This is a genomic window from Treponema bryantii NK4A124, assembly GCF_000421345.1.
Lineage (GTDB): Bacteria > Spirochaetota > Spirochaetia > Treponematales > Treponemataceae > Treponema_D > Treponema_D bryantii_B.
The window spans coordinates 1-55,065 of record NZ_ATWV01000005.1; the positions used below are offsets into that span (position 1 = coordinate 1).

Consider the following 55,065-nt stretch of genomic DNA (forward strand, 5'->3'; position numbering starts at 1 on the left):
CGCGAGACAGTTCGGTCCCTATCTGTTATGGGCGATGGAAGTTTGAGAGGAGCTGCTTTTAGTACGAGAGGACCGAAGTGGACGAACCTCTGGTTTACCAGTTATCCTGCCAAGGGTAAGTGCTGGGTATCTAAGTCCGGAAGGGATAACCGCTGAAAGCATCTAAGCGGGAAGCCCACCTCAAGATTAGACTTCCCTGGAACTTTAAGTTCCCTGAAGACTCCTGGGAGACTACCAGGTTGATAGGATGCAGGTGTAAGCGTCGTGAGGCGTTCAGCCGAGCATTACTAATAAGTCGTGAGACTTGGCCATATCATCGTTTCCGTTCATAAGTTACTTGAACAAAAATGTTTCTTCTGTTAATATTCCGTCCTGCGTGCTTCCCTCGTGGAACTTACGCACTTCGTAACTCTGCATTGTTAATAATGCCGGTGGCCATAGTGGAGAGGTAATACCCGTTCCCATTCCGAACACGGAAGTCAAGCTCTCTTACGTCGATGATACTGGGTTCGTCCCGGGAAAGTAGATAGCTGCCGGCTTTTTTTTTTGTCATACGGACAGCGTGTCAGGCACGCTGCCGTATAACTTGACTATACACGGACACTTCGTGCCGCGTAAACGTTGTTGATAACCGACACCTTCGGTGCGGTATAACGAAATACTGTAAATGCTTTAATGCCGCGCTACTTAATCACCATTAAAAAACTTTACTAAAATTTAATAAATTCTTTTGTTTACTACTTTTCATAGAAACACTGTTTGTGGTATATTTATTCCTTGGAAATGTATAATTATGCAGAATGCGGCACAGGCCTGCCGATTGCTGAATTGCCCGCTGCTTGTGCATTTACCGAGGAGTAAAACGAAATGAAAAATGCTTACGTAAACCGTGTATGGGAAGAAGTAAAAGCAAAGAATGCAAACGAACCTGAATTCTTGCAGGCTGTTGAGGAAGTTTTGACAACTCTTGATCCTGTTGTTGCTAAAATGCCAGAACTTGAACCAAACGCAATTCTTGAACGCCTGGTAGAGCCAGAGCGCGTTATTCAGTTCAGAGTACCTTGGATGGATGACAAGGGAAAGTATCATGTAAACCGTGGTTTCCGCGTACAGTACAACTCTGCTATTGGACCTTACAAAGGAGGCCTTCGTTTCTCTAAGGAAGTAAATCTTTCTGTTCTTAAGTTCCTTGGTTTTGAACAGGTTCTTAAAAACTCTCTTACAACACTCCCAATGGGTGGTGGAAAGGGTGGTTCAGACTTTGATCCACATGGAAAATCAGACAAAGAAGTTATGCGTTTCTGCCAGTCTTTCATGACAGAACTTTACCGCCATATTGGTGCTGATACAGACGTTCCAGCCGGAGACAAAAACGTTGGTGGACGTGAAATTGGTTACCTCTTCGGTCAGTACAAGAGAATCCGCGACGAGTATACTGGAGTTCTTACAGGTAAGGGACTTACATTCGGTGGTTCTTTGATTCGTACAGAAGCTACTGGTTATGGTCTTATTTACTTTGCTCAGGAAATGCTCAAGAAGGTTGGAGACAACTTCGAAGGTAAGGTATGTTCAGTTTCTGGTTCTGGAAACGTTGCTACTTACGCTGCTCAGAAGCTTATTCAGCTTGGTGCTAAGGTTGTTACTCTTTCTGACTCTGACGGATATATCTACGATGAAGAAGGTATTACACAGAAGAAGCTCGACTGGGTTAAGAAGCTTAAGGGTGAAAAACGCGGTCGTATTTCTGAATATGTTAAGAAGTTCCCTAACGCAAAATACTATGCTGGAAAGAAGGTTTGGGAAGTTAAAGTTGACTGTGCATTCCCATGTGCTACACAGAATGAATTGCTCGGTGAAGATGCAGATAAGCTCTTGAAGAACGGTGTAAAGCTTGTTGCTGAAGGTGCTAACATGCCATCTAACATCGACGCAGTAAACAAGTTCCTCGCTGCAAAGATTCTCTATGCTCCAGGAAAAGCTTCAAACGCTGGTGGTGTTGCAACATCTGGTCTCGAAATGTCTCAGAACAGCGAGCGCCTTTCATGGTCTGCAGAAGAAGTTGACGAAAAGCTTCACCAGATTATGATCAACATCCATAACAATGCTTACGACACAGCTGTTAAGTTTGGTGCTAAGGATGGCAACTGGGTTAACTACGTTGCTGGCGCTAATATCGCTGGTTTCGTTAAGGTTGCTAACGCAATGGTTGCTCAGGGTCTTGTTTAATATGTTTTCAGGCTGACAGGCTGCCGCCTGCAGCCTAAAACTTTTAATGGCGCGACACGCTTTGCGTGCGTGCCAAACCAGATTCAAACTGACAGCCTTCGGCTGCAGTTTAATCCATAAGAAAGAGTCCGTTTTCCGGGCTCTTTTTTATTTTCGTTTCTTAAGTGTTTGTTCTGTGAAGCCGGCTTTTGAGAGTTTATCTTGAGTAGAGGGTACTTTTTCGGCTGGGATTTCTTTTATCGCAACACGAGTTATACCTTTGCTTGCGGAAGTCTGAAGTACTATGTCTTTAAATCCGGCACGGGATAGCTTGCGGGCAAAATCTTTTGCGTTTTCTTTTGTGCTGAAGGCTCCCAACTGTATATCCCAGTAGGTGCCGGGAGCGAGGTTTGCAGGCTTTTTGGCGGTAGATGTCTTTGAGTTTGAGCTTGCCTTTGCCGAGCTTCCTCCAAGCTTTGCCATAATCTTAGAGGCTGAGGCGGCAGTCTGCTGACTTAGCTTTGTGTTTGCCCCTTTTTTTACTATTTCCAGTTTTACTTTTGTAGTTCCGCTGCCTATCATTCCAAGCTTTACTGCGGCAGCTTTTGAAAGATCTATTTCACGCGTAGCAACGAAGGGCCCGCGGTCGTTTACGCGAACTTCGCAGGTCTTTCCGTTTGCAAGATTTGTTACCTTAAGAATAGTATTAAATGGAAGAGATTTATGAGCGCAGGTGTAATCATTCATATTAAAACGCTCACCGTTAGAGGTTCGTTTGCCATGAAAGTCCTCTGCATAGTAAGAAGCAGTAACACCAGTCTTGTAGACTTCAGAGAAGAGTGGTGTGATAAGAATCAGGAACGCGATAATCAAAAATAGAACTCGTTTCATGTTCAGATTATCGGCACCTTGGTTAAAAAGATGCAGACCTTGGATTATAATTCAATAATTGATTTGACTATAGAAAAAAGGGACAGAACAACAAGCCTAAAATCGAAAATCCGTTAAAAAACGGGCTGCGACAGCGGGCCGTTTTAGGATTATCGAAATAATGGCTCAAGCAGCGAGACTTGCGAGCTGCTCCCGTTGGCTGGTCTGTTTTCCCACGGGAGCCTGCCACAACGGCGATGAAGTTTTAATCCAATGCCTGCAACTCAATGGCTATCTCTTCCATCTCCCGGTCGGTCATGGCGATTGTTTCGGCGCAACGGTAAAGTTCACGTCTTACACTGTCCGGCACGTGGGCGCTGTTTTTATAGTGCAGCTGATGTTCAAGACTTGCCCAGAAATCCATGGCAATCGTACGCAGCTGAATTTCAACGCGAACGTGGTGCTCAGTCTTAGAAAGATAAACCGGAATCTCCATTACAAGGTGAAGGCTTCTGTAACCCGATTCCTTTGGATTTTCAATATAATCATTCTGCTTAATCAGAGTTAAATCCGGCTGTTTCAAAAGCATATCACGGACAGAATAAATATCAGAAATATAAGGACAGATAACCCTTACGCCCGCAATGTCGTTGAGATTCTTCATCATAGATTCGAAATTGATGGGAAGACCTTTCTTTTCAAGCTTGTTGGCAATGCTTTCCGGGCTCTTGATACGGCTCTTTACCGTGCTGATAGGATTACGAGTTCTGTTTACACTGCTTTCTTTATTGAGAATATCAAGTTTTGTTTCAATCTGTTTAATTGCACTTTCATAAATCATCATAATCTGCTGGAACTGAAAGGCCATCTTATAAAAATCGCCGGAAACAGCCAGATTATTCATCAGTGATGGGGGAAGTGCAGTAACCTCATCCATAATAGTGTCTTCTAAAATTTCATCGCTCATAATTTTGCCAAAATCTCATTTCCGGATATGCCGGCTAATTTAGTATCTATATATATAATATACTAAAAGTCAAAAGGTTTCGGCAAATTAAAAATCTCTTATTATATAGAAACAAGTGTAATCCTGAGGTATAATCTCACAATGCTTCAAAAAAAATACGCTATAGGACGGAGCTTTGGACCGGCTTCTTTTTACGCTCAGGCCCTCAAAATTGCCATTCCTGTTATGGCCCAGATGCTGATTCAGAATCTGGTTTCGCTGATAGATAATTTTATGGTGGCCGGGCTGGGCGATGTTAAAATGTCCGGTGTAAATATCTGCGGACAGATTATTTTTGTCTGCATGGTTTTTATGAATACAATCTGCATGGCCGGCGGAATATTCATGACTCAGTTTTCCGGAGCAAAAGATAAAGAGGGAATGAAGCAGTCCTTCTGCTTTAAGCTCTGGATGGGGCTTTTCGTTGTAGTTGTATTTTCTGTAGCCTGTTTTGTGCTGCCCCGTCAGATTTTAAGCCTCATGGTTCGCGGCAATTCCCAGGCAGATTTGATTCTGGATCAGGGCGTTCAGTACATGAAAATCATGGGCTTTATGGGCATTCCCTGGATGCTCTCTGCAATGATTTCTTCTTCTCTGCGCGAGATTGGTAAGGTAAAGGTACCGCTTGTAATTTCGATTATTGCAACCTGCGTAAATACTGTCTGTAACTGGATTTTGATTTACGGAAATCTTGGTGCGCCAAGGCTTGAGGTACGCGGTGCTGCCATTGCAACGGTAATTGCACGCTCAGTTGAAGCACTGATTTTTATCGGTTACATGATTAAGCAGAAGCCGGATTTTGCGATTAAGCTTTTTGATATTTTCCGTATAAATTTTGGACTTTTTGGTGAGATCCTTAAAAAGGCCTGGATGATTATGCTTTCCGAAATGGTCTGGGCTATGGCAGAAACAATTACGACTGCTCTTTACAACGGCCGAGGCGGTGCAGATGTTGTTTCTGGAATGTCTTCCAGCTTTGCAATTTCAAATCTTTTCTTTGTTGCCTTCAATGGAATTATAACGGCGACGGGTGTAATCATAGGAAAGGATTTGGGAAGGGGAGAGCTGGATCAGGCCCGTCGGGAGAAGGTATGGCTTTTGAACGGGGCTAAAATCTTTGGTCTATTTTTTACAGGAATTGGATTTTTGTGTATGCTGCTGGTTCCTGTGGTTTTCAGAAATCTCAGCGCAAACTCTCAGCACATCTGCCGCCAGATGGTTTTAGTGATGGCTCTTTATATGCCGGCCTGGGTTTACATAAACGGACAGTTTGCAGTGAGTCGTGCGGGCGGTGATACGATGATGGGAATGCTGGTTGATGGAATCGGAAATCTTGGAGTTGTAATCCCGGGGATTTTTCTGCTTGCAAAATTTACCGGAGTAGGGCCGGTTGCCATGTATGCCATCATAAAGTTTGTTGAAGTTCCGAAAATCATGATTGCCCATTTCTGGCTTAAAAAAGAAAAGTGGGTTGTCAATCTTGCTCAGAAAGAAAATGAAGGTGAAGAAAAATGAAAAAGCTTTTTGAAGGTTTGAAAAATTTTATAAAGAAAGAGCCTGTGCTTTTTGCGGCACTTCTTCTGGCTGTGCTTGCGGTTTGTGTAATTCGCCCGGGGGTGGAACTTTGCATTCAGGCAATTGATTTTAGAACGCTGACAATTTTATTTTCGCTGATGATTGTGATTAAGGCTTTTCAGAGTCAGAACTTTCTGGACTTTATTGCGGCAAGGTTGCTGAGACTTTGCAAGACAAGAAGGGCGCTTTATTTTCTTTTGACTTATCTGGTATTTTTCTCTTCCATGTTTGTTACGAATGATGTTGCCCTTTTGACCTTTGTACCTATTACACTTTTGATTTTCAGACGGATTGAGCTTCCGGCTCTTCATATTGTTGTGCTTGAAACTCTGGCGGCAAATCTAGGCTCTTGTATCACTCCGATGGGAAATCCTCAGAATCTTTATTTGTTTTCTTATTACGGTTTTAGCGCGCTTGAGTTCTTTGCGCTGACCGCTAAAATTGCCCTGCCTTCGCTTGTTATTCTCGCAGTGATAATTGTTTTTTTGACCCGCAGAAAGCTTGCAGAGCACGGTGGAATGGCAGAGCCTCATGAACTTAGTGGAAATGTTTTACAGACTCAGGTTGTCCGCCTCAAGGCTGATTTCCGTACAGCCCTTTATTTTGCGGATTTTGTAATCTGTCTTTTGACAGTTTTTCATGTAGTTAATTATCTGATTATGTTAGCAGTAACAATTGTGATAATGGCAATCTGCAACTGGCGTCTTTTCAAAAAAGTTGATTACAGTCTGCTGCTAACTTTTGTGGGCTTTTTTATTTTTACAAAAAGTCTTTCAAAGGTTCCGGCTTTTACTGATTTTATAAATTCACTTTTGTCGTCACCACTTAAAACTTACCTGACCGGAATTGCCGCCAGCCAGATAATAAGCAACGTGCCGGCCGCCCTGCTTCTCAGCGGTTTTACAGAAAACGGGGCTATGCTGCTGCTTGCTGTAAATGTGGGCGGCCTGGGCACACTGATTGCTTCAATGGCAAGCGTGATTTCGTTTAAGCTTTACAGCGCCGAAACGGCATCGGTGGTTGAGTGCCCGCAAAGCGGGCGTATCGAAACCACCGAACCCACCGACAATCACAACCACAGTTACTTTGCTGTATTCACCGCCTATAACCTTGTACTTCTGGTGATTCTGGGCTTTGTGGTTTATTTGATATAATTACTGCTGAAATGAAAGTTCTTTTTTGAGACTGATACGATTCGCCGCGACGGTCGGCACATTGCATGGTGTGTCTGTGTTCGTGGCGGTTGCAGTAAGCACTTCTTTTTCCTGGTATTCTTTCAACTGAAATTATCTTTTTACTGCATCCTAAAATATCAAGTATCATAAAATAATTGAGTTTTTATGATACTTGAATAATACATCCTCATCCTACCTGTGCAGCTGGCTCAGTCTTTTCTTTCACAAAAGCCTGTTTAATTGCTAAAACAACTTCCTTGCAATCATCTGAAAAATCCTGTCCGGTCTTTTTAAGCTTATCCTTTACATTTTTTAGGGCCGGTTTTGTTTCTGCATAATCTGAAATTTTTTTACCTGTAATTGTAAGCGCAGCTGCTGCCAGGCAAGTACCTAATACTCTCTTTATCATATTGACTCCTTAGAAACTTTATTAGTTTCTAAAACAAAGATAGTACAAGAGGTATGACAAATAATGTCAGTGATAAAAATAATTTTTTCATTCATTTAAATCATTTACAGATATTTTTAATAAGTGCTATTATTCTCTTATGAACACCATAACAAAGAAAAAGGCACTCAAAAAAGCAGATGAACTAGGAAAGCAATCCACAGAAAAGGATGTCCAGGAATTAGATTCAAAACTTCCTGCAATGAAAAAAGGTGTCATCGCAAAAATCTGGGATAAAGTTCTTTTTCTCTGGGAACAGGCAAAGTCACCAGAAGTTCCTCTTCGCCTCAAGCTTGTAATTATCGGTGCTCTTTTATATCTGGTGCTTCCGATAGATGTTCTCCCTGATACAATTCCAGGTGTCGGTTTATTAGATGATCTTTCTGTACTTCTTACAGTTTTCAGAGAAGTCTCAAAATATGCACTTCCAAAACTTGAAAAGAAAATTGAAAACAAGTTCTACGAGGTCAGCTACCAAAAGATAGATGAAAAACTTTCAGAAATTTATAAATCAATATTAGCAACAACTATAATAACATTTTTTGTAAATGCAGTCGGTTGCACAATACTGGTTACAAAACCATTTGGCAATGTTATTTCAAGAAAGGTTGCAGTTGCAATTTTCGTTTCAATTTGGGCATATGCCTTAATCCGTTTTATCATTTATCTAAAAACTTACGGCCAACTGACAAAGAAAATCGCAACATCAGTTTATAAAAAGAAAAGCTTTTCTCATGGAGTTTCAGATTTTGTTTGCAGTGAATATAAATACATTGCCTATCTTTTTGACGGACTCCAGATTGTAAAGTCAGTTGTTCCTGAACTTAAAGATATCCCAGACGGCCCTCAGATTGTTAAAACATTCAAAAATCATTATAGAAAGCGAATCATCCTTTTTTGTGTTTTCTTTGTCTTATATTCACTTCTGATTATGGCAACAAAGTTTATCCTTTTCAGAATATAAAAAAGTAAAAAATCTTTATTACCTCTGTCATTAGTTGTCATACCCCCTATGTTATCTTAATTACATAACATTAAAAGTGGCAATGTTGCCTGTTACCTCCCAGCAGGCGGCATTGGCACTATTTTCTCTGAAAAAGAGGCCAGTCGTTATGATGAAAATTAATATGGTAATTGAAGACTTCTGGAGAAACTTGCTAAGAGAGTATGAGTCAGAAGAAAACTGTTTTTGGGATTCTTCAAATCGCTATGAATATATTTCTAAAGACTCTGCGATTGATTTTATGGATAACCTTGCTATTGAAAATAATATATCAAGCTTTGGTTTTAATGAGTCATTTGGAAAATTAAAATTCTTTTTTGACGTAAAAACAGGATGTGAAAGTGGATATGAGATAGCAATTGTCATGAAGCCACATGAAAAAGAATGTTATTATATTCAGTTATATTTATATCTTGTTTATGAAAAAAGTAAACTTTGTATCTGTGAAAAATCAGGCCTTTTATTGGATATCATAAATAAATTTATTATAAACTTTCAAAAGAATACGCTTCGATTTTATTCAGAATTAAGAAAATATCGTAAAAAAGTTCAGAAGATAAAAATGCTGAACGAAATAAATTCTGCAAAAATTGAAAACTGCTTAAAAACCAATTTTAAGGATGTTCGAGTCACCTGGGATATCAAATGTTATGATACGGGCAGAACCTTCTATCTAAAACTATATTATGATTATGACTGCATTTTTGATGATTTTATCACAGATAAAAACTATGAAAGGAAAATCAATAAAATTCATGTGATGACAAGGAGAAAATCATTATGAAAACAATTGAAGAGATAATCAGCAACCTCAACAAAGAACAAATGCAGTTTGTACTTACAAAACTTGCTGAAAATGATAATTACAATCAAGACATAATCAGAAAATATTCAACCGGCAAAATAATCAGTTATGATTACTTACAGAACAAGCTTCTTGAAATTCTTAATAGTGATATTGAATCAGATTTTCATAATTACCCCGAGAATGAAGAAGATGAAAGAGTTTATTCGGGCTATAGAATTAATGAAACTCTTCAAAATCTGATAAATGAGATTAAAGAAAACATCAGCGATCCAGAACAGGCAATAGAATTGCTACAACTTTTCTTTAATACTGACGAAGCGATTTGTAATAACTGTTTCTTTTATGATAATTCAATAATAAGCACGTATAATGAAGTTGCTCAATTGTTCGTCAAATATGCAGATTCATATGAAAATAAAGAAAAATTAAAAGATATTCTTATAGATTTAATAAGTCATGATAAATATGGTTGTCGCCAGGAATTGCAAAAAATCCTGATGTTATACCAGGATGCAGCATAAAAAGAGAGAAAAGATTTTTCCTATGACCTTAGATGGCATACCCACTGTGTTATCATTTATTCAGAAAATGACAGGAGATTTTAAATGGGATTTGTAAAAGGAATGATTACAGGAGTTCTTGTTGTTGCAGGAGCAGTTGTTGGTGCTGCTGTAGTCAGCGTTATTAAAGATGAGAAAAAAGAGAAAGAGGAAAATAAGAAGTCTGACGCTCGGGAATCTAAAGCATCTGGAAATGATGGAGAAGTTATATTTCGTGGAATACGAGGCCCAGAAGGCAATATAAACCAGAAGCCATCTGGAAAAAGTCTTTCATCGTAGTTATCAAGTATAATTGAAAATTCGCTAATTCGTGGTATAATTTATGGAACGAGAAAGTTATATGCAGCCAAAAGAAAAAATTGTTCTCCTACATCGTATAAGCCAAATTGATGATATCATCCGTAGAGGAACTTATCCAAATGCGTCACAACTTGCAAAAGAACTTGGCGTTAGTTTGCGTACAATAAACCGCGACCTGGATGTAATCCGTGATTATTACTATGCACCGCTCGAATATGACCAGACAAGACGCGGCTGGTATTATAAAGACCCTAACTTTTTTATCAAATATATCCAGTTTGAAGAAGGCGAACTTTTCAGCCTTGCACTGTTTGATACTCTACTCTTACAATACAAGAACACACCTCTTGAAGAAAAACTAAGCTCAATTTTTGAGAAAATCCGGCAGAGTCTTCCTTCAACAGTTACCATCGATTCCCGCTTTTTGGATGGTTCTTTAACTTACATTCCAGATGCTCTTGCACCAATCAAAAATGAAGTTTTCGATGCAGTCTTTTCCGGCTTAAAGAAAAAACAGACACTTTCTTTTGAATATAAGCCATTACAGAAGACAACTTTCATGGAACGAAAAATCAATCCATATCACATAATCTGCCAGAGAGGAAACTGGTACGTAATCGGCCACTGTCATCTGAAAAATGAAATCCGTATTTTCAGTTTCTCCAGAATGCAGAATGTCCAGCTCACAAAAGACCGCTTCGAAGTTCCTAAAGACTTCAACGCAAAAGATTACGTTGATAAAACCATGGGCGTCTGGCTCAGCGCAAAAACAAATTACAAAGTCCGCCTTTTATTCAGTGCAGAAATCGGCACCTTCGCCGCAGAACACATCTGGCACGAAAACCAGACCGTAAAGCAAAATGAAGACGGCAGCGTAGAAGTCTCGTTTGAAACAACACAGCTGCCGGAAGTAAAGCGTCTTGTTCTTGGACAGGGAAGAACTGTAAAGGTACTGGAGCCACAGGAACTTATAGATCAGATTCGTGAAGAAGTTAATTACTTAAAAACAATTTATTAAAAGTATTAGGAGGATGTAACATGGCAAATGATATTGAAAATGACGAAACATCTACTACACAAGATGAAATAAGTTTTGAAGAACTTGAACAGAAATTAAATGATGATTTACAGGAACAATTCTCTGACTTAGATTTATTGGAAGAACAAAAAGACAATATTCAAAATCCTGATAAATTAGGAGAGGCTGTATTAAATGTAGTTTGGGAACAGTTTCAAAATCAAATTGGTGTTCAAGCTGGTAAAGATTTTATACAAGAAAATAGAGGGTTAAATCTTGATTTAAGAACATCTTCTCATATTCAAACTACAGAAAATTTTGCAAACGGTAAAATAGCGAGTCATAACGCCTATATAGATTATCAAAAACGTTATGATGATTGGCAAAATAATTTTAATAAAGATCCTAATTATCCATATAACAATAAGAATTATCGGTATGATATTAAAAAGCAAGTATGGGAAAAAAAGGATAACAGAAGTAATAAATGGAAAACTGTACTAAAAAATGATGCACGCGCAGATTTTGATAATGGTAGACCAACAGGTAGTAATACAAATAACACACAAATGGATCATACAATTTCAGCAGGCGAAATTATCAGAGATCCAGCTGCAAATACTCATTTATCAAGAGAAGAACAAGTAGCTTTTGCAAATAGTGAAAAAAACTTAAACCTTATGGATTCCGCAGCTAATCAATCTAAAGGTGATAGTACGATGGATGAGTTTTTGAATTCTGAACGTAATGGTAAGAAACCTGGCGAACGTTTTAATATAGATGAAGACGAATTACGTAAAAAAGACAAGGAAGCTCGTGAAGAATACGAAAAACGCAAAAAGGAAGGTGAAGAACGTTCTAAAAAAACAGGAAAAAAATCTCAACGTGAAGAAGCTAAACGTATTGGTAAAGATGTTTTAAGAACTATGATTCTTCAAATGCTTACTATTCTATTGAAAGAAATAATTGGTAAGTTAATAAATTGGCTTAAACAGAAACAAAAATCTTTACAATCTTTGCTTGATGCATTAAAAGAAGCTTTAATGAATTTTGTTCATAATCTTAAAAATACATTAAAACAAGTTGGTGATGGTGCTATTACAACAATTGCAACTGCAATTGTTGGCCCTGTTATTGCTACTGTAAAGAAGATTTGGATTTTCTTAAAGCAAGGTTGGAAATCATTAAAAGAAGCAATTAATTATTTAAAGGATCCTGACAATAAAAATAAACCCTTTAGTATAGTTGTGCTTGAAGTTGGAAAAATTATCATGGCAGGTTTAGCAGCTGGTGGAGCAATCGCCTTAGGTGAAGTCATAGAAAAAGGTCTTTTAGCTGCAGCTCCTTTCTTTGCATTCCAAATTCCATTGCTTGGTTCTTTGGCAAATATTATTGGTATTTTCTTGGGTGGTGTTGTTGCTGGTATTATAGGTGCACTTGCATTAAATCTTATTGATAAACTTATTGCTAAGAAACAGCTTCAAGAAATAAATGAAAAGAAAGTTGAAAAAGGAAATGAAATCCTTGCTACTCAGGAAGAACTTAAAAATGTAAAATCTCAACATTTAAATCATAAAAAATCAAGTGCGGCCTTAAATATACAAGAACGACATGAAGATGCTAAAAAGTATATTTCTGATACAGTTAAAAAAATTCATGAAAATGATTCGGATACAGATTTTTCAGATATTTTGGAAAATATAGAAAATAAACTTAAAAAATTGGATGATTAGCGATGAAAAAACAAGTTATTGAAGCTCATAAGTTTGAAGAAGCAAAAAAAAACTTACAGGTATTTTCAGAAAAAACAAAAACTACATACTCAATATCAAAAGTTAAATCTAATGGTGGTCTTTTTGGTTTAGGTAATCATAAAGTTACAGGAGACGAATTAAATAACATAATAAAGCAGATTCAAGATTATTTAATCAAAGCAAACGAATGTGCAATGGAAACTATCGATGAGTTTAGCGAAGTTTTTGACACCTTTGATGCTTTGGATAAAGAATATATTCAATCTATATTACTTTCCATTGAATCTGCTGAAGTAGCAAATGATAAAGCAGAAAAAGCATTAAAAGGAATAAAAGTTTCATTGTTAGAGCTTTCAAAAATTGTTGATGAACTGAATAAATTTAAGATTAAACTAGAATCATTGGAGCACTTAGGAAATGTTGATGATTTATATGCTAATTTAGAAAAACTTTCAGATTATGTTAATTCTAATTTAATATTAAAAGACGAATATGAAACAAAAGTTAATGACTTCAATTCATCAATATGCAAAATTAATGAACAGATGGATATTTTATTACAAAAGAGCGAATTTGAAACATTTTATAAAAAGAACAAATTACATCGTGTTTTAGCTTATTGCTTTATTGGTGTTACATTTTCGGTTTCATTAGTAGATTTAATTCTGAATATAATTGGTATTTTTTAATGGAAAATAAATATAAAGAAACATTATTATCTACAGCCTCTAATTTAGATGCAGTTTCTCATAGCAATGGTAAGATAACAGATTTTTGCATAAAAATTGTTGATGATTATGACGAACATTCAATTTTACAATTATTATCATACATCAATTTGCTTTTAGATAATACATCCTTTTCACAGAAAGAAAAAACATTAATCAATAATCTTATAAAAGTTTTAAATGAGCAGCTCTGTCTTTTTATTGGTTATGAGAAAGTTTCTAATTTGTCAAAAATAACTTTTACAGAACAGAATGAAAAATCACTTGAAACTTTGCAAAAGGAATTAGATAGTTTTGTCGGTTTATCAAGTGTAAAGAAAATAATAAATGATTTAATCATATTTCAAAAAGTACAAAAAATAAGAGAAGATAATGGTTTACCAAAATCAAAAAAAACAATGCATATGGCTTTTATTGGTAATCCAGGTACTGGCAAAACTTCTGTTGCAAGAATTGTTGGACGAATGTATAAGCAAATAGGTGTTTTATCAAAAGGACATTTTATAGAAGTTTCAAGAACAGATTTAATTGCTGGCTATCAGGGACAAACTGCATTAAAAGTAAAGAAGGTAATTCAAGAAGCTAAAGGTGGTGTTCTCTTTATTGATGAAGCTTATAGTTTGACAGAAAATTCAAACAGTGACTCATATGGCCGCGAGTGTCTAACAGAGTTAACAAAAGCCCTTGAAGATTATAGAGATGATCTCGTCGTTATTGTTGCTGGCTACAAAGAACCTATGAAACAATTCTTTGAATCAAATCCTGGATTGAAATCAAGATTTAATGTTTTCTTAGACTTCGATGATTATACAGCTGAAGAATTAGTTCAAATTTTTGAAAAAATTTGTATAGACGAGCAATATATAGTTACACCAGCTTTACGTGAAAAGCTTAATATAGTATTTAGGAAGGAATTGTCGAATAATAGTGAAAACTTCTCTAATGGTAGATGTGCTAGAAATTATTTCGATAATATTATTATGAATCAAGCAAAAAGATTGAATTCAGCAAAAAAAACTACTGTTGATATGTTAAAAGAGTTATTACCAGAGGATTTAACTGAATAAGGATTAAAAGAAAATATAATATTTATATACAATTTATAATCAAAGGAAGAAAAAATGGAAGACTTAATTATTGGATTAGCAGGTTTGGCAGCAGAATGTGCTCTTGATGGTGTTAAATCATTAGGAGGAAAAATTATGAAATCAATAAAAAAAGAATCTGTTGTTGAAGGTGACTTAACAAAAGCAAAAAGTATTTTACAAGAACTTAAAAAAATAATAGATAGTGACGTCCATATCGTATCATATAAAGAAGGCTGGTTCATTTTTGATAATTTCTCAATAAAAGAAGGTTTTTTATTCAATACTGATAATGATGTATATAATTTTTCGATAAAATTACATGATACAAATTCCTTTTACACATTTATCTTCTCTTGGACAGATAAGAATAAAACAATGTATGGATTATCGTTGGAAGAATCTGATAAAAAAGGATTAAAATTTGCAGCTATAATTCCAATTAAAAAAAGTTTCCTCGCAAAAACATTAGATGTTAATAATCAGTTAGATGTTGTTTCTCAATTATTATGTTTCATCTTTCCCCCACATTCTTCTGAGGTATTTGATAAAAACTCATTAATAAACTTTTATACGAAGTTAAATAATGAATGCAGTAATGATGAAATTTCCCTTAAAGTAGAAGAATATCATCAAATATTAAATGAAAAAGCAAATCAAGAAAAACTTCAAAAAGAATTAGAATTAAAAGAGAAAGAGGAAAGAAAATCAAAAATTTCAATCAAAGATTGTATTGTAAATTGTGACATGGATTTCATCAAAGAAAACATCGAAGATGTTAAATTATATAAAGATAAATATGAAAATGATTCTCTTTTATTAGCATATTTATATGGTCAGGATAGAATATTAAATTATTTAATGAGGTATTGTAAACCTTCATTCAATAAATTTGGTATTGGGTTATTACAGGCAGCATCGGCTAGAAACGATAATAAATTTATTAATAAAAATTTTATTACAGAAAGCATGCATACTCCTGATGAATGGAAACAAATAAATAATATTATCAAGGAAAAAAACTTTTCTAAATCGTTTGATACAACTGGAAATTTACTAAGTGGGGTAATGCGAATTGGTTTAGGAGTTACAGAAACCGTTGAAGAACGAATGGAAAGAATTGAGAGAAAAGAAGAAATCGAATTAAATTATGAATCCAAAATTCAAGAGCGTAAAACACTATTTAAAGAAAAATATAGCAAAGAATATTATAAGAAGCTATATATTGAATCAGAAAACAAAATTCAAAAAATCGATTCAAAAATAAAAAATATACGTGACAATGAAGAAAAGCAAATAAGCACTGAAATAGAAAAGTTTTTTAAAAATAAATTTGATGAATATGCCTGTGAATTAGGTCTGGTAGATTTTAAGAAACCTAAAGATGAGTTTGAGACAACAGCAAGCTATAATGAAAGAATTGAGAAGTCAGTTCTTATTGAAAAAGAAATAAATGAAAAAATTGATGAGTTAAGAAAAACTTCTACAGATACAATTAACGAGATTAGGGAATCTATCTCGTGTAAAAACCGGATAGATATTGAACAATTAGAATTAGAACGAAATGAGCCTAAAGAATTTATAGATTTTTTTGATAACTATCTATTTATCGATTTATCAAAAAAAGTAAAATTTGAGGATGTGAATCCTATTTCAATCATTGATATCATAAGTAAATATGATGCGGATAATCAGATATTTGATATTATTTTGAAGAGCGGTTCTTCTAAAGAATTTGCATTTAAATTACCAATTCCAATTGAAATAGCAAAAGATTTTAAAAACAATCTATCAACGAAGACTATCCATAATTCTGTAAAAAGGAATGAAGATTTCTCCGTGGAAAGAACTTTTTGGATAGAATATAACAATGAGACTTTTTATTTAAAATAATTACGCCTTTAATTCTTACCCAAAAGTTGATTACTGTGCTTGTTATTGTACACAGAGTCTACTTTTGGGGATATTATGAAAGTCTTTTTTTTCTAGGGCTAAAAATCAGATAGCTCATTATATAATTCTTCATTCCCATTGGAATATGCACGTTTAGCATCTTCTGTTATCACGTATTTTGTAGTCAGACTGGATCCTACCCATAGAAGAATTGGAGACAAGCAGTCTGCAATTCTAACAGGAACTGGTCTTGCAATTAGTCTGAACTTATGATTCTTTAGATAAGAGTTATATTTTAAATAAATTGTTATTAAATGATTATAATAACTTATATCAAAACTGTGTTCCTGATAAATATGATTACAGTCGAATAGATTATATTGTTTTCAATCCAGAATATGTTGAAGAGATACGACAATTACTAAATAATCATATGGATTATATTTTTTTTTCTGAAGACTAAAATATGAATTCAAATACTGTTACCATTTATACTTGACAATTCCCCCTCATCCTTTATAATAACAATTGGGCTGGTTGAAAAACCTCGGTCCACCGACACGGCGTGGGGATCCCGCGCCATATTTTTTTTAAATGTATAATCTGGAGCATATCTTACCTTGGCAGAAAAAAATCTTAGTTGTTTCATTGATGAAGCTGGAGACTTTGGCGATTTTGAAACACATTCACCTTATTATATTGTTTCTGTCATTGCCCACGAACAGGAAAAGTCTATTCAAGCAGAAATTGACGGCTTAGAAAAATATATGACCTCTTTAGGTTATCCTCATCATGCAATTCATACTGCACCTCTTATCCGTCGTGAAGGTGACTATGAATATCTAAATATGGAAGAACGTCGAAAACTTTTCAACCTCATATTCAAATTTGCACGAATGTGTCCTATCCGCTTTTTTACAGTTGATATCAGAAAATCAGAGTGTGCAGATTCAGATATTCTTGAAGCAAAAATCACAAAAGAAATCAAAAGTCAGATTGAAAAGAATTTAAATTACTGGCATGCCTTTGATAAAATCGTAATCTATTACGATAATGGACAAAAGCCTCTTAAACGTATTTTAAATATTATCTTCAATTCAATGTTTGCAAATGTTGAGGTAAGAAAGGTAAGTCCGGTAGATTATAAACTTTTCCAGGTTGCAGACCTTATCTGTACCTTAGACCATATAAAAGCAAAACTCGATATAGGCCAGTTCTCAAATTCTGAAAAGGAATTCTTTTCTTCCCCGGCACTTTTTAAGAAAAATTTCTGGAGAAAAATAAACCAGCAGCGTTTATAATCAAATTTTTGTTCAGCTTTGCATATAATTATATTGTATGTGATTTATGTATCTCATTAAAAATCAGATAGCTCATTATATAATTCTTCATTCCCATTGGAATATGCACGTTTTGCCTCTTCTGTTATCACGTATTTTGTCGTCAGGCTGGATCCTACCCATAGAAGAATTGGAGACAAGCATTCTGCAATTCTAACAGGAACTGGTCTTGCAATTAGTCTGAACTTATGATTCTTTAGATAAGTAATCAGATCACGAGCATATATGCTTAAATTGCCATTATCTGTTGATATTACAATTCTTTTCAATTTTTTTCTTTCTGATTTTTTTAGTTCCTTTGCAAATTTCCGCTGGAGCTTTTTTGGCATCTGTCCGACCAAATCGTATTCAACTCTATTCTTTATTTTAAATTCCTGTGTACCGCGATACTCATCCGTTAAACTAAGTTTCTTATTACGAGGAGCGTTTGCAAAATCAGTTCTATTCATATTTTCTTCCTTATTTTGACTCTTATAAGACAATTGTTCTTGTTTTTCTTTCGTGTTTTGTAACCCACAATTTGCTCATACCATGCTGGAATTTTTTCATGCAGTAAATCCACTGTCTTTTATTGAATATGTTTAAGGTTTGTCCTTCAATACTCTCAATCATTAAATGAATAAAAGCCCATACCTGTTCTTTTTCTGAAAAATCAATTTCAAGATCGTTTCTTGATTCTGCAATTAGATGGCTCAAATTTTCTGTATACTTAAAATTTTTATAATAATTATAATAAGCATTAATCAGCTGTACTGAAGCTTTGACTGTAAAATCATTTGGATTCTTAAAATACTTTTCTAAAAATTCGCAATAGCTTTTAATTGCATCATTCATTAAATATTCCATATCAACCTCACTTAGAAAAATCAGAAAGAATATAATGCTGCCTGCCGGGGGGTTCAGACAACACTATATTTTTTCATCTTCTAAAAGAATGATAACACAGGGGGTATGACGAATAATGTCATAGCTTTTCTATAAAAACAAAAATAATTAAAAACATCTGGGGGAGCGGGAAAGGGGGATGACCAATAAGTTTACTTCCTAGTGTCATTCCGAACTTGTTTCGGAATCTATAGGCCTAGATATAGTGTAGATGCTGAAACAAGTTCAGCATGACGATACTTTTTGGACAGTCCCTTTCATTTCCTACGCATATTTTAAGTAAATTATTACCAGTTTATTGACACTTTACAGGATTATTCCTCATTCTTCTCAGAAATTGAAAGAATCTTTTGTGACGTAAAATCCAACCATATAATTGTGCGAAGTTGTTTTATAGCTGTTGCACGTAATAATTCTAGTCGCTTTGGTTGCTCAATATTCTGTTCTATATTGAGATTCCAATTTAATGAAAGTCTTGAATTTTCATCAGATTTCAATCTTCGATAATCATTTTGTATCCAATCGTTTATCCAATCTGCATAAATCTGAGCTGTTTTTAACGCCCGCTCTAATACTTCCGCGGCGCCTGCGTTCGCTGGCCTCACCCTCCTGGTTCGGCCTTCTCAAAAAGCCTGCACCACTGCTCGGCTTTTTGAGAACCGCTCACTCCGGTTCGAATCGTGTTATGAAATCCTGACATTACTGCGTTAAAACAAAAAAGTTCGTCATCTCTGACGAACTTTAGTTTGAGACTGACACGATTCGAACGTGCGACCCCCACCTCCGCAGGGTGATGCTCTAATCCAGCTGAGCTACAATCTCAGACTTTGTATAACTCAGAAGCACTCAGTTATACTGTATCTAAATGTATATTATTACATTTTAACGATTTATGCAACTGATTTGTTTTGAATGTTTTTGAGTGGTTTTGAGTGATTTAATTTTTTACTGAAATCGTTACTGAAATCCCTTCTGAAATGATTTCGAGGATAAATTTTTGGCGAAGATTCCGACCCCCACCCCTAACGGGTGATTTTTCACCCATCAGAGGTGGGGGTCTTGGTTTATCTCCGTTTGGTTAACAGATGTTTGCAGATACTTAATACTAATTAACTAAAACAAAGCATAAATTAACACATAGGAAATGTGAAGCGGATTTATTATTGAGCCATAACGAAAAGCGTTGTGGCTTTTTTATTTAACACAAAAAAGGAGCTTGTATGACGGACACAGAAGATAAAAATCTGGATTTGCTTTCGGTTGAGGAAGCGGCTGCTTACCTGAAGTTTAGCACTGCCTTTCTCTACAAGCTTTGCAAAGAGAATAAGATTCCGCATGTGAATTATGCGAGACACATTCTTTTTCGTAAGTCTGATTTGTATAACTGGCTTGGTTCGATGGTGACTTATGACAATTCAAAAATGGAGGCGTGATTATGAGTGACAGCAAAGTGATTGAAATTAAGAAGGCTGTAAACGAGGCTCACAAATACCTTGAAGAGACGGCTTTGGAAAAACAGCACGGTGACATTGTTGTGACTATTACGATGTTTCGTGGAGAACCGGTAAAGCTTACAACAAGCTTTTGTGAACATTTGGCAAAAAGACGGACGACCAGTCTGGTCGTGGAGAAATAAACCAGCAGGCAGGAGGTGATACAGGTGGGAGATAAGGACACTGTTAAGACCGCAGACAGTGAACTTAATAAAGGCAGTGAGCCGGTAAAGTCTTGGGAGAAAAAATTAGACGATGAGTCTCCTAAGGCTTTTAAGGCTTTCTGTCTTTTCCGTTCCATGGGCTATAAGCGAAGCATTAAGGCCTGTATGGAGTTGAACGGAATAGAGCCTAAGAAGTATGGCTCCTGGGCGCGTTATGCTCGTCTCTACCGTTGGAATGAGAGAGCTGCTGAATACGACGCATACATTGCAAAGGAGACTGAAAGAGAGATTCTGGCTGAACGTGTTGAACGACGAAAACGCCAGATGGAAATGTTGAACGGTTTTGATGAGCTTGTTCAAAAAAGAATTAAGACTTTGAAGCCGGAAGATTTGAATGCAGACGGAGCGATGGATTTGCTTGAACGTTCTGCAAAGCTGGACTCGTTTATTACGGGTGCAGATAAAGAAACAGCAAAGCAGCCGGTACAGGGAGAACTGGCGATTAGCTTTGTTGATAGCTTTAAGGATTTGTAGACCGGAACAGCACAGCTGTTCCGAGCCAGGATGGGGGATGAGCCTAAAAAATGCAGTGCATTTTTTTTAACGGCTCTTCGATTGTAGGCATATGACGACAGAAGTTTTTAAGCCGACTAAGGTGCAGAAAAAAGCTTTGGAACTTTTGAGTTCTGGAGCAAAACATATTCTGCTTTTTGGCGGTTCGCGTTCTGGCAAAACTACTGTTCTTGTAATGGCGATTATCTTTCGTGCCTGCAGGTACCCGGGTAGCCGCCATTTGATTTGTCGCTTTAGGGCGAAGGATGCGAGGAGTTCTGTTCTTCACGAAACTTTGATTCCGTGGCTGAACAAAACTGTTGGTGTAAAAAATTATAAAGCAAACGTACACGATGGTTTGATTACCTTGTGGAACGGAAGCGAGATTTGGATTGGCGGGCTTGGTGATAAGGAACAGGTAGACCGCATTCTTGGACACGAGTATGTGACTATCTATTTCAACGAAGTGAGCCAGATCTCCTACTCCGCTATTACTACTGCCTACAGCCGATTAGCGATGAAAGTCGAAGGCTGCAAGAATAAGTTTTTTTATGACTGTAACCCGTGTTCGCCGATGCACTGGGCTTACAAAGTTTTCATCAGAAAGATTGAACCTCGGACTGATGAGAAATTGCAGAAGCCGGAGCTTTACGCAAGTGAAGTTTTGAATCCGATGGATAACGCTGAGAACCTTGATGAAGATTACATCAGCGACATCCTGGATAACATGCCGGAAAAACAACGGGCACGATTCCGCGACGGTCTTTGGGTAAAACCTGAAGGAAGCGTTTACGAGAAGTTTGAAGAATCTATGATTCTGACTCGGGACCAGCTGCCGGAAGAGTTTGACTGTTTTACAGGCGGCCAGGATTTTGGACTTCATATTGCGGCTGTGAAAGTTGGCTGGGTTGGAGAGACGGTTTATGTTGTTGCTGATTTTGGCGGCTTCAACATTACAACAAAAACCAGCGTGGAACAGCAGCAGGCAAAGAACTGGTATGACGATTGCTTCGTTACCTATTGCGACCCGGCTGGTGGCGAGCGAATACAGGAAGTGCCTGGAGGAGTAAAAGCAAATAACTCTGTGGATGCAGGGATTGATTACATAATTGCAAAAATTGAACGAGGACAGTTTTTTGTTTGTAAGGACTGCACCGGCGTTCTTGGTGAAATATGGGATTACTCTCGGGATGAGAATAATCAGATTGTAAAAGTTAATGACCACTACATGGACGCTATGCGTTATGCCATATTCAGCGCAGCGGCCTCTGGAGTGGTAATGGTCTGAGGATTTACCGATAAACTATATGGGACTTTTTAAGAGGAACCAGAAAGAAAAAAAGTTACGAAGCTTTTCTGAGATAAATAACGAAACTGTTGCAGATGACTTTTCTGTTCGCGAAAAGAAGACCTGCACGGATCCTTATTTACAGCATGCGTGGGTTTCGGTTTGTATTGATATTCTCACAAGAAATGTTGCGCGGGCTGAATTTGAAATTAAGAAAAACGGAAAGAAAGTAAACGATTCTAAGCTGGCACAGCTTTTTAACTACCCTAATAAAAGTCTATGCAGGTTTGATTTATGGAAGCAGACCTGCGCCTGGTGGAGCCTCGACGGTGAGGCGTTCTGGTGGTTTGGCGAAGACTACTGCTGCGGCATTCCAACTGAGATTTATATTTTAAATCCAAGGAACATGCAGCACGTTGTTGTAGACGGAAAGATTACCAAGTGGGTTTATACAGAAGGTGGAACGGGGAAACCTTGTATAATCCTTCCTGATGAAATAATCCACTTTAAGGACTGGAATCCGTGGAATGAATATCGCGGGGTTAGCCCTTTGGTAAGCTTGGGTCTTGAAGTCGAACAGGATTTGCTCGCTGCCAAACAGAACTCCGGACTTTTAAGAGAAGGTGGTGTGCCTAAGGGGCTTTTAAAAACTGACCAGATTCTTACAGAAGCAGAAGCTGAAATCTTAGCGAGAACTTGGGACTCAAAATATGGTCACGGTATGAAAAACCGCGTGGCAGTATTGGGTAAAGGTACAGAGTACCAGCCGCTGACTTTCAGCCCCGATGTTCTGAAGCTTTACGATATGAAGAAGTGGAACCTGTATACACTGCTTGCGAAGTATGGCATTCCGCCTAGAGTAGCGAACATACAGGATTCTAAAAGTTCCCTTAGTGGTACCGACACAGACAGCCAGCACAGAGCATTCTGGAACTTTACATTAATTCCTTTATTAAAAAACTTTGAGCAGATACTCGAAGTGCAATTCTTTCGTCGTTTCAATCTTTCAGAAACCGGCGAGTTCAATTTAAATAATATCCCTGAATTACAAGAATCTGAGGATGCCCAGAGCAACAGGGATATTGCAGAAATCAATGCTGGCCTTAAGACAATTAATGATGTTTTAAGACAACGAGGAGAAAAGGAAAAACCTTGGGGCGACTGCTGGTATAAGCCCACATCCTTAACAGCATACGACTCTGCCCCATCACAATAAGAGGGTTAAAAATGGTTAAAGTGATTGTAGGTATGACTGACGATTATACCAAAAAACTGACTATGGAATGTGTGTCTAAGGCGTTGCCAGAGGCACAACTTATTGACGGCTCTAGTGATATGGAGATTTTTTATCATTTACAAAAGTCTGAAGATGAAATCATTGTAATTTTCGACAGATTCTTTTTAAGCTACATTTTGAAATTTACGCTGATTTATTTGAAAGCGATGAACAATCGGATGAAGATTGTGTTTTGTGAGAGAGGAAGCTGTATCAGAGAATTTGGATTGCGTCTTTACGAGCTAGGAGTAGACGGATTTATCTGCGGCATTGAACACGAAGACCTTTTTGTTGCAAAGCTTAAGAAGGTCGAAAACGGAGATAAATGTTTTCCTGATGAGATGAAAGATTCTGACGGGTATCTGCAGGTTAATTCTGACAGAAAAGGCTGTGTTGAAATTACCTGTGCAGAATTTACTGTGGGACTTTATTTGGGCAAAGGCTTTACGAATAAAGAAATCAGCAGGATTACAGGATTCTCAATTAACGCAGTTAGAAATCACGCACATTGGCTGAAGAAGAAAATCGGTTTTAAGTGTCTAAATGACTTAACGGTTTTGAATCAGCGCTATGCTCATCTGGATATAAGGAGTTGGCATCTTGGTAATTAAAATTGATGGTATTGAAAACAAGGAATTTGGAAAGGACAAGAATCTTTTCTTGAGGTTCCTTAAGGAGAACACGAGCTCTGGAAAAGTGAGTGCCCAGGTTGAGGTGTTCAAGGCTGTGGATGTGCAGAAGGATTCTTTCCATTGGGTAATGAGTACCTTTGATACGGACCGTGACTTTGAGAAAGTGGATCCGTGCGGATGGGATTTGAAAAACTATCTTGCTAATCCTGTTGTGCTTTGGAGTCACGACTATAGTATTCCGGCCATTGGCATTGCTAAAAATGTTTCGGCTGAAAAGCAGCTCGAAGGCGATATTGTCTTTAACGACAAGGAGTTTGACGAGTTTGGCTGGAGCATTGGAGAGCGTGTAAAAGCCGGAGTTCTGCGCTGCGGTTCTGTGGGCTTTCGTGTTGATGAATGTGAGTTCCTGGAAGCTCAGGACCGCGACTGTGATTTGATTTACAGAAAGCAGGAGCTTCTGGAGTTCAGTATTTGTTGTGTACCTTCGAATCCGTTTGCGATTCATGTACCACAAAAGAAACTGGAAATTGAAAGAATTATTCAGGAGAATGATTCTTCATTTTATGAAAAGGTTTGTTCAGGCTTGAAAGCCAGAGCATAAATAAAAAAAACAGAGCTGCCTGCAATTGAGACCTGGAGACAGCCCTGATTCAAGACCAACTTGGAGGTTTATCTTGAACGAAGTAATTGTATATTTGCAGCAGAAACTTAGCAATATGAAAAGCTTGGTTCCAACTGAAGCTGCAACACCGGAACAGATTTCAAAATACTTTAATGAGACAGAAGAACTCATTGACGGAATTTTGAAAATGGCAGACAGTCAGCAGACTGCCTCTACTACAGAGCTTGAAGGAATCAGAGAATCAGTTAAGGAGCTTCGTAACCTTCTTAAAAAGACTGATTCAGAAATGAAGCCTTTAACTTACCGTGATGTTTGTTACAATCTTGGTAAAGCTTTGTGCGCAGCTTGGAACAAGGATGCCGAAACTCTTGGAGCTTTGAAGTTCTGTCCGAACATCAGAGCTGAAAAATGGAACAATCCAAAAGACTTTAAGTGGGAAGCTGGCAAAGGCTTTGTACCACAGAAAGCCGTACTCGGTGAGCCAATCGGAAACCTGGCAAACAACGACCAGTATCTTATCAACCCGATTTACGAAGAGACCATCATGCAGGAAGCTGCAAAGCAGTCTGTAATGATGAATCTTGTAACCCATCGTCCTATGAATGGACCATCAATCTTCATCCCGGAAAGAGACCGCGGTGGGATTGAATTGAAATGGCTGACTTCTTACGGTCAGAAAATCGACGCTACAAAATCAAACATGCCGACAAGAACAGAGCTCAAAGCTTACACACTTGCAGGCTATGTTCCATTCTTCGATGAGTTCGGCGAAGATGTTTTTGTAGACCTTGGAAAGATGTTCCTGGAAGACTTCACCGAAGCCTACGGCCAGGAGTTTGACCGCCAGTGTTTGATTGCCGATGATGACCCATTCACAGGGGCTATCAATATGGCACAGGCAGAAGTTTGCAGAATCGAATCTACAGACGAAAGCAAACTTACATACCTCGACTTTAGAGCTGCAGAACTCAAGGTTGAGCCGGAAGAAAGAAAGTATTGCAAATGGTTCTTAAACGAAACAGTTCTGAATCATATTGCAAACATTCAGGACGACAACCACAACCCAATCTGGAGAAAACCAGGAGATGGAATGCCAGGACGCATTGACGGTTATGACGTTGTGGAATCAAGACTGATGCCGCAGCTTGCCGACCTCGAAGCCGACAGTGTGCTTGCCATCTTTATGAATCCAAAGAGAATCATCCACGGCAACCGCAAGGGAATCGAAATCAAACGTTTCGATGAAACAACAGAGGGCTTGGAATACGGCGAGCTCTTTATGCGCTTCCGAAAGCGTGACGGCTTCCTCGTGACAAGACCAAAGAAAAATATGGTCCTCCTCAAAACCGCAGAGGAATAACCCTAAAACCAAAGAGCAATATATATTGCCCTTTGGAAAGCGGGGGCGAAAAAACTAAAAACCGAAGTGAAGGCAAATGCAAGGCTGCGCAGCACCGCGACAGCGGCTTGGCCTTGTATTTGACTGAACGGAGGTTATACTTTCCTGAGCCCTGCTTTTCCAATTGGAGAGACTATGCATCCATTCCCATTTGAAGAATTACAGAAAATCTTAGAGCTTAAAGATACAGAACTCATAACAGACGAATTACTTTTTAATTCAGTTATGACAACTCTTGAAAAGAAGCTCGGTTATTCTTTAGAAGATAAAAACTACAATGAAATCCAGACAGTAAAAGATCATAAAGTTTACACAGATAATGACAACATCACCGAGATGATAAACATCATAGATATGAACACAAAAGAACGTGTTCCAAACTGCATCATAAATGGAAGAGAAATCTTCCTCCTCTCTACAGAATACGAAGATCATGTTTTGTTTTTGAATTACAATGCAGGCTTTACACCAGAAGACTTCCCCGCAGATTTGAAAGAAGTAATCATTAAACTGTTTCTCTTGAAAAAAAAAGAGTTTATTAAAACTCAGAATCACGAAGATGATTATTCTTTTGAAATCCCACAGGATATTCAGAACATAATCAATCTATATAGAAGAAAGACACTGTAATGAAAAACTTTGAACCAGTTTACCAAGAATTAGAAAATCTCCTTATCAACAAGCTTCCGGAATACATTGAGAAAATCAATAAAGAACACTATGACGGAATTATTCTAAAGGCTTTTGAAAATACAACATTGGATGAAAACTGTATCAATGCTCCTTCATTCATATTCAATATAGAAGAAACTGATTATTCTGAAAAAGACCGCATTATTGAAAATACGGTCTTTTCTATAAGTCTTGAAATTAAACTTCAGTCTCACACAGAAAATAGAATCATTTTGCTATGCCGATACCTTGAAGCCATTGAAAAAACTTTAAGCGATAATGAAAACTGGCTGGAATGTAAAATAGTAAATATTTCAGCAAATAAAATCTTTATAAGAATTGTTTTCTAAATATCTTTGAAAATATCTACCTTTTCAAATGAATCATATAGAGTTTCCAGTTTTTTCAAAGTTGTTCTAAATTGACTACGTGGCTTAGCTTTGCTTTCACCATTTTCGTCAAAGATTACCTTTATACCCGGATCATACTGAACATAACCATTAACCATTGCATTCAGGAATTTTGCGAAATCTGTTCCTTCTCCAAGATGTACGATTGGACTGTATTTATAAAATCTATTTTTATCCGAATCGACTTTAGATTGATAACGAACATAACAAGCATGATGATGTTTATTGCACCAATGCTGTAGTAAAGATGAGAATGACCATATTGCAACAGGTTCTTCACTTTGATTAATAAGCATTATACCACCTGCAGCATCATCAATTTTTTGAGTTTTCAAATTAAAGCCTGACAGTACCATTTTCAAATCAGAAACTTTGCATGGTTTATTAACCTGGAATGGGCCTGTAAAATATCGTTCATTTTCTTTTTTTGTATAATGTCCATATCTTATTGCAAATTCTTTAGCACCTATTTCGTGATAAAGTCCTTTATCTGGCTCCGGTGTCATCAAAGTTATTCTTGTTTTACTATGAGATTTTAATTCCCATCCTTTATAATCAGGAGCTGCTTCACCATTTGGAATAATACCGAAATGAGCTTCCATTGTATAACCGCCACCATTAGAAGCATTATAAGGGCGTGTACTACCATCAGCATACATTCTTACAGATTGAATCCAATCTTTATTTACTAAATCACGTAACATAAGTATTAATGAATCTTTGTCTGCAATATCATTGGATTTTAATGGAAACTGATTTAAGACTTTTCTATCTTTTTCTGGAATATTACTATATAAGGATTGTTCAATATCTTTTGCAAGTGTAGAATTTTTGGTTGCTAAATATGCATAGACTTTTTTATCTGGACAAATTCCAAGAATAAGAACTCTACCATCTTTTTGATTACTTTCTCCGCGAGCTTCTTTTGGGATTGGCTGCAAATCTTTGCTTGGTGCAGTATCACATTCACTTAAAAAGCCAGACAATCGTACTTCCGGATATTTTGGATAAAGAATTAATTGAGTATTAGGAGCTTTCGCATAATCAAGGGAATCATTTATCCAATAAAAATCCATTGGAGCTTTATAGTTTGGTTTTGCTATATCTACATATTCTTTGATTTCACCAAACGGCAATTGCTGTAAAACATTAAAGCTTCCGCCTAAATAGATTTGCTGTTTTGAATTATCATTTTCGGACAACATTTTGAATAATGCATAAGTTGCCCCCAATTTTATAAAATAATCACCAAGTTCTTTATAAGTTGAAAATCCCATTATTTTTATCCTATAAAATGAATATCGGAAAATAAAAGGAAAAGTATTATTTTATTGACAATGGGGAATAATTATTGCATAATGCAATTATAAATCCCATAACATTTGGGAGGGGGAAAATATGCAAGAAACTTTCTATCAGGGTTCAGTATCTGAACTTCTTTCACGTGTTACACAATTATATTCTATTGCTGATATTGCGACTGAATTTCAGGTAAATCAAAGTACAATACACCGTTGGATTAATGGAACTGTTGAACCAAAAAGTTTTGTTGCTGATAGATTGTTTAATATGCTTACTCGAAAGATTTCCGCAAAAGAAAATGATGAAAAGACAGGTGATTTCACTTTTATTGATTTATTTGCCGGAATAGGTGGAATTAGAAAAGGATTTGAACAGGCTGGCGGAAAATGTCTTTATACATCAGAATGGGATGAATATGCACAGAAGACATATAGTAATAATTATCCTTCAGAACATGCCATCAATGGCGATATTACAAAAGTAAATGCTGCTGATATTCCTGATCATGACATTTTGTTAGCAGGCTTTCCATGTCAGCCATTCTCAATTGCTGGAGTTTCTAAAAAGAAATCCTTAGGAAGACCTACAGGTTTCGAAGATAAAACACAAGGTACTTTATTTTTTGATGTTGCACGCATTATTCAAGAAAAGAAACCAAAAGCATTTGTGCTTGAAAATGTAAAGAATTTAAAATCACATGACAAAGGAAGAACTTTCGAAGTTATCTGGGAAACCCTAACTAAAGAACTTGGATATACATGTGATTATCATATTTTTGATGGACAGTATTGGGTACCTCAACACAGAGAACGTATTGTAATTGTTGGTTTTAGAGACAAAGTTGATTTCAAATTACAGGATATGGAGTTACCAACAAAAGGAGAAGTTAAGCTCTCTAGCATTTTACACAAAACAGATGGTACTGAACCAAGATTAATTCAAGATGGTGATAAATACTTTGACTTTGAAAACAATAAAGTTCTTGATAAATATACACTGACAGATAATCTCTGGGCATACCTGCAGGCTTATGCTCAGAAACATCGTTCTATGGGCAACGGTTTTGGATATGGCTTAGTAAAACCTGATGACATTGCAAGAACTCTTTCTGCAAGATATTACAAAGACGGCTCTGAAATCTTAATTTACCAGGGCGAAAATAAGAATCCAAGAAGATTGACCCCAAGAGAATGTGCAAGATTAATGGGCTACCCTGATGATTATATTATTCCAGTTTCTGATACAAGAGCATATAAACAGTTTGGAAACTCTGTTGTAGTTCCGTTATTTCACGCAGTTGCAGAATTCATAAAACCTATGGTTATGAAAATGATTGAAGAAGAAAAGAAATCAGAAGAACCAAAGACTATTTCTGCATAACGATGGGAAATAGTGCAATGGATATCAATTCTTCTTTTTTTACAACTTTGCTTTCTATCCTTCTTGGTGGATTATTAACTATAATAACATCCATTTTAGTTCAGTCATATAATTATCGCCATGAAAAAAAAGCCAATTATGAAGAAAAGTGTTCTGATTTTTTTGATGAACTGTTATCAAAACTTCCAATTGAATATTTCTCATCAAATCAGACAAATACAAGACAGGAACAAATTGATTATTATACTCATAAATGGTTTGAAAAAAGAACGATTTTAGCATGTTACAAAACAAAGGCTATTTTATATACTTCAAATACGATTCAGCAAAAACTTAATGATTTATATGACATTACTAATATAGCTTGCTTAAATATTAAAATTCCCAATATTGATGAGACTGGTGATTTATCATATATGGATGAATATACAAAATGTCTTAATGAACTTATAGAATTAATAAAAAAAGAGATAAAAAAATAAGATGAGTAAACACATTCAATACGGCAAAACATTTGGACTCTTCTACGATGCTTACAGAAAGTTCTGTAAAGAAAACTCACCAGACGGTAAACCTAATTCAGAAACACCAGAAATGTTCCGCCAGTGGTTTATAAAAAACTTTGTTTCTAGTATGGATGATGCTACCTGCTGCCAGCTTTTCCTGAGAGACTTAAATCACGAACTTACACACATTTATCTTAAAGATGAAAACTTGATGGATTTCTTCAAAGCAGTAGAAATCCGTGACCTTGAAGGTATCAAAACTTATATCAAAGATAATGGTTCAAGTGTTGTTTTGAATAATGATGATCTTCTTGAAAATCTTACAACCGGAATCAACTTTGGAATCTGTCTGCACATTCCTAAAAAATCACAGGGCTTTGTTTTTGCATACTCTCTTTACGATATTTCAAACGAGCTTCGCATTTTTGTAAATCATGGAATGGAACAATACCACATTTCAAGCAATGAGATTGAAGATAAAAAATCTATTGTTTATACAGATTCAGAAATTAATGAAATCACAAAGATTGCATTAAATCTTATCTCATATATTTACTGCTTCCCAGAATGTCTTGTTGATGGTGCTCCTCATGATATTAAAACTCAGAATAATCATTATTTGAATACTTCTGAAAAAGTTGTTGAAGCTGGAGAACGTTCTGAAGGTGGGCTTGTAATACCTCACTTCCGCCGCGGTTACTTCAAGCGATTAAGCAGCGATTTTTATAAGAATAAAAAAGGACAGATTGTGTTTGTGCATGAAACTATTGTAAATGGTACTGCCAAAACTCTTGAAGAAAGATAAATCATTATATTATTCCCAGCCATCAAAAAAAGGTTGAGAATCATCTACAACTGGTTTCACAAATAAATCCTCAATCAGATAAGTACTTCGGTAGATATCTCTTTTTAGCATTTTTATATCTATGTTACGCTCTTCGCAGAATTTCTTCATTTTATAAATATCATTTTTATTAATTTCATAATAATCAGAATCTGTGTAATTAAATCCTAAATTTTCACCCAGAATTACGCATTCTAAAGTATCTGCTAAGTCAATTTTGACTTTTTCAATTTCTGTATTAGAATTACCTTTTTTGTTTATGATAATGATTCGAAACTCATTTTCACCTTGCCAATCTATATCTTTTGTATAATAGTAATCACGAATATTCTCACATAAATTGTCACGAACTTTCTGTTCGTTTTTACATCGACCATGACCGAATATCTTTTTATTACGACTTATAATTATTTTTCTCATATGACTTGAATAAGCTTTATCTGTAATATCTTTATAATCAACATTTTCTGCAAAAAAGTAGTATCTAGGTTCTAAATCGGATTTTAATTTAGTAAGTAATTTATTTTTATTAAATACCAAGCAAGCACCTTTTGAATTTTCTCCATACTGTGCCCACATTCTTGGTAAGAAATAACCAGGGCGATTATTAACAGAAAAATCAACATATTCACCAGAAGAAAAGGAAAATGATTTTACCATTCTATTTTTTGTTTGTGTTAGATATTGAAAGAACCATGCTTGTTCATCAACTTCATCAGAATTGTAATCTAATTCATCTAACCCTATATCTGCCAATTCAGATTTTTCAAAAAAATCAAATTTTTTGTTCTCATATGGATCATTAGTTTGAGATATTTTATTGAACCATAGCTCGTGAGAATTAATAATAGATTTACATTTGTCTAAAGATGTGTAATGAAATAAATATTCTTTTTTCATAGTTACCTCTAATATAATATTAGAATTTCTGTTGAAATAGAATTTTTATTCACAAAATTCTTCCAATTTATCAGAAGTATAAACTGTTTTTGCAACACCATTAACCATAGTTGGACTTACAAAAACAGTTTGACCTTTCTTTTTGGTGTAAAAATCTGATGTTAGACGTTTGAAGAAACCTCTTCGGAAATGTGGTCTTACAGACTTACTTGAATCTGAACTCTGAGCCTCCAAGACTTTCTCTGAAATTGTAAGTTTCTTTGAATATTCATTTTTCACTTCATCTGGGGTTCCATCTACTACGCAATCAGGGAAAGTATGCATATAAATAATTGTATTAATTGCAAGACGCAGATATTTTAATGTCTTTTCTGCATCTGGAGTATTTTTCTTACAAAGATCTTCATAATGGTCTAACGTTATGTAACTGCAACCATCTTCGACTGCAAAGGCAAACAAAAGTTGCTTTGAATTAAAATCATATGTAAAACTAAAAGCATAACCCCGATATTTGTTTTCATAAGGAATATGAATTCCAAAACAGAAATTTGATATTTTACTGTTTTCATCAGGAATTGTTCCCATTAGGGAAATAGCCCCAGCTTTATCAACTTCGCCATTTTCAATTATATAATCAGTAAGGCCTTTAGAATCTTTTATTGGCATATCCATTAAGAAATCTCGAAGAGAACTATCAACGAAATACAGATGCAAGAATTTTTTAATAGAATCTGCATAAAACATATCACCGATAAAAATATGAGCCTGTGTAAAATTCACATGAAATGGACTTATCATATCTCGATGAATCCATTGATGAATAAACTCTTTATGAGAAATAGGAGTCTTTTTATTGATTTTATTATAACTATCCCATAACTCGGCTAATGGTTCACTATAACGGATTTTCTTTGCCATTTATTTTTCCTTAATTCTTACCCAACTCAAAGAATGTTCCAGCCATTTTTTTGTATTTGGACATTTGTTTAGAAGCTGTTGAATAGTCTGATAATCAAAAATGTTTGGATACAGTGTTTTATCAATTTCAGAATGAACACAGTAAATATTCAGATCTTTAATATCTTTATAGTCTTTGAAAGTATCTTTTGATAAATTTAATTTTACCTGAATGTATTCTTCTTTATTTCCTTTTTTACAAAGAATATCATAATCTTTGAAACTGCCACCTTTATATGCTGGCACAAAAAAGCCTTGTTCTTCTTTTAGTTTTGCTATAAGAGTTTCAAACTCAATGGATGAAAGGCATTCTAGATATTGTTCAAAGTTTTCTACTGCAACTTTTCTGTTCTCAACTAGATAATCTATTGCTTTTCTATTTCCAAAATAGGAATTAAATGTACTATTCTTATCATCTTTAGATGGCTTCTTCCAAAGTTCCTTGAATGTACCTCGTGAAAGATTTTGATTAGACTTTATTGTAGCTAAAACCAAAGGAACTTTTACAATTGGCTGTTCATATAATAACTGGATTTGAAAACCTATAACATCATCAGGATTGTTATTGTAATGTAGTGGATCAACTTTATATTTTGCTGAAGGACCTTTTAAGTTTTTCAAAGGTCCTTCTTTTTTATAAATGTAAATAAAATCTTGCTTTTTATTATCAATAATTTTTGCACCGATAGAAACAATAAGTGATTCTTCGGTATCATCATAAAACGTTTTTACAAATCTTTGAGAATCTTTAGACAAGCCTTTCTTGTCAGAAAGGAAATCTTCAATGGTGTCAAGAGAAAATATTGCTGCAAAATTATTCTGACTAATCCATTTATCTACACAGTCAAAATAATCATCTCTGCCTTCTTTGATTTGTAAATAATAGTATTTCATAATGAAGTTATCCGGATTTGAACCGACTGTTTTATTATATCATAAAATCTCAGTTTTGCCGTATTCAAAATACTATTATTTGGTATTATAATTATTTACAAGTAAAACAAGAATATAAGGAAAAATACATGCATGGACCAAAAATCCTAGATGAACAAGAAAAGATCAAGACTCTAACTTATGATTTACAGTTCATGCCAGCTGGAACAACATTAGAAACTAAAGTTCGTTGTAAGAAATGTGGTAGAGAATTTTTGTATAAGGAATCTACCGCAGTTGAATTATTTGATGTTGTAGGCTTTTATGAAATGGTATATTGCAAGCATTATCCTGAATGCAAAGGTCTTAGACAGGACTTTGATATTATTTGAAGTTTCGCCCTTTTATTAGTCATCCCAGATTGCAGCATTATTAAATGTATCATCATCTTCTACTTCGTATGCATCATATGTTTTGCCATCCATTTCGAATGTGAAATCTGGCTTGTTTTCTTTCTTGTCACTTGGTTGTTTTATGATATAAATAATAATTGCAATGACTATCCAAAGAGGTGCTGCTTTTACGAGAAAGATTAATAATGCCAATAAAAATGCAAGGATGTAATCCATAGAGTTTTTCCTTGAATACGGTAATTATAAATCCGTAAATTATTACTGTCAAACAAGGATTCCTACAATAATTACCCTACAATAATTATTCCCACTAGTTAACCATAATTAACCCATAGGAAACGACATCTACCCTTAGAATAATCTCATGAGAATTCAAGGTAGAGACTGCACACTGACTGTTTCAAGAGACGGTGAATTAACTCCATTACCATACAGCGAGGAAACTGTAAGATTAACGTCGAAAGGCTACGTGCTGCCTGAATGTATCGGTAAAAGGAACAGAGAGAAAACTGTTATCACTCATAAGGAAATTGAAGGCTGCTTTATTACGCGGCTGGATTATTCTGTGATACAGTGCCTGTTCCTTTTGTTTTTTTATGACAACGAAAGCTTTGACCTTTATGCTGACCGCGGCTTTGAAAAAATCATTTACAGGAATGTGAACTTCCGGGCCTTTGAGCTACGCGGTATAAATGGCGAAGCTTTTAAGCTTAGAGTTGATGTAAAAAATTCGGAAGAATCTTTTACAGAAAACTGGTCTATGAATGTTCCTGACCTTTCCTGGCAGAAGCAGAGAACTTTCTTTTTTGACGGTCACTTCGTTATTGCAGATTTAGAATCGCTGCCTTTAGTTTACCGCTTTGAGCTTGCTGCTGATTATAAAAGCGATGCCAGGATTACTCTTAAACTTTATTTTCCACTCTCGGAAGAATGCTATCCCCTCTCTTCTAAAATTGAAAAGCTTACAATCTGGATTGATATGAAAGAAGGAATCTGGCTGGACCTTTATGACCTGGTGCCGATTTCTGATTTGTGTGATATAAACTGCGCGGACACTGTGCTTTGTAATCAGCTTTTTAAGGTGACTGGTATTATGGTTTTAAATATCAGAAACGCAGAACAGAATCTTCAGATTGTAATTTAGCGTTAACTATTAGGTAGTACAAATTAACACATAGGAAACGGGGTGTGGGCTTAAACTCTGAGTATGAAGTTTTATGAAGTTCCGCCAGAGGTTGAGAACGCAATCAAAAATACAGATAGTCGCCCCTTTGTAAGAGTTGTTTTTGAACTTAGTAGCGGAGACCTTTATATCCGCGACTCTGACATTCTTGAATGTGTGATGACTTCTTATAAAAACGAAGACGGCGGCATTGTAAATATGGGTGAAATCCTTCTGGATAACTCAAGAGATATTTACGATGTATTTTCCAATAACGAGTTTTGTCCTGGGCTTGGTGTTCAGATATGGTATTGCTTTGGCGAGAGAACTAATACTTTCTTCCGCTTTCATATGTTTGTGGATGATGACGGCTTTCAGCTTCAGATGACTGGCCATACAGATATGACTTGCAAGATAAGGCTGATAGATCTTTCTAAGAAACTTGATGATACAAAGCTGCAGAGAAACTGGACTGATGCTCAGGTAGTTGTTCACTCAATTGTTTGTGACAGAACGCATCCAGAAAATTCTCTTGTTCATATTATTGCGGCTCGCGGTGGAATTGGTGCTAACGAGATAAACTGCGGAACTCTTAATTTTGATATTCCTTATGTTGTTGTTGCAGGCTCTGCCTGGAAGGAGCTTTGTTCTCTGGCTAAGGCTTATAACGCTATTGTGGAATGTGGTAAGGATTTGACTCTGAGCTTTATTGAAAGCCCTTATGATTTACAGAATGAGTACAGCGAAGAAGCCTGCTTTAGTCTTAATGAAAATGAGATTACACATTTCCGCTTTTTTAATAACCGCGATAAGTATGCAAATAATGTACGTCTTAAATATACACGTTATGTTCAGACGGAACGCCAGGAACTCTGGTCTTATTCGGATGCACCTGTGTGGTACGACGAGAATATGCAGCCTTATTATCCTTTTACTGATGATTCAAGGAAGATAATTTCTGACAACGATTACGAGGCTATTTACACAGCAAAGAATGAGGAAGGAAAAACACGCAACGTTGTTTATGCGGATTCGATAGACAGTGAACAGGACTTCTTAGAGGCGATGGAAGTTACCGGCGAGGACAAGCCTGTTGTGATTCAGTACGACACGACTACTTATAAAGACCGTGCGATTGTGCAGCTGGGCCGCGATGGAAATCTTATTGGAGTTCGTAAAGCTGCTATCACAGGACGTGCAATCATTAGTGAAACTAACTACAGCGTATTTGTAAAAGATGATGATGAGATTGCGGCTCATGGGCAGATTGTAAGAAACATTACTTCTAAATATTTGAGTGATGATTTATTTGAGGCTGAGCCTTTCTGCCAGAGACGTGCAAAAGATTTTCTTAATGAATGTGTGAACTGCAAAGGCGCTTATTACCTTACAACTTATATTCCTCTTATTCATGCTCGTGTTGGTGCTTTTATGGATATGAGGCTTAAGGGTACAAGCAACTATAAGAAAGTGAGAATTGACGAGCTTACTTTCAGATATAAAAAGGAAGAGGCTTTTAGTAGTGAATTATGGGTAACAAGAGTTTAGAGGTGGTAAAGCTAAAAATTGCTTTCGCAATTTTTTTAACGCTTTGCTATAGAACAACGGCCGCCAGCGGCCTTACACATCTGAGATTTGGGTTACGCGAGTTTAAGGGAGGTGCGTTATAGAAAAAATTGAATTGCTGGTTGAGTCTATGAACGGCTTACAGGTTGAGCTTTCTGGATTCAGAGCTGAAATGAAAGAGTTTAAGAATGCTGTTGAAAAAAGGATGGATTGTTTGGATAACAGGTCCACTGCCTGCCAGTTTAATCCAAATGTTTGTGCAACGGCGAGGCGGCTTGAAGAGCATATTAAGGCGGACAACGGAAAAGCCGGAAGGAATATGGCGGTGATTGCCTGTGTGATTTCCTGCTTTAATGTGGCGATTACGGTGATTACTTTAATTGTTCGGGGGATGTGATGGATAACAATAATAATTTAAGAATGAGGCTGATGCTTGAAGCTGAAAAAGAAATTGTAGAAGGACTTAGCGAGGCAGAACGCTACCGCTACTTTCTTGGCCGCATGCAGTTTCTTCGTTATGAAAGCGGAAAGGAAAATCTTATAAGCTCGGACTGTTCTGGCTCGGTTTGTCTTGCCCTCTTGCTTGCGACTGGCTGTGCAATTCGTGTTACGGCAGATGCTTTGTTTAAGAAATATTTTACAAAGAAGAATCCGGAAAAGAATGATATTCAGGCAGCCTTCTTTATGACGCTTTATGACAGAAAGCTTGGAGCAAGACTTTATAAGGAAAATGAAATCTGCCATGTTGCTGGAGTTTGTGGCCGTGATGTTGTTCTAAACTGTGTGGAACCTTATTCAGAACTTCGTTCGCTTTCTGATATGAAGCCTTATTACCAGGCTAATGATTACAGAATTATTGTAAGAGGCTTAGACCGTGAAGCTTTGCAGAAAGCGAGTGACGACAATGTTGATTTGTTTGGAGCTGATTATCAGTTTGAGCAGATTCGAAATGCAATTGACGGAGTTCGCGGATGATTAGTTTTCGATTTCAAAGACTGGTTGAAAAGCTTTTGAGCGTGAAGTTTGTAATCTTTATTGTTGCGACTGTACTTCTTTGCTGCGGTGTACTTGGTGGTGCTGAATGGCTGACTGTGGCTCTTACGGTAATTGCCGGAAGAGAGATTCAGAAGTTTAAGGACTTTAAGTTTTCAAGGAAGGAAACGGATGAAGAAAATTTGGGTAGTGATTAAGAAAATCTTTATTTGGCTGGGGGCTGTGTTTGTGGCGATATTCACGGTTCTCTTTGTGAAAGAAAGACAGGTGGTTTCGACAGGTTCAACCACTGCGAAGGAGGATATTGATGAAATCAATGCTAAGGCTGCGGCTAAACGGGAGGAAACGGTTGCTCGTATTGAGCGTGCTGATGCTCGTGAGCTTGCAGAATCTTATGGCTCAGTCTGCGACGCAATCAACGACGGAAAAGAAAGATTCCGACAACGTTGCAAGCGAGCTGACAATTGAGGAAGTTATGGAAATTGCAGAAGAAGAAATTGAGCGTACTGCTCAAGAAGCTGTAAAAGCTGCTTTAATTGAAGTTGGCGGTGAGCTTGCTTATGAAAAAGAAAGAGCGGATGAACTTGAAAAACAAAAGCTTTCGTTGGAAGCAGAAAATAAACGATTAAAGGAAGAAGCCCAGAAAAAGAAGGCCCAGTTCTTTTATGGTGCTTTGATTGGTGGAACCGGCGGCGTGATTGTTACGTCGCTGGTGTTTGGACTTATTATGGGAGTATGTAAATGATTTCAAGTAAAGGAAAAGTTAGAGGCTTGGTTACTGTTACGGTTCGCGACTGTAATGGTCATGTAAAGTATTTTAAGAATGGATTCTGGCGTAATCTTTTTAAGCTGAAAGAACGCCCAATGATTTTCCGTCATCACAACACTATCACTAATCAGGGTGATGGAATGATTGCGGATCTTTTGATTTCGAATCCGACTCAGGACAAAGTTGATGCCACCAACGGCTATATGCGTGTTGGAACCGGTTGGACTGGAAGCACTCCAAAGAACAACACAGGAGTAAACACTCCTACTGGTTCTTTTAAAAAACTTGATTCTACTTATCCAAAAACTCAAGCTGCTTTTGGTTCTTCCGGACAGAATGTTGTTCTTTACCGCACAAGCTTTGCTGCAGGTGATTTGAATGCAAACGGAATTAACGAAGTTGCTTTGATGAACGGAAATACAGCTGCAGCTAAGTGCCTGGCTTATGCTCAGATTACTCCGAGCGTAAACGTGACTTCTGCAGACAGCCTTCAGATTGACTGGCAGATTACTGTAAGCGGAGCTTAATATGGGAACCACCATAGCGGGTAATCAGCATATAGGAACTAATTATCTTAAAAGCAATTATATCTGGAAACAAGGTCTTGGTGGAAAAACTGCGGATGTAGAGCTTTATGAAGAAGACTACATTTTTGTTTATGAGTTTTTTCCACCCTATGACCAGAGGGATGACGGAGAACTTGCGATAGAGTTTTATTATTACTATCGCAAACCGACTACTTCGGATTTCTGGAATTATTGTTATGACCCTGATTATTTTTACATTCTCCCTTTTGTTGCAGCAAGCAATGATGATACTCGTTGGGGACCTATCGGTAAATGGTGGGGAATAATAACTTATGACCATGACAAGATTTCTCTGGTCGGCCGCGATTCAGGATGGATTCATGTAACGCTACATGTTGATGAATATATTTGGGGAAGATATACAAAAAATGGACAAACATATGAAAATCCACTTTACTTTGGTATTTATTCTCCAATTCCTGTTTTTGTCTGGGATAATTCAGTTAGTGGAGGAATACCGGTAACACCTTACGACATTCTGTGGGATTATTCAGAGTTTGAAGATGATGATGTTTATGATGTTTTAACCGGAGGATATCTTGAAGACTGTTATGTAAGCAGGCGACAGATAAACGATTACCCGAGCTTCTATATAACTTTTCATGATGTTACGCCAGATAATTATAATTACGCTGTAAACGAACAGGCTGTCATAAATGTGAATTCTGCTGTGAACAGAAAATCTGTTTTGAAAAAGATTCTTAGTGAAATCAAAGCTATAACTGGAACTGCAGAAAAACATCAGCTGCATATAAGAAATGCCGGAAATCATAGGCTTGGAGTTTCTGACAGTTTTGCGAAGCGGATGTATTTTACTAGGCTTTTGTCTGAAACAAAAAGCATGACTACTCTTTTGAGTCGAAAGCATTTTATGACACGTCAGTTTAATGATGCCTTTGAGCCTATAGCTTTGAAAGATTATAAGAGACTTCTTTTTCGAAATAGTGAAGATGAAATTATTCTAATTGATTCTTCTGGAAAAAAATTGAGTTGGAAAAGATTATTAGAACTTCAACCTGATATAGAAACTGAAGTAATAAGAAAACAAATTGCATTTCGTGACACTGCAGATGGTGTATCTATATCTGCGTTGCCGTTTGCGTCACGCTTATTTTTTAGAGCCGTTCAAACAGTCATGAGTTTATGGGATTGGCTGCGTGGCAAAATCCGTGAGGCTAATAATGTGATGACTTTATTCTGTCCGATTGCGACAGAGATTGAACTGGAGTGTCGTATATGAAATGGCTTTTCAGAGCGAAATCAAAATTAAGAATTCTTATTGATACTAAATGCGACCTTTCGGGGTATGAGACTGTTTCTATCTGGGCGAGGAAGCCTGATGGAAATGTGGTGAACTTTCCTGCGGTTGTAAAAGATGTTGAGAACGGAATTATCTTTTACGACGTTGTAGATGAAAATGACATTGACCTTAAAGGCTGGTGGATCATCTGGCCGGAAGTTGTTTTTGATGATGACAGGACTGCAGCCGGAAGAGCTGTGAAAGTTTTTGTTCACGAGGCTGGCAGCTTATGAAAAGAAATATAAAGGTGTCACAGGATTACATTCCAATGGACTGCTGGAATGAGGCGAAAGAGTTTTATCTGACGCTTCGTGATGATGTAGATATTTATAAAAAGTTTAAAATCTTTCCAGATATGAAGCCAAGCGAAGAAGCTGAAAAGTTTGCGGCCTGGTTTACTTTGGAACGCTTTGTTGATTATCCTCGTTCTTTAATTTTGATTTATGAGCATATGGATGAAATTGATAAAAAGACCGGGGAATATGGTGTGCTGGATGGCTATGGGCAGCTTCAGTTTAAGCTGATTCAGATGTACAGACTTTTGAAAGAAAACGGAATGATAGATGAGTGAAATAGATTTTTCTAAAAATGAAAAAGCAGTCCTCGAAGAAATCGGTCTTGAAATGAAGGCGAATAAATACGTAAGCGGTGAAATGCAGTTTACCGACCTTACGAATACGCTTTATTTTCTGAGGGCTTATGAGGACACTATCCGCTACTGTATTACCTGGGATAAGTTTCTTGTTTGGAACGGAACTAACTGGGAAATTGATGCCCGCGGTTTTGTGCAGGAGCGTATTCCGATTTTCATTCATCAGATGTACAGAATTATGCGTTTTATAAATGACCGCATTCTTAAAGCCGATTTTGAAAAGCATCTTATTAAGAGTGAAAGTTTCCGCCGTATTCAGGCAATCGTAGGACTTTTGAAAATGCAGCCTTCTATCAAGGTTATTGAAAAAGAACTTGATACTGATATCTATCTTTTTAATGTTGAGGGGCTCACGCTGAATTTGAAAACCGGAAAAGCGAAAGAGCCGAATATTAAAAATCTGATTACGAAGAAGAGCCGCTTTATTTATGAAAAGGATGCAGAGTGTCCTACCTGGAATCTTTTTTTAATGCAGATATTCAATAAGGATTTGCAACTTATCCGCTTTATTCAAAAAGCTATGGGTTACGCTTTGAGCGGCGATGTAAGCGAACAGTGTCTTTTTATTTTGTGGGGAACAGGTGCCAATGGTAAATCAACTTTCTTAAATGTAATGCTTGAGCTCTTTGGAGATTATGCTTTAAGCACAGGCATTGAAACCTTTATGAAAAAGAACTCTGAACAGAGTAACGATATTGCCCGACTTAAAGGAATGAGGCTTGTTACCACAAGTGAAATTGAACAGGGCCGCCAGATTAGCGAAAGCCTTATCAAAATGGTTACCGGTGAAGATGCTCTTACTGCTAGGTTCTTGTATGGCGAATATTTTTCTTTTAAGCCGACCTTTAAGATTTTTATGGCAACAAATCATAAGCCGAAAATCCGAGGAGCTGATAACGGTATCTGGCGTCGTATTAAAATGATTCCTTTTACAGTGACTATTCCTCCTGAGCAGAGAGATAAGAACCTGACTGAAAAATTGATTGCAGAAAACTCCGGAATCCTGAACTGGCTTTTGAAAGGCTATGCGATGTGGAAGAAAGAAGGACTTGAAGAACCAGCTGCAGTAAGAGAAGCAAACGAAGAATACAGAATGGATATGGATAGCGTAGGAACTTTCGTGACTGACTGCCTGGAGCTGGATGCGTCTTTACAGTGGCGACTTCCTACAAATCTTCTTTATCAGACTTATATCAAATGGTGCAGCAAAAACAATGAGCGTGTGATGAGCCAGAAATGGCTTGGTATGAGAATGAGTGAGAAAGGTTTTAAGCGTGTTATTACAAATGGACAGAGGCTCTGGTGCGGGCTGGCTGTGAAACTAGAATGGAGATAGCTTAGTGCAAGAGGCCCTCCCCGATAGCAAAGGGCGTGAGAGTTGGACATCGGAGAGAGTTTGGAAGCTGATTACAAGTGAGAAATAATTTTTTTTTGAAGTCTGTATCATACATGATATACTTATTCATAGTAATATATAGTTACTAGGAGGAATAAGCTATGGCTTCAAAATGTAAATATTGTGGTTCTACAAGTTACGGTAGTGGATGTATGAAAAGTCCAACTAAAAAACATGAACACATTGACGATGAAAAACACTGTGTTTTTTGTGGTTTAGCTTCTTATGGTAGTGGATGTATGCATAGCCCAACAAAAAAACATTATCATGGTTCTGGTGGAAATAAATGCCGCTGGTGTGGAAGTTTATCAACTGGTACAGGTTGTATGCATAGCCCAACAAAAATACATGAAAGATAAAATACCTTTTGTTCCGCTTAAGGAAATTGCCACAATAAATCAAGGACTCTCTGTAAGGTCTAAAATATGGAAATCTTCTACAAGAGAAGAAATAGAAGACTTGTATGGACTACAGAAGAATGATGTTGTAATTCTTAGAAAGATGTACTCTAATGGCAAGAAAATTGCTGCACTCGTAAAAGACACAAAAATTGTGGTAGTTCCAAGCGGTGCTTCTTTGATTATTCGTCCTGACACAACTAAGATTTTTCCACTTTATCTAAAAGCATTTTTGGAATTCCTACCATCTGATAAAGTTTTTAAAGAACTAAATATTACAAGTAAGAAATATCTTTTATCAAAAGGCAGTCTTTCAAAACTTCTTATACCATTGCCAACATTAGAAGAACAGATTGCACTTTCAAATAAATATGACAAAGTAAAAACTGTAGATTTAGAACACCGCTATTGTAACCCAATTATTGAACAATATGATTCATTAAGAAAACATTTTTGGAATTGTTACAATTAGATTTCTGCCAATTTTGACATTTCACGGATTTTATCTTTCCAGCGTTGAACAAACACCTCTGGCTCAATCGGCTTTGCATCAGATCCGCAGGATAATATCCATTCAAGAATCTTATCATCCTGGCTTGATGTAAATGTAAGTGTTGTTTTATTTTCAGAAGCTTCTAATACCTGGTCTTCTGCCCATTTATTTTCACTAATCCATATTTGTGTATTACCGTAAAACTCAATTTTATATTTTACCGGGTTTTTGAAAGTATAAGCACCGAATTTGCTAAAACCGTGTTTAAGTGAAAACTCATAAACTGCTGGTAAATCAAAACTTTCGTTATTTTTCAATCGGATTTCTTCCATACGTCTAAGAATAAAAAGACGGTCATCTTGCTTTTCTTCATCATAGCCGTAAAGATAACAGGTGCCATTATCGAGTAAAAGCTGATACGGTCGAACAACACGATTTTTTCTTTCATCACCATGCCAGCGGCCTTTGTAATAAAACTGAATTTTAAGATTTTGTGACATATAATCAAAAATCTTTGAAAACTTTTTCTGATCCTCTTTGTTGTATTCTGGCTTGGGTGGAACTGCAATGCGAGAAAAATCTTCAATAGGCATTTCAGCAAGCTCTTCAATCTTATCAATAACAGTTTTATATAGTGGTGTATTCTGATATTGCTCCAAAAGTGATTTCATAATTCCAAGCGAACCATAATCTAATAATGAATCAATTTTGATATGTTCTGCAGACTTCCAGTTATTATCCATTCGGAATGTAAGTTTGTGCTTATCAAATGTAATAATATGTTCGCCACTAATTTTAGAAAGTTCGCGTCCAAGAGTTGCTGAACTTCCAATGCCTTCTTTTTGAAGAGTTGTTTTATTTATTATTTCATTCTTAATTTCTGCCTTCTGGATGAGGCGGATTATTTTATTTATACGGTTATTGCGTTCTCTGCTGATTGATTTATCATAATACATAATAAAAACCTATTTTTTAATTGATTTTACATTTATTTTTTTTAGTGAGAATAAGAGATTTTTTCCTGTAGCTATACTTTTATTCATTAGTTCTTCAAACTTATCTGATATTTCGTAAACATCATTTTCAAAGCAATATACACAACCTTCACAATAATCAATAATAAAATAGCCACCGAATTTTTGAGTAAAATCTTTTGTAAGTTGACTATCAATTATGCTTAAAAATTCTGACTCATCCATATTAGTAAACCTTTGCTTCTACTTTGTAAAAACTTCAATATCTTTTAAATCTTTTGAATAACGACGAACTATTTTCTTATTTGCCATATCAGGATAATAAAGAATATTCCTTGATTCGCAATTATCTTCTTTGACATTGTAATGAATACGATTTTTTTCATTAACAGTGATTTCATATAACAAACATGATAATTGACTCTGGTTTATATCTTCATTGCATTTATCTTTTATATATTTTGTAAATGATTTTCTTATTTCTGATTTTTCATAATCTTTATTAAATTCATAAGCTTGAATAAAATCAATGAAGTGTTCGCGTGTTGGCTTTCCATAATTTTTTCTTTCCTCACGGTCTGACTTTTCTTCCAAGGCACTTTTAAAATCAGTCTTTATAAATGCTAGAAATGATTTTATAAGGAATTTTGAATCTTCTGAAATAGGATCAATTTCACCTATGCGCTCTTGATCTAATATCTGTAAAACTTTTCTTTGTATAGATTTTTCACCTTTCCAGAATAAATGTATTTTCTTCTCATAATTGAATGTATTAAATTCTTGTTCTGATTTATTTGAATCTTCTAATGTCAAGAAACAGAAATAGATTTCAGTTTTCCATTCATTTTCATGATACTCTTTTTGTAAGCCTTCTAATTCTTCCTTTAATTGATTATCGTTTTTCTGTATCGAATTGTCGGTTATTTTATTTTCAATACAAAGAGAATAAATAGGTTCAGTTTTATCTTCATCGTAAAATTCAATTACAATATCGATATCGCGTCTTTTATTGCCTAAGAAAACTGAATATTCAGGATTAATTTTTACATCATACTGAGTTAAATCAGCAAGTTTTATTTTATTAAAGAAGTTTTGATTCACTTCCTTAAAATCCAATAAAATTGATTTTAATAATAAATCTGAAAGACCATGGTCTTCGTTAAAATCTAGAAGATATGCAAGAAATGAAGAGATATTTGGTTCTTTTATACTTCCATCATAAGACGAAAGAATCTTAAAAATATTCATATTTTAATTCTGAAATAAAATTATAAAAAAATCAACTCCGTATCATCAATGATATAGATTTTCATGCTATAATAATTATATAAAGAATAAAGGGGGGAAATTATGATTCCATTATTATCAGAAGATTTTGCAGCTTTTCACATTGAAAACTTTCTTACAATGACAGATGTTTATTGTGGTTTATACGATGAAGAATATACAACCGAAGAAGCTAAAAATCCAATACGTGTAAAATGGGCTTTTGCAGCTCAATTTTGTAATGATTTAAGCAAAAAACATAATTTAGAACCCTGTTATTATTTAAATGGTGAGCCTATATCTGCTATTAATTTTGATATTACAGGAAAAGACTTTGAATGCAGATATGAGAATAATGGCTGGAGGCTCCCGACTAAAGATGAAGCAAAACTGCCTATTTTTGGATTATATGGAGATATGATTCAAAGAGAAGGATGGGAATGGACTAACGAAGATGGTGAATGGCTTACCGGTGAAAGCAAAATAATAGTACGTGCAAGTGATGATTCTGACTTGGAAAAAGGTATTTGCAAATTAGAGAAAACTAATTCTGATCCTGAAGAAAAAAGAGGCTTCCGTTTATGCAGAGGTATTAAGGATGCTCAATTTGCAGGCGGATATTCTCCTATTGTTAATAAAAAACTTACACCGGAAGATGAGGAAATATATGGACGAAAAATGCATAGATAATTTTATAAACAAATTAAGGGATTGTGATTTTTCTTTTACACAACCTGTTGAAAACATATATTCCAGAAATGTTGAAGGAAATGAGAATACCTTTAATAATCTGAGGTTATATTTAAATAAAATGAAAGATATAAAGCCAAAGTATCTCTTGATTGGAGAAGCACCTGGATATAACGGCTGTAGATGGAGTGGAATACCATTTGTTTCTGAACGTATCTTACGGGACAATAATTTCTTTGGACTAGAAAATGGATATAAAGTTAGAAATGACAATAAACCACAATCTGAAGCTTCTGCAACAATTGTGTGGAACTGTTTAAATGAAATTGGAATCTTTCCTCTTATTTGGAATGCATTTCCTTTCCACCCATATCAAAAGGAAAAAACTAAATCTAACAGAACTCCTAACAAAGAAGAATTAGTTTTTGGTAAAGATGTACTAAAAGATATTTTACAATTGTTTAATATTGAACCAACTAATGTAATTGCTGTTGGGAAAAAAGCAAAAGAAAGTCTTGAAACATTTCCAGAATTTGAAACCATAAAATGTATAAGGCATCCTGCAAATGGCGGAAAAGCTGATTTTGTAAAAGGACTCAAAACTTATTTGATATAGGACAACTCAATGGATAAGTTAGTAAAGAAAGAAGTTTTGACAGTTTATATTTCTCAATTTACGTTGATTGCTGTTGCACTTTTTTGCTGCATTGTACCTTTGTTTTCTGAGTCTCCATATTTGACTGGCTGGAAAGCAATTTCTGGATTATGCATATTAGCAAGTATTTTTGTTGTAAATATTTTTTATATGACTACACAATTCCAAGGAAAGAAAAGCCTTCTTCCTGGAAAAATTGCACTTGAATGTATGGGCGAAATGTTTTTCAGAATCGACGAAAACTGTAATAAAGGCCTATTTTCAAAGGAAGATACAGAGAACTGTAAACAGAGATATAATAACGTATTAAAATGGCTTGGAAGATTTGATTCTCTTGCTGTACCTTTAATGATTTTTGATTGTGTTGTAATTGGATTATCAATAATCGGAATCATCATTTTACAAATTTCAAAACATCAGATTTTATTTTGTTCTCTTTATGGAGTTGCTGGATTCTTTATCGTAATGCAGACGGCTTATCTTTTTATTTCTTCACTATTCTTATGGAAAACTGTATTAGCCTGGATTGAGAGATTAAGAAATATAAAATGAAAAAATATAAAGGAGCAGGAATTGCTCTGTTAAAAAAACAAAATAATGACTATGCATTTCTTTTAGGAAAACGGACCATAAAACCGGATAAAGGAAAATGGTCTATTCCTGGCGGTAGATTTGAGCAAACTGATATTTCATTATTTGAAGCTGCTATTAGAGAACTACGAGAAGAAACAGGAATTAACTTAACTAACAATGAAAAAGATGCAGTAGTATGTAGTTTTCATTATCCGTTTTTTGAATGGAAAACTTTTATGTATGAAGTTGATTCTTATTTCCTTGCACCAAAGATACTCGGCTATGAGTTTTCGGAAATAAGATTTATTCCCTTAAAAGAGATACAGAAATATAAATTGGCTTTTGGAGTAAGGAAAGAAATTAGAAGATTCTTAAAGAATAAAACTATTTCTTATACTTAATTTTCATAACACCATTTTAGCCATTTCAACAGCATGTTTTTTCCATTCTTTTACTAACCATTCCGGTTCAAGCGGTTTTGCATTGCAACCATTAGAAAGAACCCAAGCTTTGATTTTTAGAAATTGTGTAGAATCAAACTCAATTATTGTTTTGTTTTCTTCATCTTTAATAATTTGGTTTTCAGCCCATTTGCGTTCTTTAACAACCATTTGAGCTTCTCGATAGAATTCAATTTTGTAGTGTTCTGATTTTTGTTTGAAAACTGCTCCAAAGTTACCGTCAACAAGACGATTACTAAATTCAAAATCGTCTGGTAACTCAAAGTCTTCATCTGTTACGACTACATTCCGCATACGAACTAAAGAAAATATTCTTTCTGCATTACGAAGTTCATCAAACCCGAAAAGATAACAAACACCATCATCAAGAACAAGTTGATAAGGTCTTAACTTACGCTGTTCAGTCTGTTTGCCCCAGCGGTCAGTGTAATCAAATTGTAAAATATGATTTTTATTTAGCGCATCCTGAATTTCATTCCAAATATCTTGATTTACTGTTGTTTCTACGGTTGGCGCTACTGTAATTCGGTTAAGAAGCTCAGCATTTTTACCGTTCATTGCAGATGAAAGTAAATCCAATACGGAACAGGCATCTTCATACACTGGTGTATTCTTGTAATGAGATAACAAGACTTTTGCAGAAAGTAAAACTCGAAGATCATTTTCAGAAAGATAGTTCTGCAAAGTTGGTTCAAACGGTTCTGTATAATAGTAACCTTTCTGTGCGTAGTCATATTCAATTGGCGCATACATTCTATCGCGCATATAATCCAAGTCACGGCTAATTGTTGCTATTCCTGATTCCAGGTCAAATGCAAGCTGTTTTGTATTAGGATAACAACCGCTTTTAATTTTGCGGTGAATATATGAAATGCGTTCTAACATACGATATGTAATCTTTGTCTGTGTGTTCATAGCTTTATTATAACACGAAAGTCTATCATAATGTGAGAGAGTGAAAAAAATTTACTCTATCGTTTAATGAGAGTTTGAATAATATATATTATAATAAAAATATAACAGGAGGATTTGCTATGGGAGCAAAAGAAATCGTTTATTACGAAACAACAAAAACTTACGAAGGAGTTCCAAAGGGTCTTAGATTTAAGGTTGTATTGGACAATTCTAAGCATATTGATTTATGCATTAAAGAAGGACTTTCAGAAGAAACAGGACTTCCAATTTCTAAACTTTCATCTCTTGGAAATTTTGGTGTTCAAGAGGCTGATTAATTTATGAATGCAGAAGTAATATTAAGAACTCTTAGTAATACTGATGTACGGATAGCAGAAATATATGATAAAAGATCCAATAACCTTGATTATGTTATTATGTATTTCTGCTACAATCCGGAAAATCACCAGCAAATAGAAAAACAAATCAATGAGTATAGAAATAATAAAGAAACTTGCTTAATTGGGAGTATTAAAACGAATAATGATACTTTCTTTGATTCTGAGAAATTAGCATCTTTATTTGATGTACATCTAAATGCTGCAACTGATTCTGATTTTGAAGATTTAATGGATTTCTGCATTTCTACTGAAGAATCTGCCGTTCATTGTGAAATTAATGATTTCAAATCACAACCTGGAACTGATATTATTGTTTATACAGCTCAAAATAATTCAATTGAAAAATTAATAGAAAATATTAAAACCAAAACAGAAGAAAAATATCCAAAGGTTGTTGTTTCTCTTATGACCAATGGCCGGGAATTACAGATTTCGGAAGTAAAAGAAATTATGGATTCCTTATCAAGAAATCTGACAGATGATGCACAATGTATGTTGAATACCTGTGAATGCATGGAAAAATTAAAGAAAGAAGAAATTAAGGTAACTGTAATTTTCTTTGAAAAGAAAACACAAGATTAAAAACAATGGTATAATAAGTATTATGATTACAAAATATGGAAACTACATATCTGCCGATCCAGACTATAAATATGAAGACGGTATAATGAATTATGAACTCTTCAAAAATGAGAAAATAAAAATATTATGGATTCTTCGGGAAACACATGGAAAGTTCAACCCTAAAAAATGGTGGGGAGATAAGGATTATTTAAAAAAGAAAATCGAACCATTTGATAGTAAAGATAAAAAAGGTTCAAAAAAAGATACCTGGCAACCTGTAGCAAAGATATGTAATAAAATATTAAACAACAAAGAATCGAATAACGATTATGAATTAGCCACTACATTAGAAAGAATCGCAATCATAAATTTAAAGAAAACTTCTGGTGGAAGTAAAATTACAAAAAAGTTTGCCGAGGTTCTTAAAAAACAAGAAAATAGAGATATTTTTGTTACACAAATAAAAAGAATAAAACCTGATGTTATAATATGTGGAAATACTCTAAATAAAATTAAAACAAGCGAAATTAATTTCCGAGAAGGAAAACCAAAAACTTTTTCAAGTAATGTTATGAAAAAGAATCATTATTTTTGTTTTAAGAATGTTGTCTTTATAAATATTTATCATCCCTCTAACATATCAATAAAAGAAGATGAATATGTAAAAGCTGCTTTTGAAGCTTATCAGGATTGGAATAAAAACAAAGTCATAGAAGATTGGACTGTATTTGATTGGAATTAATCAATAATATGAGGTAAAAAAAATGATGCCGATTGGAAGTGAAGTAATTTACTCTGGGGAAAAATGGATAAACGCTATAAGAGGAACTCAACCTGTATGGGGCTTGCAGAAATCAAAAGAAAATGACGAAGTAAATAATTCTTATTCTACACAAATAACTTCTAATAAAAAGACTTTTGCTGATTACCTTAAAGAAGCAAACGAAAAATAAATTATTTTTATACTCTCTCACTTGCTGATAGACTATCTGTGCAACAATGAATGCATAGATAGTCTTTTTTTTGGTGAGGTAGAATTATGAGTACAATTATTTTATTGCTAGGCTTATTAATCCTGGCAGTGTTAAATATCTTCGTTTACAGAAGAATTAGTAGAAATGCAGAAATATATGCACGCTGGTATTTACAAGATTGCCTTGGTTTAAGTTGGACTGTTGATAAACTTGTAAATGAAAATAAAATGTCCAAATCCGAAGCTGAAATACAGAAAAATAAATATTTAGACAGAAATGTTAATAAAAACCTTTTTATTTCTAAATATACTGATTTGTTAGCCTGGATTTTTATGGCACTGCTTGCATTAACTATTATAACAATTTCAATTCTGAAGCATTGTTTATTTTTTTCAAAAGTCTTTATTTATTGTGAAATTGCTATAGCTATATTAATAATTGTTGCATATATTTCAACAGTACTTGCTTTACATAGGTTAGGATTAAAAGAAGTTAAAGAAAAAAATAAGAATAATAGAAAATCAGAAAATATAGAACAAAATGATTTTTATACAATGTGTGTTGACGAATTAATGATAGAACTTGGTTTAGGACTGGTTGATAATAAAGATAACCTTAATAAAATTATAGAAACAATACCTTTAATTCGAAAAGAAGTTCCTGAATTACCTAAAGTACGAATCAGTGATAATTTATGTCTTGGAAAATTTGATTACAAGTTGAATTGCAAAGGTGAAGAAATCATTATCCGATCCTTTTCAGATAATCTTACAGAAGAAAATATTGAACAGATAAGAATGGATATTATTAAGGTCTACAATGAAAAGTTAAAAAATAATGAATGAGGTTGAAAATGACTTATTATGCAATAGATTTTGAAACGGCAAATGACTATCCGAACAGCGCATGTTCTGTAGGAGTTGTTAGATTTGTTGATGGAATTGAACAAGATAGCGTTTATTCACTTATAAAACCTGCGAAGATGTATTTTAAGCCGGAGTTTATAGACATTCATCATATTAGTTACGGTGATGTTCGTAATGAGCCACAGTTTCCAGAAGTTTGGAAGACTATAGTTGAGCCATTTGTAGGAAACGGAAAAACAGAAACTATTTATTTTGTAGCTCATAATGCACAATTTGATATGGGAGTATTAAAAGCTTGCTTCGATTATTATGGAATGCCGGCTCCGAATATTGCGTATGCCTGTACATTACGAATTGCCCGAAAAGTATGGAAAAACTTTGAGCGTCACAAATTAACATTCTTAGCTGATAAGTTTGGAATTGAATATGATGCACATAATGCTTTGGATGATGCCAGAACTTGTGGAAAGATTTTTGCAATGGCTGCAGAAAAATCAAAATGTAGTACAGAAGAATTGTTTTCAAAATATAGAATTTGTTATTTTACTTCAATGAAGACTACTTTATAACAGGAAAGAAAAAATGAAGATAGATATTAGATTTGATGAAAACATGAATAGATCAAAATATTTTGTTACTAAGAAGAAACCTAACAAAAAGACTGAAATATTTGAAATCAGAACAGAAGATACAAAACAATTAGATTTCGTAATTATCTCTTATGCTTATTCAATTGAAAATACTGATTGTATTAAAAAATTAGTAAATGATTACCAGAGAGAAAGTAAATGTTTTATTATTGGAAATACCAACAATTATGAAGAACTATTTATGAAAGATATGATTTCCCATAAAGAAGAAAAAGATTTAAGTGAAATTGAACAATTGTGTGATCTATCTTGGCGTGATTGTATTTATTGTAAAGCTGCAATAGAAACTATTTTAGCAATCAAAGAAACAAGAATCAGTAATGATAGTGTTGGAAAATGGTTTAAGAATAAAAAAGATATTTCATGTATAGATAGTATTACTGTTAGAAATAGTGAAGAAATTATAAAAGAAATAGATAGAATGGCTTCAAAATTTACGAATCTTAAATATAGTAGACCTGAAATATGGAAACAATTTAATAAAAAGAAAACTTTAAGAGTCGCTGTATTTTCAAATCAAAATGATTTAACATTATATGAAACAGAAAGACTATTTCTCGCATTTAAGAAAATGTATCCGAACCTGAAAACTATAATTCCAAATTTTGTTCATAACTGGCCAAGCATTGAAAACGGAACTATGAAAGCATACTGGATGTAGTATAACAGGGAGAAAATATTTATGAATCCATATACAAAATTGTATTCAGAACTATGGCAAAAGAAACTCGAAAGCTATTCAGAAAATCTAGATTTAATTGAAAGCGAAACATATAAAAAATTAGATAATCATCTTTATAACTGGAATCTGAATATGGATTTATCCGATGAAATAACAATTTCTATGAAATGCTATAAAGTTGAAAATCAAATATATTATATTTTCCTATTCTATGGAAATGCAGATTATAAATTTCTTTATAATGATACATTAGAAAAAGTTGCATTGTTATTTGAAATAGTTTTACAGAACTTCAATCAGGACAATGAAGAAATAAATAAAATTATAAAGCCTGAACTGTTAAAAGAAAATACAGAAAATATTGAAAATGAAATAGTTAAGACTTTTGTTCAAAATCAAATGAACGGTTCCAAATATGAATGGAAAATTAAAGACAATACATTACTGGTTAAATTAAAATCCCAAAGAATACTAGAAGTTCCTCTCAATACTTTAGTTATTAAGGCTTACGAAAAAGACTACAAAACTTCAAATTTCATAGACATTATTACCAAAACTGATGAACAGTTGGACAAGATCCCTTTTTCTGTGAATATTGATAATTACATAAGTCATTGGGAATAACGTTTCCCCCGTGCCCCCAATTGCGCTACGCTTCTAAGCGTTGCAGGGAGAAAAAGAAGAAGCGTAGCTTTGTGGCAAGAAGAAAAGATATGCGTTGTTTACAACGTATAAAAAGGCTATCCGTTGCGAAAGCGTTGCTTTATTTGATTAGGTTTGAATTATATCTGTTTATTTCTGAATGTGTTTGAATTGCATATCTTTTAAATTTTTCTTTAGCAACGCTTGTTCCTAAGAAATTAAAATTATTTTTATATGTAATATAAGAGTAAATGAAAAAAACGCATATAAGAGTATATGCGTTGCTTTGATTTAAAGTCAGAAAATGAAACTTTTTAGACCGCTACACGCGCTCCCCCCGCGCGTTTTGAAAATCATCGCGTCGCCGCGACAGCGGCGACATCACACAGAATTATTTCGGAGCGAAGACTGCTTTTCAAACTCAAGCGTCTGCGTAGCAGGCGCAAACTTTTGAAAGCTGTCTGAGCGGAGTCTGGAAGATGAAGCTTCCGGGTGGAAGATCATCACGTTGTCCGCCGCAGGCGGACCTGGAAGAGAGATTCTTCTTTTGGAAGATGGAAGTCGGAAGAAGCAGTCTTGCTTCAAACTCAAGGGCGCGAAGCGGCCATAACTTTTGGCAAGTCTGCTTCTGGAGCTGGAAGATTCATCGGCACGCTGAGCGGCGGGAGCGCACGGACGCGCGACCAGAGCGACATTTGTAGGAGCGTGTCCTGAGCGGAAAATAAATGTAGCTGTGTAAAGGGCGGCAACACGGACGTTGCCGCCTTGCTGATGGAGCGCAGGCACTAGCGGTGCCTGTGCGACTGAAGCAATATTTTTCCCACACAAAAGAAGTTCCCGAAAAGCCGCCTTTTACCGATGATGTGAGCATCTTAAAACGGTGGGACAACTGCAATGTTGAGCAAAAGGTTGCCCCCTTAATCCCCCCGAGAGCGGTATATTGCATTCAATATTTTTTGGAAGGGGGTTGTGGGGGGGTGCCCCGCGGCAGGGGGGAAGGGGGAAACCTTTTGCATGCCCACCGTTTTAAGTTGCGACCTACGCGGACGGCATTTATTTTATGAACGATGCATATTCAGCGCGAAACGGCAATTGGCGGCTTTTACAACCAGAGTGCTTAC

68 protein-coding genes, 1 tRNA gene and 2 rRNA genes are annotated in these 55,065 nt (G+C 35.5%); 55 read left to right on the forward strand and 16 right to left on the reverse strand.

Translation table 11 applies throughout. The annotated features are described in order from the left end of the window. From G626_RS0105960 to gdhA, 3 genes are all read left to right on the forward strand, one after another. A 23S ribosomal RNA gene (locus G626_RS0105960) occupies window positions 1–312 on the forward strand; the annotation flags it as partial. 115 nt (window positions 313–427) lie between these two features. Next, window positions 428–539, forward strand: a 5S ribosomal RNA gene (rrf, locus tag G626_RS0105965). 328 nt (window positions 540–867) lie between these two features. After that, on the forward strand, window positions 868–2,226 hold the full coding sequence (gene gdhA / locus G626_RS0105970) for an NADP-specific glutamate dehydrogenase (RefSeq protein WP_022931878.1): 1,359 nt from the start codon (window positions 868–870) through the stop codon (window positions 2,224–2,226). A 147-nt stretch (window positions 2,227–2,373) separates the two neighbouring features. Here the strand turns inward: gdhA and G626_RS0105975 are convergent, their stop codons facing one another. Further along, entirely contained in the window at window positions 2,374–3,096 is a 723-nt protein-coding gene (locus G626_RS0105975; protein WP_022931879.1) for a septal ring lytic transglycosylase RlpA family protein, read from the reverse strand. A gap of 244 nt (window positions 3,097–3,340) precedes the next feature. Continuing rightward, a complete protein-coding gene (locus G626_RS0105980; RefSeq protein WP_022931880.1) occupies window positions 3,341–4,042 on the reverse strand; it encodes a GTP pyrophosphokinase in 702 nt (233 codons plus the stop codon). 141 nt (window positions 4,043–4,183) lie between these two features. Here G626_RS0105980 and G626_RS0105985 point away from each other — a divergent pair, with 141 nt between their 5' ends. Both G626_RS0105985 and G626_RS0105990 read left to right on the forward strand, forming a co-directional pair. Next, entirely contained in the window at window positions 4,184–5,596 is a 1,413-nt protein-coding gene (locus G626_RS0105985) for an MATE family efflux transporter (protein WP_022931881.1), read from the forward strand. After that, entirely contained in the window at window positions 5,593–6,810 is a 1,218-nt protein-coding gene (locus G626_RS0105990; RefSeq protein WP_027727006.1) for an SLC13 family permease, read from the forward strand. Before G626_RS0105985 ends, G626_RS0105990 begins: the two co-directional genes overlap by 4 nt. Before the next feature lie 208 nt (window positions 6,811–7,018). Here G626_RS0105990 and G626_RS0105995 read toward each other — a convergent pair whose 3' ends face one another. Beyond that, a complete protein-coding gene (locus G626_RS0105995; RefSeq protein ID WP_022931882.1) occupies window positions 7,019–7,240 on the reverse strand; it encodes a hypothetical protein in 222 nt (73 codons plus the stop codon). A 139-nt stretch (window positions 7,241–7,379) separates the two neighbouring features. Here G626_RS0105995 and G626_RS17335 point away from each other — a divergent pair, with 139 nt between their 5' ends. The 11 genes from G626_RS17335 to G626_RS0106045 all read left to right on the forward strand — a co-directional run bounded on the left by G626_RS17335 (window position 7,380) and on the right by G626_RS0106045 (window position 17,729). After that, on the forward strand, window positions 7,380–8,243 hold the full coding sequence (locus G626_RS17335; RefSeq protein WP_022931883.1) for a YkvA family protein: 864 nt from the start codon (window positions 7,380–7,382) through the stop codon (window positions 8,241–8,243). Between the two features lie 148 nt (window positions 8,244–8,391). Beyond that, entirely contained in the window at window positions 8,392–9,066 is a 675-nt protein-coding gene (locus G626_RS0106005; protein ID WP_022931884.1) for a hypothetical protein, read from the forward strand. Beyond that, window positions 9,063–9,611, forward strand: coding sequence for a hypothetical protein (locus tag G626_RS0106010; protein WP_022931885.1), 549 nt, complete (start codon window positions 9,063–9,065; stop codon window positions 9,609–9,611). The genes G626_RS0106005 and G626_RS0106010 overlap by 4 nt, the downstream gene beginning before the upstream one ends. An 84-nt stretch (window positions 9,612–9,695) precedes the next feature. After that, window positions 9,696–9,929 (forward strand): hypothetical protein, encoded by a 234-nt coding sequence (locus tag G626_RS0106015; protein WP_022931886.1) that lies wholly within the window; start codon window positions 9,696–9,698, stop codon window positions 9,927–9,929. Between the two features lie 61 nt (window positions 9,930–9,990). Beyond that, the gene (locus tag G626_RS0106020; protein ID WP_022931887.1) at window positions 9,991–10,968 is read left to right on the forward strand and encodes a helix-turn-helix transcriptional regulator; all 978 of its coding nucleotides are present in this window, start codon (window positions 9,991–9,993) and stop codon (window positions 10,966–10,968) included. 20 nt (window positions 10,969–10,988) lie between these two features. Next, window positions 10,989–12,701, forward strand: a complete 1,713-nt coding sequence (locus G626_RS0106025) for a hypothetical protein (RefSeq protein ID WP_022931888.1) — start codon at window positions 10,989–10,991, stop codon at window positions 12,699–12,701. Window positions 12,702–12,703: 2 nt separating this feature from the next. Further along, the gene (locus G626_RS17340; RefSeq protein ID WP_022931889.1) at window positions 12,704–13,411 is read left to right on the forward strand and encodes a hypothetical protein; all 708 of its coding nucleotides are present in this window, start codon (window positions 12,704–12,706) and stop codon (window positions 13,409–13,411) included. Further along, window positions 13,411–14,517 (forward strand): AAA family ATPase, encoded by a 1,107-nt coding sequence (locus tag G626_RS0106035; RefSeq protein ID WP_022931890.1) that lies wholly within the window; start codon window positions 13,411–13,413, stop codon window positions 14,515–14,517. Before G626_RS17340 ends, G626_RS0106035 begins: the two co-directional genes overlap by 1 nt. 54 nt (window positions 14,518–14,571) lie before the next feature. Continuing rightward, window positions 14,572–16,428, forward strand: a complete 1,857-nt coding sequence (locus tag G626_RS0106040) for a hypothetical protein (RefSeq protein WP_022931891.1) — start codon at window positions 14,572–14,574, stop codon at window positions 16,426–16,428. Between the two features lie 138 nt (window positions 16,429–16,566). Next, window positions 16,567–16,701 carry a hypothetical protein gene (locus tag G626_RS18340; RefSeq protein WP_269208115.1) on the forward strand — a complete coding sequence of 45 codons (135 nt, stop codon included), beginning with the start codon at window positions 16,567–16,569 and terminating at the stop codon, window positions 16,699–16,701. 347 nt (window positions 16,702–17,048) lie between these two features. Further along, window positions 17,049–17,729 (forward strand): DUF3800 domain-containing protein, encoded by a 681-nt coding sequence (locus tag G626_RS0106045; RefSeq protein WP_022931892.1) that lies wholly within the window; start codon window positions 17,049–17,051, stop codon window positions 17,727–17,729. Window positions 17,730–17,785: 56 nt separating this feature from the next. Here the strand turns inward: G626_RS0106045 and G626_RS0106050 are convergent, their stop codons facing one another. The 4 genes from G626_RS0106050 to G626_RS0106065 form a co-directional block, all read right to left on the reverse strand. Then, window positions 17,786–18,217 (reverse strand): hypothetical protein, encoded by a 432-nt coding sequence (locus G626_RS0106050; RefSeq protein WP_022931893.1) that lies wholly within the window; start codon window positions 18,215–18,217, stop codon window positions 17,786–17,788. A 22-nt stretch (window positions 18,218–18,239) separates the two neighbouring features. After that, complete coding sequence (locus tag G626_RS0106055) at window positions 18,240–18,614, reverse strand: hypothetical protein (protein ID WP_022931894.1); 375 nt, start codon at window positions 18,612–18,614, stop codon at window positions 18,240–18,242. A 353-nt stretch (window positions 18,615–18,967) separates the two neighbouring features. After that, entirely contained in the window at window positions 18,968–19,258 is a 291-nt protein-coding gene (locus G626_RS0106060; protein WP_022931895.1) for a hypothetical protein, read from the reverse strand. 142 nt (window positions 19,259–19,400) lie between these two features. Further along, a tRNA-Arg gene (locus G626_RS0106065) sits at window positions 19,401–19,475 on the reverse strand. Window positions 19,476–19,873: 398 nt separating this feature from the next. On the opposite strand from G626_RS0106065, the gene G626_RS15590 reads away from it, so the two are divergent. The 10 genes from G626_RS15590 to G626_RS0106115 all read left to right on the forward strand — a co-directional run bounded on the left by G626_RS15590 (window position 19,874) and on the right by G626_RS0106115 (window position 27,101). Then, complete coding sequence (locus G626_RS15590; protein ID WP_022931896.1) at window positions 19,874–20,086, forward strand: helix-turn-helix domain-containing protein; 213 nt, start codon at window positions 19,874–19,876, stop codon at window positions 20,084–20,086. A 2-nt stretch (window positions 20,087–20,088) separates the two neighbouring features. Beyond that, entirely contained in the window at window positions 20,089–20,289 is a 201-nt protein-coding gene (locus G626_RS0106075) for a hypothetical protein (protein ID WP_022931897.1), read from the forward strand. Window positions 20,290–20,313: 24 nt separating this feature from the next. Beyond that, window positions 20,314–20,844: a hypothetical protein gene (locus G626_RS0106080; RefSeq protein ID WP_022931898.1), complete on the forward strand. Its 531-nt coding sequence runs from the start codon at window positions 20,314–20,316 to the stop codon at window positions 20,842–20,844. Between the two features lie 91 nt (window positions 20,845–20,935). Beyond that, window positions 20,936–22,150, forward strand: a complete 1,215-nt coding sequence (locus tag G626_RS0106085; protein WP_022931899.1) for a phage terminase large subunit — start codon at window positions 20,936–20,938, stop codon at window positions 22,148–22,150. A 19-nt stretch (window positions 22,151–22,169) separates the two neighbouring features. Beyond that, window positions 22,170–23,366, forward strand: coding sequence for a phage portal protein (locus tag G626_RS0106090; protein ID WP_022931900.1), 1,197 nt, complete (start codon window positions 22,170–22,172; stop codon window positions 23,364–23,366). Window positions 23,367–23,377: 11 nt separating this feature from the next. Continuing rightward, entirely contained in the window at window positions 23,378–24,037 is a 660-nt protein-coding gene (locus tag G626_RS0106095; RefSeq protein WP_022931901.1) for a helix-turn-helix transcriptional regulator, read from the forward strand. After that, a complete protein-coding gene (locus G626_RS17345) occupies window positions 24,027–24,659 on the forward strand; it encodes an HK97 family phage prohead protease (protein ID WP_022931902.1) in 633 nt (210 codons plus the stop codon). The genes G626_RS0106095 and G626_RS17345 overlap by 11 nt, the downstream gene beginning before the upstream one ends. Before the next feature lie 73 nt (window positions 24,660–24,732). Further along, entirely contained in the window at window positions 24,733–26,040 is a 1,308-nt protein-coding gene (locus G626_RS0106105) for a phage major capsid protein (RefSeq protein WP_022931903.1), read from the forward strand. Window positions 26,041–26,214: 174 nt separating this feature from the next. Further along, a complete protein-coding gene (locus tag G626_RS0106110) occupies window positions 26,215–26,709 on the forward strand; it encodes a hypothetical protein (protein ID WP_022931904.1) in 495 nt (164 codons plus the stop codon). Continuing rightward, window positions 26,709–27,101: a hypothetical protein gene (locus tag G626_RS0106115; RefSeq protein ID WP_022931905.1), complete on the forward strand. Its 393-nt coding sequence runs from the start codon at window positions 26,709–26,711 to the stop codon at window positions 27,099–27,101. The genes G626_RS0106110 and G626_RS0106115 overlap by 1 nt, the downstream gene beginning before the upstream one ends. Here G626_RS0106115 and G626_RS0106120 read toward each other — a convergent pair. Beyond that, entirely contained in the window at window positions 27,098–28,438 is a 1,341-nt protein-coding gene (locus G626_RS0106120; protein ID WP_022931906.1) for an MvaI/BcnI family restriction endonuclease, read from the reverse strand. The two genes, G626_RS0106115 and G626_RS0106120, sit on opposite strands and share 4 nt — an antisense overlap. Window positions 28,439–28,559: 121 nt before the next feature. On the opposite strand from G626_RS0106120, the gene dcm reads away from it, so the two are divergent. The 3 genes from dcm to G626_RS0106135 are packed head-to-tail and all read left to right on the forward strand — an operon-like array spanning window position 28,560 to window position 31,154. Further along, window positions 28,560–29,843 (forward strand): DNA (cytosine-5-)-methyltransferase, encoded by a 1,284-nt coding sequence (gene dcm / locus G626_RS0106125; protein ID WP_022931907.1) that lies wholly within the window; start codon window positions 28,560–28,562, stop codon window positions 29,841–29,843. 17 nt (window positions 29,844–29,860) lie between these two features. Next, window positions 29,861–30,325, forward strand: coding sequence for a hypothetical protein (locus tag G626_RS0106130; RefSeq protein ID WP_156003198.1), 465 nt, complete (start codon window positions 29,861–29,863; stop codon window positions 30,323–30,325). A 1-nt stretch (window position 30,326) separates the two neighbouring features. Continuing rightward, complete coding sequence (locus tag G626_RS0106135; protein WP_022931909.1) at window positions 30,327–31,154, forward strand: hypothetical protein; 828 nt, start codon at window positions 30,327–30,329, stop codon at window positions 31,152–31,154. Window positions 31,155–31,163: 9 nt separating this feature from the next. On the opposite strand, the gene G626_RS0106140 is transcribed toward G626_RS0106135, so the two are convergent. Genes G626_RS0106140 through G626_RS0106150 form a run of 3 tightly spaced genes read right to left on the reverse strand, consistent with a single transcriptional unit; the run spans window position 31,164 to window position 33,944 of the window. After that, window positions 31,164–32,093 (reverse strand): DUF2971 domain-containing protein, encoded by a 930-nt coding sequence (locus G626_RS0106140; protein WP_022931910.1) that lies wholly within the window; start codon window positions 32,091–32,093, stop codon window positions 31,164–31,166. A 45-nt stretch (window positions 32,094–32,138) separates the two neighbouring features. Continuing rightward, window positions 32,139–33,011, reverse strand: coding sequence for a hypothetical protein (locus G626_RS0106145; protein WP_022931911.1), 873 nt, complete (start codon window positions 33,009–33,011; stop codon window positions 32,139–32,141). Then, entirely contained in the window at window positions 33,012–33,944 is a 933-nt protein-coding gene (locus tag G626_RS0106150) for a hypothetical protein (RefSeq protein WP_022931912.1), read from the reverse strand. It abuts the gene before it with no gap. 128 nt (window positions 33,945–34,072) lie between these two features. On the opposite strand from G626_RS0106150, the gene G626_RS0106155 reads away from it, so the two are divergent. Beyond that, the gene (locus G626_RS0106155; protein ID WP_022931913.1) at window positions 34,073–34,315 is read left to right on the forward strand and encodes a hypothetical protein; all 243 of its coding nucleotides are present in this window, start codon (window positions 34,073–34,075) and stop codon (window positions 34,313–34,315) included. A gap of 15 nt (window positions 34,316–34,330) precedes the next feature. Here G626_RS0106155 and G626_RS0106160 read toward each other — a convergent pair whose 3' ends face one another. Further along, window positions 34,331–34,552, reverse strand: a complete 222-nt coding sequence (locus G626_RS0106160) for a hypothetical protein (RefSeq protein ID WP_022931914.1) — start codon at window positions 34,550–34,552, stop codon at window positions 34,331–34,333. 148 nt (window positions 34,553–34,700) lie between these two features. On the opposite strand from G626_RS0106160, the gene G626_RS0106165 reads away from it, so the two are divergent. The 13 genes from G626_RS0106165 (at window position 34,701) to G626_RS0106225 (ending at window position 43,631) form a co-directional block, all read left to right on the forward strand. Beyond that, entirely contained in the window at window positions 34,701–35,480 is a 780-nt protein-coding gene (locus tag G626_RS0106165; RefSeq protein ID WP_156003201.1) for a hypothetical protein, read from the forward strand. A gap of 63 nt (window positions 35,481–35,543) precedes the next feature. Next, window positions 35,544–37,046, forward strand: a complete 1,503-nt coding sequence (locus G626_RS0106170; protein WP_022931916.1) for a hypothetical protein — start codon at window positions 35,544–35,546, stop codon at window positions 37,044–37,046. Between the two features lie 148 nt (window positions 37,047–37,194). Further along, on the forward strand, window positions 37,195–37,461 hold the full coding sequence (locus G626_RS0106175; RefSeq protein ID WP_027727009.1) for a hypothetical protein: 267 nt from the start codon (window positions 37,195–37,197) through the stop codon (window positions 37,459–37,461). Beyond that, window positions 37,461–38,039 (forward strand): hypothetical protein, encoded by a 579-nt coding sequence (locus G626_RS15600; protein WP_022931918.1) that lies wholly within the window; start codon window positions 37,461–37,463, stop codon window positions 38,037–38,039. Before G626_RS0106175 ends, G626_RS15600 begins: the two co-directional genes overlap by 1 nt. Beyond that, complete coding sequence (locus tag G626_RS0106185; protein WP_022931919.1) at window positions 38,036–38,254, forward strand: hypothetical protein; 219 nt, start codon at window positions 38,036–38,038, stop codon at window positions 38,252–38,254. The genes G626_RS15600 and G626_RS0106185 overlap by 4 nt, the downstream gene beginning before the upstream one ends. Beyond that, window positions 38,229–38,525, forward strand: coding sequence for a hypothetical protein (locus tag G626_RS0106190; protein ID WP_022931920.1), 297 nt, complete (start codon window positions 38,229–38,231; stop codon window positions 38,523–38,525). The genes G626_RS0106185 and G626_RS0106190 overlap by 26 nt, the downstream gene beginning before the upstream one ends. Window positions 38,526–38,532: 7 nt before the next feature. After that, the gene (locus tag G626_RS0106195) at window positions 38,533–38,802 is read left to right on the forward strand and encodes a hypothetical protein (protein ID WP_022931921.1); all 270 of its coding nucleotides are present in this window, start codon (window positions 38,533–38,535) and stop codon (window positions 38,800–38,802) included. After that, complete coding sequence (locus G626_RS0106200; protein WP_022931922.1) at window positions 38,799–39,353, forward strand: hypothetical protein; 555 nt, start codon at window positions 38,799–38,801, stop codon at window positions 39,351–39,353. Before G626_RS0106195 ends, G626_RS0106200 begins: the two co-directional genes overlap by 4 nt. A 1-nt stretch (window position 39,354) precedes the next feature. After that, complete coding sequence (locus G626_RS0106205) at window positions 39,355–40,653, forward strand: hypothetical protein (RefSeq protein ID WP_022931923.1); 1,299 nt, start codon at window positions 39,355–39,357, stop codon at window positions 40,651–40,653. Then, window positions 40,650–40,946 (forward strand): hypothetical protein, encoded by a 297-nt coding sequence (locus G626_RS0106210; RefSeq protein WP_022931924.1) that lies wholly within the window; start codon window positions 40,650–40,652, stop codon window positions 40,944–40,946. Before G626_RS0106205 ends, G626_RS0106210 begins: the two co-directional genes overlap by 4 nt. Further along, window positions 40,943–41,284: a hypothetical protein gene (locus G626_RS0106215; protein WP_022931925.1), complete on the forward strand. Its 342-nt coding sequence runs from the start codon at window positions 40,943–40,945 to the stop codon at window positions 41,282–41,284. The genes G626_RS0106210 and G626_RS0106215 overlap by 4 nt, the downstream gene beginning before the upstream one ends. After that, window positions 41,277–42,701, forward strand: a complete 1,425-nt coding sequence (locus G626_RS0106220; protein ID WP_022931926.1) for a DNA primase family protein — start codon at window positions 41,277–41,279, stop codon at window positions 42,699–42,701. Before G626_RS0106215 ends, G626_RS0106220 begins: the two co-directional genes overlap by 8 nt. A 285-nt stretch (window positions 42,702–42,986) precedes the next feature. Beyond that, the gene (locus tag G626_RS0106225; protein ID WP_022931927.1) at window positions 42,987–43,631 is read left to right on the forward strand and encodes a restriction endonuclease subunit S domain-containing protein; all 645 of its coding nucleotides are present in this window, start codon (window positions 42,987–42,989) and stop codon (window positions 43,629–43,631) included. Here the strand turns inward: G626_RS0106225 and G626_RS15605 are convergent. Genes G626_RS15605 through G626_RS0106240 form a run of 3 tightly spaced genes read right to left on the reverse strand, consistent with a single transcriptional unit; the run spans window position 43,628 to window position 45,874 of the window. Continuing rightward, the gene (locus G626_RS15605) at window positions 43,628–44,608 is read right to left on the reverse strand and encodes a WYL domain-containing protein (RefSeq protein WP_022931928.1); all 981 of its coding nucleotides are present in this window, start codon (window positions 44,606–44,608) and stop codon (window positions 43,628–43,630) included. The genes G626_RS0106225 and G626_RS15605 overlap by 4 nt on opposite strands. 9 nt (window positions 44,609–44,617) lie before the next feature. Beyond that, complete coding sequence (locus G626_RS0106235) at window positions 44,618–44,851, reverse strand: hypothetical protein (RefSeq protein ID WP_022931929.1); 234 nt, start codon at window positions 44,849–44,851, stop codon at window positions 44,618–44,620. 18 nt (window positions 44,852–44,869) lie between these two features. Further along, window positions 44,870–45,874, reverse strand: a complete 1,005-nt coding sequence (locus G626_RS0106240) for a PD-(D/E)XK nuclease family protein (RefSeq protein WP_022931930.1) — start codon at window positions 45,872–45,874, stop codon at window positions 44,870–44,872. A 102-nt stretch (window positions 45,875–45,976) separates the two neighbouring features. On the opposite strand from G626_RS0106240, the gene G626_RS0106245 reads away from it, so the two are divergent. Genes G626_RS0106245 through G626_RS15615 form a run of 4 tightly spaced genes read left to right on the forward strand, consistent with a single transcriptional unit; the run spans window position 45,977 to window position 48,211 of the window. Further along, entirely contained in the window at window positions 45,977–46,582 is a 606-nt protein-coding gene (locus tag G626_RS0106245; RefSeq protein ID WP_022931931.1) for a hypothetical protein, read from the forward strand. Then, window positions 46,560–47,198 carry a uracil-DNA glycosylase gene (locus G626_RS15610; RefSeq protein ID WP_022931932.1) on the forward strand — a complete coding sequence of 213 codons (639 nt, stop codon included), beginning with the start codon at window positions 46,560–46,562 and terminating at the stop codon, window positions 47,196–47,198. The genes G626_RS0106245 and G626_RS15610 overlap by 23 nt, the downstream gene beginning before the upstream one ends. 9 nt (window positions 47,199–47,207) lie before the next feature. Further along, entirely contained in the window at window positions 47,208–47,789 is a 582-nt protein-coding gene (locus G626_RS0106255; RefSeq protein WP_022931933.1) for a hypothetical protein, read from the forward strand. Continuing rightward, the gene (locus tag G626_RS15615) at window positions 47,786–48,211 is read left to right on the forward strand and encodes an NUDIX hydrolase (protein WP_022931934.1); all 426 of its coding nucleotides are present in this window, start codon (window positions 47,786–47,788) and stop codon (window positions 48,209–48,211) included. Before G626_RS0106255 ends, G626_RS15615 begins: the two co-directional genes overlap by 4 nt. A 3-nt stretch (window positions 48,212–48,214) precedes the next feature. Here G626_RS15615 and G626_RS0106265 read toward each other — a convergent pair whose 3' ends face one another. Continuing rightward, window positions 48,215–49,186, reverse strand: coding sequence for a helix-turn-helix transcriptional regulator (locus G626_RS0106265; protein WP_022931935.1), 972 nt, complete (start codon window positions 49,184–49,186; stop codon window positions 48,215–48,217). A gap of 119 nt (window positions 49,187–49,305) precedes the next feature. Between G626_RS0106265 and G626_RS0106270 the strand changes: the two genes are divergently transcribed. From G626_RS0106270 to G626_RS0106305, 8 genes are all read left to right on the forward strand, one after another. Continuing rightward, the gene (locus tag G626_RS0106270; RefSeq protein ID WP_022931936.1) at window positions 49,306–49,503 is read left to right on the forward strand and encodes a hypothetical protein; all 198 of its coding nucleotides are present in this window, start codon (window positions 49,306–49,308) and stop codon (window positions 49,501–49,503) included. Window positions 49,504–49,506: 3 nt separating this feature from the next. Then, window positions 49,507–50,148, forward strand: a complete 642-nt coding sequence (locus tag G626_RS0106275; protein WP_022931937.1) for a hypothetical protein — start codon at window positions 49,507–49,509, stop codon at window positions 50,146–50,148. A gap of 22 nt (window positions 50,149–50,170) precedes the next feature. Next, complete coding sequence (locus G626_RS15620) at window positions 50,171–50,872, forward strand: hypothetical protein (protein ID WP_156003213.1); 702 nt, start codon at window positions 50,171–50,173, stop codon at window positions 50,870–50,872. A gap of 22 nt (window positions 50,873–50,894) precedes the next feature. Then, window positions 50,895–51,083 (forward strand): hypothetical protein, encoded by a 189-nt coding sequence (locus G626_RS0106285; RefSeq protein ID WP_022931939.1) that lies wholly within the window; start codon window positions 50,895–50,897, stop codon window positions 51,081–51,083. Between the two features lie 86 nt (window positions 51,084–51,169). Next, on the forward strand, window positions 51,170–51,949 hold the full coding sequence (locus G626_RS0106290) for a hypothetical protein (protein ID WP_022931940.1): 780 nt from the start codon (window positions 51,170–51,172) through the stop codon (window positions 51,947–51,949). A gap of 8 nt (window positions 51,950–51,957) precedes the next feature. Further along, the gene (locus tag G626_RS15625) at window positions 51,958–52,539 is read left to right on the forward strand and encodes a 3'-5' exonuclease (RefSeq protein ID WP_022931941.1); all 582 of its coding nucleotides are present in this window, start codon (window positions 51,958–51,960) and stop codon (window positions 52,537–52,539) included. A 13-nt stretch (window positions 52,540–52,552) separates the two neighbouring features. Beyond that, on the forward strand, window positions 52,553–53,281 hold the full coding sequence (locus tag G626_RS0106300) for a hypothetical protein (RefSeq protein ID WP_022931942.1): 729 nt from the start codon (window positions 52,553–52,555) through the stop codon (window positions 53,279–53,281). A gap of 21 nt (window positions 53,282–53,302) precedes the next feature. After that, window positions 53,303–53,926: a hypothetical protein gene (locus G626_RS0106305; RefSeq protein ID WP_022931943.1), complete on the forward strand. Its 624-nt coding sequence runs from the start codon at window positions 53,303–53,305 to the stop codon at window positions 53,924–53,926. Window positions 53,927–55,065 lie beyond the last annotated feature (1,139 nt).

What these genes read in the sequence shown, in the direction of transcription:
- G626_RS0106220 (WP_022931926.1), top strand. Translation starts at nt 41,277, where the DNA reads ATGAGTGAAATAGATTTTTCTAAAAATGAAAAAGCAGTCCTCGAAGAA.
- G626_RS0105990 (WP_027727006.1), top strand. Translation starts at nt 5,593, where the DNA reads ATGAAAAAGCTTTTTGAAGGTTTGAAAAATTTTATAAAGAAAGAGCCT.
- G626_RS0106155 (WP_022931913.1), top strand. Translation starts at nt 34,073, where the DNA reads ATGCATGGACCAAAAATCCTAGATGAACAAGAAAAGATCAAGACTCTA.
- G626_RS0105995 (WP_022931882.1), bottom strand. Translation starts at nt 7,240, where the DNA reads ATGATAAAGAGAGTATTAGGTACTTGCCTGGCAGCAGCTGCGCTTACA.
- G626_RS0106285 (WP_022931939.1), top strand. Translation starts at nt 50,895, where the DNA reads ATGATGCCGATTGGAAGTGAAGTAATTTACTCTGGGGAAAAATGGATA.
- G626_RS0106235 (WP_022931929.1), bottom strand. Translation starts at nt 44,851, where the DNA reads ATGGATGAGTCAGAATTTTTAAGCATAATTGATAGTCAACTTACAAAA.
- G626_RS0106275 (WP_022931937.1), top strand. Translation starts at nt 49,507, where the DNA reads ATGAATGCAGAAGTAATATTAAGAACTCTTAGTAATACTGATGTACGG.
- G626_RS0106165 (WP_156003201.1), top strand. Translation starts at nt 34,701, where the DNA reads ATGAGAATTCAAGGTAGAGACTGCACACTGACTGTTTCAAGAGACGGT.
- G626_RS0106095 (WP_022931901.1), top strand. Translation starts at nt 23,378, where the DNA reads ATGGTTAAAGTGATTGTAGGTATGACTGACGATTATACCAAAAAACTG.
- G626_RS15590 (WP_022931896.1), top strand. Translation starts at nt 19,874, where the DNA reads ATGACGGACACAGAAGATAAAAATCTGGATTTGCTTTCGGTTGAGGAA.
- gdhA (WP_022931878.1), top strand. Translation starts at nt 868, where the DNA reads ATGAAAAATGCTTACGTAAACCGTGTATGGGAAGAAGTAAAAGCAAAG.
- G626_RS0106270 (WP_022931936.1), top strand. Translation starts at nt 49,306, where the DNA reads ATGGGAGCAAAAGAAATCGTTTATTACGAAACAACAAAAACTTACGAA.
- G626_RS15605 (WP_022931928.1), bottom strand. Translation starts at nt 44,608, where the DNA reads ATGTATTATGATAAATCAATCAGCAGAGAACGCAATAACCGTATAAAT.
- G626_RS0106160 (WP_022931914.1), bottom strand. Translation starts at nt 34,552, where the DNA reads ATGGATTACATCCTTGCATTTTTATTGGCATTATTAATCTTTCTCGTA.
- G626_RS0106195 (WP_022931921.1), top strand. Translation starts at nt 38,533, where the DNA reads ATGGAAATTGCAGAAGAAGAAATTGAGCGTACTGCTCAAGAAGCTGTA.
- G626_RS0106135 (WP_022931909.1), top strand. Translation starts at nt 30,327, where the DNA reads ATGAGTAAACACATTCAATACGGCAAAACATTTGGACTCTTCTACGAT.
- G626_RS0106055 (WP_022931894.1), bottom strand. Translation starts at nt 18,614, where the DNA reads ATGGAATATTTAATGAATGATGCAATTAAAAGCTATTGCGAATTTTTA.
- G626_RS0106140 (WP_022931910.1), bottom strand. Translation starts at nt 32,093, where the DNA reads ATGAAAAAAGAATATTTATTTCATTACACATCTTTAGACAAATGTAAA.
- G626_RS0106290 (WP_022931940.1), top strand. Translation starts at nt 51,170, where the DNA reads ATGAGTACAATTATTTTATTGCTAGGCTTATTAATCCTGGCAGTGTTA.
- G626_RS0106115 (WP_022931905.1), top strand. Translation starts at nt 26,709, where the DNA reads ATGAAAAACTTTGAACCAGTTTACCAAGAATTAGAAAATCTCCTTATC.
- G626_RS15600 (WP_022931918.1), top strand. Translation starts at nt 37,461, where the DNA reads ATGGATAACAATAATAATTTAAGAATGAGGCTGATGCTTGAAGCTGAA.
- G626_RS0106145 (WP_022931911.1), bottom strand. Translation starts at nt 33,011, where the DNA reads ATGGCAAAGAAAATCCGTTATAGTGAACCATTAGCCGAGTTATGGGAT.
- G626_RS0106205 (WP_022931923.1), top strand. Translation starts at nt 39,355, where the DNA reads ATGGGAACCACCATAGCGGGTAATCAGCATATAGGAACTAATTATCTT.
- G626_RS0106025 (WP_022931888.1), top strand. Translation starts at nt 10,989, where the DNA reads ATGGCAAATGATATTGAAAATGACGAAACATCTACTACACAAGATGAA.
- G626_RS0106305 (WP_022931943.1), top strand. Translation starts at nt 53,303, where the DNA reads ATGAATCCATATACAAAATTGTATTCAGAACTATGGCAAAAGAAACTC.
- G626_RS0106010 (WP_022931885.1), top strand. Translation starts at nt 9,063, where the DNA reads ATGAAAACAATTGAAGAGATAATCAGCAACCTCAACAAAGAACAAATG.
- G626_RS0106210 (WP_022931924.1), top strand. Translation starts at nt 40,650, where the DNA reads ATGAAATGGCTTTTCAGAGCGAAATCAAAATTAAGAATTCTTATTGAT.
- G626_RS0106215 (WP_022931925.1), top strand. Translation starts at nt 40,943, where the DNA reads ATGAAAAGAAATATAAAGGTGTCACAGGATTACATTCCAATGGACTGC.
- G626_RS0106240 (WP_022931930.1), bottom strand. Translation starts at nt 45,874, where the DNA reads ATGAATATTTTTAAGATTCTTTCGTCTTATGATGGAAGTATAAAAGAA.
- G626_RS0106130 (WP_156003198.1), top strand. Translation starts at nt 29,861, where the DNA reads ATGGATATCAATTCTTCTTTTTTTACAACTTTGCTTTCTATCCTTCTT.
- G626_RS0106225 (WP_022931927.1), top strand. Translation starts at nt 42,987, where the DNA reads ATGGTAGTGGATGTATGCATAGCCCAACAAAAAAACATTATCATGGTT.
- G626_RS0106090 (WP_022931900.1), top strand. Translation starts at nt 22,170, where the DNA reads ATGGGACTTTTTAAGAGGAACCAGAAAGAAAAAAAGTTACGAAGCTTT.
- G626_RS15615 (WP_022931934.1), top strand. Translation starts at nt 47,786, where the DNA reads ATGAAAAAATATAAAGGAGCAGGAATTGCTCTGTTAAAAAAACAAAAT.
- G626_RS17340 (WP_022931889.1), top strand. Translation starts at nt 12,704, where the DNA reads ATGAAAAAACAAGTTATTGAAGCTCATAAGTTTGAAGAAGCAAAAAAA.
- G626_RS0106255 (WP_022931933.1), top strand. Translation starts at nt 47,208, where the DNA reads ATGGATAAGTTAGTAAAGAAAGAAGTTTTGACAGTTTATATTTCTCAA.
- G626_RS0106245 (WP_022931931.1), top strand. Translation starts at nt 45,977, where the DNA reads ATGATTCCATTATTATCAGAAGATTTTGCAGCTTTTCACATTGAAAAC.
- G626_RS0106110 (WP_022931904.1), top strand. Translation starts at nt 26,215, where the DNA reads ATGCATCCATTCCCATTTGAAGAATTACAGAAAATCTTAGAGCTTAAA.
- G626_RS0106015 (WP_022931886.1), top strand. Translation starts at nt 9,696, where the DNA reads ATGGGATTTGTAAAAGGAATGATTACAGGAGTTCTTGTTGTTGCAGGA.
- G626_RS0106035 (WP_022931890.1), top strand. Translation starts at nt 13,411, where the DNA reads ATGGAAAATAAATATAAAGAAACATTATTATCTACAGCCTCTAATTTA.
- G626_RS0106190 (WP_022931920.1), top strand. Translation starts at nt 38,229, where the DNA reads ATGAAGAAAATTTGGGTAGTGATTAAGAAAATCTTTATTTGGCTGGGG.
- G626_RS0106005 (WP_022931884.1), top strand. Translation starts at nt 8,392, where the DNA reads ATGATGAAAATTAATATGGTAATTGAAGACTTCTGGAGAAACTTGCTA.
- G626_RS0106265 (WP_022931935.1), bottom strand. Translation starts at nt 49,186, where the DNA reads ATGAACACACAGACAAAGATTACATATCGTATGTTAGAACGCATTTCA.
- G626_RS0106185 (WP_022931919.1), top strand. Translation starts at nt 38,036, where the DNA reads ATGATTAGTTTTCGATTTCAAAGACTGGTTGAAAAGCTTTTGAGCGTG.
- G626_RS0105975 (WP_022931879.1), bottom strand. Translation starts at nt 3,096, where the DNA reads ATGAAACGAGTTCTATTTTTGATTATCGCGTTCCTGATTCTTATCACA.
- G626_RS0105980 (WP_022931880.1), bottom strand. Translation starts at nt 4,042, where the DNA reads ATGAGCGATGAAATTTTAGAAGACACTATTATGGATGAGGTTACTGCA.
- G626_RS0106040 (WP_022931891.1), top strand. Translation starts at nt 14,572, where the DNA reads ATGGAAGACTTAATTATTGGATTAGCAGGTTTGGCAGCAGAATGTGCT.
- G626_RS0106120 (WP_022931906.1), bottom strand. Translation starts at nt 28,438, where the DNA reads ATGGGATTTTCAACTTATAAAGAACTTGGTGATTATTTTATAAAATTG.
- G626_RS0105985 (WP_022931881.1), top strand. Translation starts at nt 4,184, where the DNA reads ATGCTTCAAAAAAAATACGCTATAGGACGGAGCTTTGGACCGGCTTCT.
- G626_RS0106300 (WP_022931942.1), top strand. Translation starts at nt 52,553, where the DNA reads ATGAAGATAGATATTAGATTTGATGAAAACATGAATAGATCAAAATAT.
- G626_RS0106200 (WP_022931922.1), top strand. Translation starts at nt 38,799, where the DNA reads ATGATTTCAAGTAAAGGAAAAGTTAGAGGCTTGGTTACTGTTACGGTT.
- G626_RS0106020 (WP_022931887.1), top strand. Translation starts at nt 9,991, where the DNA reads ATGCAGCCAAAAGAAAAAATTGTTCTCCTACATCGTATAAGCCAAATT.
- G626_RS15610 (WP_022931932.1), top strand. Translation starts at nt 46,560, where the DNA reads ATGGACGAAAAATGCATAGATAATTTTATAAACAAATTAAGGGATTGT.
- G626_RS0106170 (WP_022931916.1), top strand. Translation starts at nt 35,544, where the DNA reads ATGAAGTTTTATGAAGTTCCGCCAGAGGTTGAGAACGCAATCAAAAAT.
- G626_RS0106085 (WP_022931899.1), top strand. Translation starts at nt 20,936, where the DNA reads ATGACGACAGAAGTTTTTAAGCCGACTAAGGTGCAGAAAAAAGCTTTG.
- G626_RS0106150 (WP_022931912.1), bottom strand. Translation starts at nt 33,944, where the DNA reads ATGAAATACTATTATTTACAAATCAAAGAAGGCAGAGATGATTATTTT.
- G626_RS17335 (WP_022931883.1), top strand. Translation starts at nt 7,380, where the DNA reads ATGAACACCATAACAAAGAAAAAGGCACTCAAAAAAGCAGATGAACTA.
- G626_RS15620 (WP_156003213.1), top strand. Translation starts at nt 50,171, where the DNA reads ATGATTACAAAATATGGAAACTACATATCTGCCGATCCAGACTATAAA.
- G626_RS0106050 (WP_022931893.1), bottom strand. Translation starts at nt 18,217, where the DNA reads ATGAATAGAACTGATTTTGCAAACGCTCCTCGTAATAAGAAACTTAGT.
- dcm (WP_022931907.1), top strand. Translation starts at nt 28,560, where the DNA reads ATGCAAGAAACTTTCTATCAGGGTTCAGTATCTGAACTTCTTTCACGT.
- G626_RS15625 (WP_022931941.1), top strand. Translation starts at nt 51,958, where the DNA reads ATGACTTATTATGCAATAGATTTTGAAACGGCAAATGACTATCCGAAC.
- G626_RS0106075 (WP_022931897.1), top strand. Translation starts at nt 20,089, where the DNA reads ATGAGTGACAGCAAAGTGATTGAAATTAAGAAGGCTGTAAACGAGGCT.
- G626_RS0106175 (WP_027727009.1), top strand. Translation starts at nt 37,195, where the DNA reads ATGAACGGCTTACAGGTTGAGCTTTCTGGATTCAGAGCTGAAATGAAA.